The following is a 56,696-nucleotide window of genomic DNA, read 5'->3' on the forward strand; positions in this document are numbered from 1 at the left end:
CTCCAGTCGCACCATCGTGCCCTCATCGCGCCTACCGTGTGCTGTTTGCCGAACGCCGTCACCGTGTCACCTACGTGCAGCACCTCGCGGCCGCGGGCAACGGGCTGCTCCGGGACCGGGCGCGGCGGTCACTGCCGGACCCCGGCGTGCACGGGCATCTCCATTGACATCGGCATGTCCAGCTCGCAGCACGACTCTCCAGCCCACAGCAGACGGAACGCCACCGGCAGCACCGCGATCGGGTCGCCCATCCGCTCCACGCCCTCCCTCAGCGGCCCGGGCAGTGAGAACACAGTGCGCATCGCCAGCCCTCGATCGTTCCCGGACCGCCTCGATCGCGAACTGGGGACGGGCGGTACCCGGCAAGCCAGCGCACGTCCGCCATTCGCGTCTCGTCCGGAGCACCGACCACATGTAGTCTCAGCCCACCGTAGCCGCCGCTCGTTCGGTTGCTTCGAACGCCGCGCGGTCCCGCGGCGCGGTTGCCCGTCGCCGATCGCGACCGTGGCTGGCGGCGGGCCGAGTTCGCCGCGCTCGCTGAAGCCCACGACGTCGCCCGCGTCGTCGAGGACAGTCGCCGATGCCGGGCAGGACGGCAAAGCGCTGGGGACGGGGTGGGCAGGCGTCCCGGCCATGGCCGGTCTTCGAGCATCGGACGCCGCGGTTCGCCCCACGGGACGAGTCGGACTCGCTCGGCCGGCCCACGACCGCCATCCAGCAGCGACGTGCACACCGCGTCCGGCCCGAGCAGGCCCTGGATCCGGGCCAGCGCCCTGCCGGCGCGTTCGGCGGCGTCGGCGTCCTGGCCCATCGACCCGAGCTGCAGCTGCAGCGCGTTCCCGCCGACGACCTCCTCGGGGTCGAGCGTGAGTCGCACGATCCCGGTGCTGGGGCGGTCGCCGTCGCGGACGGTGAGCCAGCCCTCGCACTGCCACTGGACCCGGTCTGCGGTGGCGCGGGCGGTCAGCGGCTCGGCGCACCGCCACACCCGTGCCCGCTGCTCCCTGGCCTCGGTGAGGGCGGTGATCGCCAGCCGGGTGCAGGCGAGGCCGTGGCGGGCGAGTCCGGCGAAGAACCGCTCGCCGAGGGTCTTGGCGACGAACGCGGCCTCGTCGACCCGCTCCAGCGGATGCTCGAAGGTCTCGGTGATCGCCAGGTCGGGCGGGAGCGCGCGGCGCACCGGCGGCCGCTGCGCGAGGCCCCGGGCGAGTCGGTGGGCGGTGATCGCGTCCTGGGGGAAGCGGCCAGCGACCTCGCGTTCGGTGATTGCGGCGAACGCGCCGAGGGTGCGCAGCCCGAGGCGATGCAGCAGCCCGACCAGGTCGCCGCGGTCGTCGCCGGGCTGGTCCAGCTCCGTGATCGGCAGCGGCGCGAGGAACGCTGGCGAGCGACCCGGCGGGACGAGGACGGAGCGGCGGGCGGCGAGCGTCGCGGCGAACGACCCGTCGGCGATGCCGACTTGGCACTCCACCCCCCGCGCCCGCGGACACCTCGTTGAGCAGCAACTCGGCGAGGGCTTCCTCGCCGCTGAAGTAGCCGGCCGCGCCGGTGACTGGGACCGCGACGATCCCAGGCCGTACCACTTCAACACCGACAGCCTGGGGCTCGACCACGGCGGCGATCGGCTCGAGCAACCGCGCATCCCGCTCCGGATCGTGCTAATGCACCACCAGCTCCGCGCGGCGGGACTGGGCGTCCCGGCGGCGCATCCCGCGGCCGACGCCGGAGTCCCGGCGGCGGCCCCCAGCGGCGACGACAGGCCAGTCCGGGCACCACAGCACCAGCAGCCGCGGCGCGTCCGCGCTCATCCCGCAATCCCCGCCGACCGTCGCCCGGACCGTGCTGCCGCCTCAGCCGCTCGGGTCGACCGGCGGCCACGCTGCTGAACTGGTGCAGGCGGGGTCGAGCGGTCTCGAGGGCTGCGCCCGCGCGGCACTGTCATCGCCGCTCACCTCCAGATCACACGAACCCGGCTCGGCCCTCTGTCCGAGGAACGCGCTGGCAAAGTTGTCGAACGCTTGTTCGGATGCTGTCGCGGGTTGCCTTCCTTGCAAGCCGGCACGACGCAGAGAAACATCAGACACAACGAGCTCCACGTCTGAAAGTTGCAGTTCACAGCGTTGCCGGAGTCAGCCGAGCTCGTGCCCGACGGAGGTCGACGGGATAGCGGACGTGTTGATGCGGCGGTCAGACTGCGGCTACCCACCGTCAGGGTCATTCGGATGGCGCTCCTCTGGCTCGCCGATACAACGTTGTGTTGGGTACAACTGTCGGCGGTCAGCGGACTGGCCCGAGGTCACTGTGATTGGTCTGGGGCAAGTGAGCTGGCCCGGCGTGGCGGCACGGAGTGAGCAGGGTCGGGTGGAGAGCTACCGGTCTCGGTCGTGCTTCACCGCGCGGTGCGTTGGGTATGAGAATAGGACGTGCGTTCTGGGTCGGCTCCGTCGACCCGCCATGGACCTGGCGCAACTGAAGGAAGCGTTCGGAACGCAACCCGTGATCGACTGGAATGCGACCACGTCGTCCGGCTCGATCCGACGTGATTGGGCTGCGCGAGGTCGACGAGATGCCGAGAGACTACCCCGCCGAAGGGTTAAGAATCACTTTTCCCCATCTTCTGGAACTCGGATCGGCGGTAGCGGACAAGCCATCCAAGGGAAGTGATCGAGATCGTCTTACGACGCGAGTCAGTCTCATCAATAGTCGTGTCGACCATATTGGCCTCTTCAAGGCGCTGAAGGTGAAAACGCATCGCCTGCGGACTGCCGTAACCAAACTTCTCGTGGTCACCAGGTGCAATTGAACCGCCATCTTGAGCGATCTCATCGAGCAGCTTCCATTGGCCATTCTGAAGGCTTGCAGCCAGTGTGTGTTGGTCGGCAACCTCCGCCATCCAGACTTCCAAGAGTGCCCTTTTATCCGCGTCACTCGCTGCAAGCTGATCTTCACCCATCAGCCAAACCGAGAAGTCCTGCGCATACTTCAGCGCGTTGCGCAAGTTGTTGTTCGACACTCGATAGAGGTGGCCAAACCCGTCCGGATCCACGGGCGGGTTCGGGTCGGGCCGATTCGCGAAGTGATGCAGCCGACGTCGCATAAGTTCTGGAATCAACTCGTCTGGAACTGGCCTCAGTTCGATTGGCTGACTGATTCGCCCAGCAAGCCGCGGTGACGATACAGCGCTCCTGATAATGCCCTTCGCCCCGCAGAGAACCCACCTGACCCCCGGAAGGTCAAGTACGCCGTCACGAACCGCCTCAAGAACATCTCGCGCCTGCTTCGAGGTCTGCAGAAGCTCGATGTTATCGATCACCGCAACGAAAGCGCCTTTATCGCGGCTGGGGAATGTGCTCGCCAACCATTCTCTTGCGGTTGCCTTCAGGCCAACATCACTGAAACCACTAGTTGTATTCAACGTTTGACTCTGGTTAACATTTACGCCAAAGCCTGCAATCGACGCGCCGCCGCCGCCCCCATGAATGACCGGACGTCGAAGCCAAGTTTCCAGATCTTGAGTCTGCGGAACAAAGAGGCCCGCGTCCTCGAGGACCTTTTCATGCGTTAAGTAAGCGGACAAAATGGCGAGTATCGCTTCTTTTTCAAATCTATCCGCGTCGGTGCCAATCTGGAGGGGCTGATTGACGGGGAGCAGCAGTTGACTTGACGCCCCAGAGTTGAAGTCGCTAGCCGCACGGTAGGCGGCAACAAACATCAAGCTGGTTTTTCCGACTCCGTTCTCGCCCTCGATGGTCGGATGAGTGTCAGTGGAGCTGAGCTGGACTCGAAGTTGCTTCAGCTCCTTCTCCCTGCCAACGAGGAGCTCAGCACCTTCGGCAGACGGCGGCAACGGTGCGACGCTATACGGGTTGGCTGAGTAGCCCAACTCCGACCAGAGATCCATGTGGCTCCCGACTCCTGCCGTCAACTAACGATACCGAGATGGTCGCGACGGTATCGCCACGCGTTACACGCGGGTGCGTCCCCGGTCCGGTACATATCCGGTACACACGGCACCAACCAGCGTATGCAGCAGGAGCTCCGCGCCAGAGCATCACGCAGCAGGACGAAGTTCACGTGACGCGACCAACCGGGCGACGACCGACGCCAGACAGAAATGTCGGCAGCCAGCTGTGCGGCGGCATGAGCGGGCGGTGGCGGCACCGCTTGAGGTGTCACCACCGCGTGCAGTCGCTAGACAACTGGCCGTCGATACCCTTGAATTTGCCAAGTATCTGTTGTGGGCATCGGCGAGATGCGCGCAGCGCCGGCTTCCGCAGTCGGCAGCCTACGTGCACCCGTCACGGGGCGACGAGGTCGATCCGCACCGTCCTGTTCTGCTGGGCGGGTCCAGGAAGCAGACGTCCATCTGGACCGTGGTCGGGTATGTACTCACGGAACTCGCTGCCCACGCCGGACGTAATGATCCGATCTTCAGATACGCCCGATTCACCCAGGAGGCGAGCTACCGCTTCTGCGCGCGCTTTTGATAACGCAAGCTGGATGTCGCGGGATCCTATTCGTGCAGTAGTGCCAGTGATATTCACTTTTCGTTCAGGGTGGGCGGCGATCAAGCGCAGCACCGGAGTGAGACTCTTCTTAGCGGCCTCCTCGTCTTCGAAGTCTGCACTGTCGCTACGGAATTGCAACTCCCCGCTAGCCGACAAGATCACCGACGTGTTGCCGCTCGACGCCGACTCGGTCGGCGGCGGCGGCACGGCTACCTGCCGGACAGGTGGCACATCGCCGGGGGCCGTGGGATGGCCGATCTCATCGAGAGTGTCGGCGCATTTCGCTCCCGCTGCGTGCGCGATCTGCTTCCACAACACGGCTAGATGTCGTCGTTGCGCCGGACGCAGGGATCGCTGTGGTGCATTCACTTCACCCAGGCCTACAAAAATCACTGTCATACCACTCAGGTCAGGTAAGTACCCGGATGTGTTCAGGTGTTCGATCATGTCATCGGCAGCTACATCGATCGATGTCTCATCGTCGAAGTTCACTCCACCTGCCGTGGATAAGCCCGAGTCGAACATGATGATCGTGCCTGACCGCACTGGTTTCGCCGCTCTCGCCGACGCATCTAGTGCGCTGAGGACATCGACCTCGGGAACGCGGGCACGAACCTTCGCAGCCTCGCCAGCAATCTCCTCAATCGGAACTTTGAATCGATCAGCGGCGGGCTCCAGCGGTGTTGTCGCTCTCCGCCCGACAACACTTGGTAAGCCATCGACGTTGACGTAAGTGACCGGCTCGGAAAAGTTGCGGCGAAAGATCGCCGCCTGCACAACCTGAGCGGTAGTGGAACTCATAGAGAAACCCGGGCTTCCTTGACGTCCGGAAATTGCAAGTACAACAGGACCGCTCTCGATTTCACAAGAGATACCTGCAACTTTCAGAGGCGCAGAAGCTATATCTTGCTGCGTCTGGCAGGATGAGGCGATCGACGCAGCGACTCCGAGCGTTGCGATCATCCCTGCCATCGAAATCAGAAGTTGCTTGCGGGATTTGACCGCCGCGGGAACTCCTCGCCATCGAGACGACCGATCGTTTCGCCGTTCGTGCCGTCGGTCGTCTGCAGGCGCGGACGCCGCGTCAGCATGCCGGGGAAACGAGGATGATGTCGTCAGGTTCCGGTCCTGTCGCAGCGCGACCACCAAAGCGCCGATTCCGGCGATCCAGCTCAAGGCCTCCAGCACCGGCCGAGCGGGATGCTTGTCCTCTGCCAGCCACGTCAGTAGCCCGAAGCGAAATGCCGCTCCCACGCATACCCCGGCGATGGCCAAGCCGGCCGCCAGCCGCCAGGCGCGACGTCTACGCACTGCGACAACCCCCCGAACTACTCCGTGCTGACACCGACTAGTCGTTCACGGCGTGGCAACTGCTACATGCTTCGGCGGACCAGTCCAGCCATTTCGGCGCTGAACAGGCCCTCAAGCCGGTGCAGAGCACAGCACCGACGTCGAGCATGGCTCGGCTCGTTAGGGCTGCACGTGGGGAGGTGGAGGGCTCCTTCGGGGGCGGATAGGCGGTCGGAGCGGGCGGCGATAGCGGACGCGGGTGAACGAGAGAACCTCCGCCGCCTGCGCGACGGCGGCTCATGCTGCGCGGGATAGTGCAGACGGGCCCGGTGGCTGACCTGGCGGAAGGGCGTGTCGGTGCCAGTACATGATCAGTTCCGGGCGTCAGGGCCGTGGCTCGTCTCGGAGCTGGGCACCAGCCGAGGTGTCGCCCGACTGGCTCCAGGTCGCCCCGTCGCCCTTGTCCGCCCAGCCGATGTCCTCGTACCCGGGCGACTGGGCGATCAGGTTCCGCCAGCGCTGTTTTGTGCTGTCGGTCTCCGTGGTGTCGGTGTCCCGCCGTCGGCGGGTGCGTCGGTGGTGGTGTCGGTCATGGGTGTTCCTTCCCGTACGGGATCGCCGGGCGGTGGCGTACGCCTGCCCGGCAAGGTGAGGTGGTGGTGCGCACTGCGGCGCGTTGGAGGCGTCGTGCATGTAAGAGATGAGCTGCCTTTAGCGATGTGACGAGGGGCCGGACGTTCTGACAAGCATTCTTGGAGGCGGCGTGACAGAGTCTGAAAAGGGTAAAGGGGATTCGCAAGGACTAACTCGCGAGCTCGAACTCATTCAGAAGCAAGCTAATCAGATCGCCTCTAAGCAATTCGCCCAAGCTCAAATATGGCGGTTTATTAACCTTCTCATCGGCCTTCCAGCCGTGGGCGTTGCGGCCATTGCCGGCGGAATCGCATTGTCGAGTCGCGGGAGCTCCACCGCCGTCGGAATCCTGGCGCTGTCCTCAGCTGCAATGAGCTCGCTGAATACGTTTCTTGGGGCGCAGCGTAGGCAAACCAACTCCGAGCGCTGCGGAAACTCGTATCTTGAGGTGCGCAATGCGGCACGGCGACTTCTTCGCATTGACCTGCCGGCGCTGACTTACTCTGAGGCGCGCGTGCGACTCGGCGAAATAGCACTTCGGCAAGAAGAGGTAAATCGAACAGCGGAGCCGCCCTCGCGTTTAGCCATTTGGCTCGGCGCGCGATACATTGCGAGGAAGAAGACGGGCATGCCGGAACTTTTCCCCGATGCCGACTAGAGCACGTAGCCGTAGCGGCGCAGTGCGGCGATCAGCTCCGGGCGTGTGGTGTCGGTGATGACCTGCCTGGCCGTGGGCCGGGGCACCTGGGACATCCTGTAGCAGTGGTCGGGCTGGACGCGCAGCTGCCCCATGCGGGTTCCGGCGATGCTGCGTGAGCTGGTGCCCTGCGTGGTGATCCAGCGTCCGGCGACGGGTATCGCGGCCCGGCGGCCGTTGACGACCTGGGACTGGTCGGCTCCGGCCTGGATCGCCGCGGCGTTCCCAGCACTGAACCTCGAGTTCTGCTCGTTCGCGGTCACAGAGTCGAATAGCGCGCGCGGGTGGTGTCGAGGTTCGTTTCGCGCCAGTGCTCGCGGGTGACTGGCGTCATCGTGCAGTCGCACCGGGGATGCCGCCGGAAGCCTTGGGAGTACCGGTAGGGGCGTCCGACCAGGATGATGCAGAGGCACACGCCGGAAGCTTCACCACGCGCTCGTAGCCGGCCACCCGTGTATCGGCGATGAGCTGGGTTTGGGTGGCGGTGCGCCCGGAGTCGGTGATCTCGGTGGGGGTGTATGTCAGCGCCCGCCGCAGCCCGGCCAGTAGGGCGTCGGTGGTGGACATGCCTGCGCCGATGTCGGCGAACAGTCGAACGAACAGCAGGTCCGCCATGGTAGCCCGCGTCCAGGTCGTTGTGCTGGGCGACGTGGTCCAACTCGGTGTCGTTGGCCGGCTGGCGGCCGAGCCGGGAGCCCTGGAGATCGATCCGCTTCTCCAGGGCGTCGACGACCAGGCGCGGCCAGTTGATCACGACCTGACGCACGCGCTCGTCGAGCGTCGCTTGCAGCTCCGGATGCATGTACGACACCCGCTGGCGGCCGTCGTAGTAACGCAGCAGCCGCCACCGCTCCGGCAGCTCGTAGTTGTGCGCCAGGGTGAGCCGGTTGAACCACTGCTGGTCGAACTGCGACGGCATGATCGCAATTGCCGCCGTCGGCACCGCATCGATCCGCTTGCCGACGGCCTGGTGGTCGGGCTTGTCGGGCCGCAACTGATCCGCGTCCCCGGCGGGGTGCCGGACTTTAACGGCGTCGAAGCACCACTCCGAGACTGGGTTCGCGTGATGGCTTCAGCCGCGGGACTAAGTGAGTGCCATCAGCTCGGTCACGCCGTAGGTGAGGCCGCGGTAGGTCTGCGGGATCCGCCCAAGGTCCAGCCGGGTCTTCTTCTGGATCGCCTGCCGCACCGGTTCGCCGGACCGTGCGATCTCCCCTGCGGCGAGTGTCGTGGGGCAGCCGCGCCAGCCCGGTACTTCCTAGAGGTGAGATGGGTAAGAGGTGGGGGCTGGTCTCGACGAGGGCTGAGTTAGTTGCATCGGGGTCAGGTTGACGAGTTGATGTTTCTGGCGGATGCTGAAGTTGATGGTGCCGATGTGGGCGGTCACTTGGACCGTCGGTGCCGGCCTCCCCTTTACCACATAGTGCGCGGAGGTCCGTGATGTCCGAGTCTAATCTGAGTGCGCCGCGTTTCCTGACAGTCGGCCAGGCGGCGAAGTTGCTCGGTGTTTCTGCTATGACAATCTATCGTGCCGTGGATGAAGGTTGTTTTCCGGCGGTTCGAACCCGAGGGCGTATCTCGATCCCCGCTAAGGCGATCGACGCGATGGAGGAAGTGGCCGTGGCGGAAACGAGGGCGGTCGACTCCAGTGAGTTCACGTTGCCGATGAATGGCGTCGATACTGGTAGTAGGTAAAAGTTCGCCACTGGTCTGCTCAGAGTCGACTTTGGCGGTCTTGGCCCTTAGGCTGTGGCTGATAGCGAATTGGCGTCTGTCGCGCTGATGCTGTGATCGCAGCCTGAGGGGGTCCGCTTGGCCGCGGCTGGGGGTGTACGGAGTGGGGGAAGTTAACTCTGTGTTGGGATTTCCCCCTGCATTTTCAGCCAAGATGAATGCATCGCAGTCTGCCTCTCCTCCGGCGTACTGGTGCACGCGTTTAAGGATGCCCAGTTTGAGTGCGGCATCTCGTGCGCGCCGTACAGTCTTAGGATCGAGGTTGGCGCGCTCGGCCCAGTGACGAATCGAGATCGATCCCCGTGTCGTGAGGACGGCGTGCGCGAATGCGTCGAGAGCTGCGCGCAAGCTGCTGATCCGTACGCCGGCGATCGTGCCGGTGCGTACCACCGTGCTGGCTCCGCGCGTCAACTGCCTGTCCACGGCCGCTCGCAGCTCGGCACGGACGTGTCGTAGCTGACGAGGCGACGGTTCGTGCTGGTAGTCGCCGGCTTGAGGTGGCCCCAGGCGTCGTCGTCGCAGCCTCGGTTCAGCCGCCTCGCGAAGTGCAGGTAGCCAGCGGTCGCGGCGCCATGTGTCTCTCCCGACGTGGGTGGCCTGCGTCGGGGACGCTCGGCGGAAGAGGTCCCACGCCTGCTGCTCGGCGAGGCCGCGTTCGGCGGCGGCGATCGTGGTGGCGGGTGCCCAGAACCAGCGTCGCCAGGCTTGCCGCCCGATCTCGCGGGCCTTGGTGCCGGCGAGGTTGGCGAAGGCCCAGGCGTGCGCTGTGGTGTGGCCGGCGCGGGCGAGCGCGAGGGCGTGGCCGTACTCGCTTTCGGACCTGCTGACGTTTGAATTGCTGCGGCGACGCGCCGGTCGTATAACCCGCGGGACCCTGGACGTGACGAGCTCCGGCACGTCGCTTGTCCTTAGCGTGCAGCTCAGGATCGGGCTGGGCAGCCGCTGTCGGTGTGGTGAAGAGGTGAGCCGGAGGGTTGATCGGACGGTGGCGGAGACGTTGTGCCTGGTGGCGACCGCGTAGACCACGCGCTGCAGTTCTTGACGCAGGCACGGCGGGGTCTTGATGACGAGGTGGGTGTGCCCTGGGCGGCCGGAAGCACGCCGGAGCCAAGGCAGGCCGTAGCGATCGGCCCAAAGCAGTAGCTGTTCGGCGACGACCTCGCCCGCGTCGGCACTTGCGCCGGTGTCTTCGGGGTCGATGTCGATGGCGAGGAGGGGCGGGCGGAGGGTGCCGACGATCGCTCGGGCCGCGTCGTCGGTGTTGAGGATCCTGGTGGCGTCGTCGAGGCGGCGGGTGATCGTGTGTGCGTGATTGTCTGCGTCGATGACGATGAAGGGGGCGCCGAAAACGGTCTGGTCGAGGCGCGACGGTCGGTAGGTGTCTGGCATCGGGAGTCCTCGGGAGCTCGGCGTGGCGGGCCGGTGGTTAGCGCTGCGCGTCGGCCGGGGTGCGCCAGGGCCAGCGCAGGGGTGGGGCGAGGACACTCAGACCGGGCGGTACCGCGTCGACGCGGAGGATCGCGGCGGTCCAGGTCATGCCGATACCGATGCCGAGCAGTGCGACGTGGTCGCCGGGGACGACCGCGCCGCGCGTGATCAGATGGGTGAGGCCGATGATCTGGTCGTTGGGTCCGATGTGGCCCCATTGGTCGCCGGCGTGGCAGAGGGTGCGGTCGGCGGTGATGCCCAGCGGTTGCAGGCAATGGGTGTCGAGCAGGTGCCGTCCGTAGTGCGGCAGCAGCACCCAGCGCAGCTGATCGAGGCCGACCTCGGCGTCGCCGAGCGCCTCGTCGATGACGGTGCGGACGCCCTCGTGGTTGCGGCGGGTGACCGAGGCAGCGCCGACGACATCGGTGTACTGGCGCTTCCGCTCGCGGATACGTTCGATGCCAAGCTCAGTGGTGCCGGCGGGGAGGAACCGATCGTCGCCGCGGTGGAGTTGTTCGAGGGTGGGGTCGGTGTAGGAGCTGGTGGCGAGGATGTGGGCGAGGCCGGGTTGGCGGCCGAGGATGAGGGCGGAGCCGCCGTCGCCGTAGGCGATGCCGTGGTCGGCGGTGAGGTGGTCGAACGCGGGCGGGCCGAAGGTTTCGCCGCCGGTAAGCAGGACGGTGTCGAGGTCGGGGCTGCCGGCGAGGATGCGGGCGGAGATGTCGATGCCGCCGACGAGGCTGTTACTCATGGCGTTGAGCTCGCTGGCGATGCCGCGGCCGGCGGGCAGGCCGAGGCGGGAGCGGACGTAGGCAGCTCGGGACCAGAAGTCGATGCCGCGGCTGCCGCGCCAGATCGCGGTGTGGAAGTGCAAGTCGGGGACGGGTAGCGGTCCGGTGGTGGTCATGGCCATGCTGGCGAGGGCGTTGAGCCCGGCGCGGACGGCCAAGTCCATGCCGGTGCTGTCTGAGGCGATCGACACGGCTCGCTGGCTGGTGGCGTCGCGCAGCGTTCGGCCGGATTCGAGGTCGTCGACGGGCACGAGCTCGCCGAGCGCGGCGCCGACGCCGCGCAGATGGAGGTTCGTCCAGCGCATCGTCAGCACCGCCCCATCTGGCTCGGGCGTGTGGGGATGTCAGCGACGATAACCTCGACCGAGCCGTAGTAGGCCCGCAACTGATGGGCCGTGATGCCGGCGCAGGCGGCGATCTCGTCGAGCGTGACCGGTCCGCCGGGCGGCGGGTGATCGATTAGGTCGCGGGCAGTGTCGGTGATCCAGGTGCGCATGACGTCTTCCTGATCGAGCCGATTGGAGTGGCACGCCAGGAGCGGGGAGGCGCCGAACGAATCTGGTCGGCGGGTGGCGTGGGTGCTGGACGACGGGTGAGAGCAGGGTTAGGTGCGGCGGGCGCGGCCGCTGCGCCGCGTGAGTAGGGCTTTGTGGTGGGCGCGGCGCAGGTCGGGGATCTGGTCGCGGACGGCGCGGTCGAGTTCGGGCATGCGGTGGACGTCGGTGTCGAAGCCGGGGTCGGTGCGGAAGACCAGAGCGAGGACGGAGGCGTTGTTGCTGAGGTTGACGACCGCGTAGGGCAGGGTCGCGGGGATGTAGATCATGTCTCCGGCACGGGGGTGGAAGGGCTGCATGGCGTTGCCGGAGAGGATGGCGACGTGGCCGCTGATGATCGCGATCGCGGTCTCGGTGGTGTCGTGCCGTTGCGGTGCGCGTGTGGTGGCGCCGGGCAAGTGCATCCGGCCGCCTGACAGCGCGCGGTTGGGCACGATTCCGGTGCGCAGGATTGGGGTGAGCGTCTCGCGTTCGTCGGCAAGCTGGCCAGTCGCGGACGGTATTGGTGTGGTCGTGGTGTCCATCTCGGCAGTTCCTCTCCAGGTGGGTTCAGCGGGCCGGGGTGTCGGTGGTGTGGCGGGCGAGTTCGCGGGCCAGCGCGGCGTTGGCGACGGCCTGGGGTACGAGGCGGCGGCCGTGTCCGCAAGCGGCGGCGACCGCCAGAACGGGCCGGTCCAGTTCGGTCTCGACTAGCCCGAGCGCAGTGCGGGAAGCCTTGGGGTGGGTTTCGTCGACGAGTCCGGCGATGACGTCGATGTCGCGGCGCAGATGCCGCAGCGCTCGGTAGAACCGCGGGTCCGTCGACGGGGCCTGGGTGCCGGTGCACATCGGGATGTGCACCGCCGGCATCGGGATCCGCAGCCGGTGCAGCTGCTTGTGCAGTGCGTTGAGGAACTGCACCGAGGGCACGAGGTCCGAGAGTGCGAACAAGGGCTGGTGGCCGAGGTCGCCGTGGCAGAGGTGGATCCGCCAGGTAGCGTCGCGGGGGCCGTCGGCGAAGACGCGTGCGACCTGCTTGGCCAGCGCCCGTACCGCGGCCGGCCATAGCGGCCGCGGCGTGCGGTCGAGCGTCGCGAGGACGGCGGGGGTTTCGAGCTGGAAGACGACCTGGTTGCCGTGCTGGCGGTGGATGGTGTGGACGTCGTCGAGCACGGCCTGGCGGAACACCGGAAGATGGGTGACCGCCACTGCCGGGCTGCCGAAGGTGAACAGCGACAGGTCGTACGGGTTGGGGATCGACACTTGGTGCGGCGGGAAGTCGCGGTCGTCGTGCAGCTGGGCGCGGGCGGCCATGACGGCGTCGGTGTGGGCGGCGCGGCCGAGGGACAGGTCCTCGGATTCCAGCCAGCGGTCGCGCTTGAGGCGGTAGGTCGGCATGTCGTCGTAGTCGGCGGAGCGGCCGGTGCGGACGGGTTCGAGGGCGTCGACGGCGGCGAGGCCGTCGAGCCAGTCGATGATCCACCGCGGGTCCGGATCGCACGGCAGCCCGGTCAGCGACGTATCGGTGCTGTGGTCGAGGAACCACTGCATCGTCGCGCGGTGGTCGCCGGTCAGGACAGCGGGCAGCGAGCCGACGAAGTGCACGGCCCGGTCGTGGTCGGAAGCCGAGGTCTTGTCGGGGTAGTCGGTGCTGGCGTGGCTGAAAACGAGTGTGGACATGAGGATCTCCCCGGTTCGGCGGGTCGGATGGGTTGAGTGGTGGTGCGGGCGCGGGGAGGGGCGCCCGGCGGGGACGTGGGAGCGGACGGGGTGCGCGGACCCGCGCTGGAGGGGTTGAGGTGGGGCGCGGGCCCGCGCGGTCTGGAGGGTCAGCCGGTGACGGCGACGTGGCCGGGCTTGGGCTGCGGCTTGGGCGCGGTCCGGTCACCCGGGTTGTCGCCCTGCTGGTGCCGCTGGCCCGGCACACTCGGACGCGACGTCCCCGGTGCCCCGGGCTTGTGCGTCGGGGCCGGGCGCGTGCCGGCAGGCGGGTTGCCCGTCGGCGGTGGCGGAGTACCGGCGCCGCAGCTGACGGTTGCCACCGTGACGGTGATTGCCGTGCCGACGGTCGGCTTGGCCGACGTTGGTCCGCCAGTACCGCTGGTGCGAGTGGGGGCGGTGCCGGTGGTGACGGCGATGACCCCGGCCGTGCCACGGCCGCCGCCGGTGACCTTGAGGTTGCCGCTGCCGCCCTTCGGGGCGCTGGTGGTGATGGCGCCGTTGCGGCAGGTCGCGATGAACGGCCCGACCGTGGTCCCGCCGACCCGCACCGACGCGACGCGGGCTTCGGCGAATCCGGCACCGGCCTGCAGGCTGATGCCGCTGGTCACGACCGCGCCGCTCGGCGTGGACACCGAGCCGCCGGTGGACTTGATCGCGCCGTTGCTGGACACGCTCGGCCGCGCGGTGAGGTGTTCGCCGCCGGAGACGGAGATCCCCGTCGCCGTCGACGTCGCCGCGGCGGCTGCGAGGGCGGGAGGCGCCGCGGTCGCGGGGGTGCAGCTGGACGCGAACGTGGTGAGGGTGCCGATGAGGAGCGCGCCGGCTCCGGCCGCGGCGAGGGCGGTACGAGTGGTGTTCATGGCTGATGTCTCCAGAAGTGTTGGTGTGGTTGGGTTAGCGGATGAGGACCGGGGTGCCGATGGGCACCGGATCTGCCGGGTTCGTGAACGTGGCGAGGGCTTCGGCGGGGATGCGGATGCATCCGTCGCTGGACGGTCGGCCGAACACGTCGGTGGTCGGCCAGCCGTGAATGCCCGTGGTCCCCGGGCCGCCGCCGTAGGTGGTGAACGTGGCCGAGTGAATGCCGAGCGGGAAGATCACCGAGCTGAATTTCTGTTTCGCGTCGGTCATCGAGGCGAGGATGAACGTCCGCCCGGTCGGGGTGGGCGCGGCTGCGGTGCCGACGCCGACGCTCCAGGTGCCGATCTGCTGGTGGTCGCGGTAGAGCGTGAGCCGGAACGCGGCCCGGTCGATGACGATCTGGTCGGTTGTCGATCGGTGGTCGAGCGTCGTGTCCTGGGTGGACAGCCAGCCAGTGGAGCCGTTGGGCCGCGAGGGCAGCAGCACCTGTACCCAGCCAGGTTCCTCTTCGATCACCGGCACCCACGTGTCGGACCCGAGCTGGGTGGTCGGCAGGACCGCGATGGCCGCACCGCCGGGCTGGTCGAACACCGGCACCGGCTCGGTCGGGTGCACGAGCTGCCCGTCCGGTATCTCCTCGGTCATCGCGTCCTGCGGGGCGCCCGGAATGGTGCTGAAGGTGCTCGCCTCAGGCAGCCCGGTCAGAGTGGGGACCGCCCGGGCGGCCACGACCGGGACGTGCAGCTCGACTCCCAGCTCGACGGGGTCGGCGCCGCGCGCGGTGTCGGGTGCGGTCGGTGACGGTGCCAGCAGCACGCCTGCGGTGCCGACGAGCGCGATTCCGGCCAGCCAGAGCGCGAGCACCCGCAACCGGTTCGCTGTCGGCTGTGGCGTCTCCGACATGGAACTGTCCTTCCTCGAGGTCGATGGAGGCCGCGGCAAGCCCGCCCGCACTGGAGCGGGCTTGCCGCGAAAAGAGGTTGTGGTTACTGGGAAAGCGCGGAGATGAAGCCGTCGGCGGGGGTGCCGAGGCCGGTGACGTTGTCCCAGCCGGGGCCGCTTTGCAGGTTCTGCGGGCGGGCGTCGAAGTCGATCAGGTAGCTGCCCTGGCCGCCGGGGACGGCGACGCCGCCGAAGGCGTGCATCATCGGCGTCCACACTCCCGCCTTTTGCGGCGTGACGTCGGCGATCGCGCTGGATCCGCGCAGGCTGTAGAGGACGGGGGTGAGCAGCCCGGCGCGGGAGTTGCCGGAGCGGGCCTGCTGGGCGTCGGCGACGAGCCCGGCGATCAGCGGCGAGGCGAGTGAGGTGCCGCCGTAGGAGCCGATCCCGAACTGGCCCTTGATGGTCTGCCCGACGAGCATCCCGGTGTAGGAGTCGGCCAACGCGGCGATGTCCGGTACCGCCCGCTTTCCATCTGAGCCGGAGATGACCCCGGCCTGCCAGTCCGGTGCGTCGTAGAGGGCGGAGGTGCCGCCGCCGGCGCCGGAGGCGAACGGGCCGTCGGCGTCGCGCTGCGGTGCCCACGTGGTGCCAGACTGGGTGTTGCCGCTGTTCTCCCACCCGGTCAGCACCTTGGGCCGGTTGTTCTGGTCTAGGCCGACGCTGGTGCCGCCGACGGCCACGACCCACGGGCTGGAGGACGGGAAGCTGGCGGTCGGGTGGCCGACGGCGCCGGAGTTGTTTCCGGCGTCTCCGGTGGACACGGTGATGGTCTGGCCCTGGATCGCCGCCTGCAGCGCCATGCTGTTGAACTGGTCCCGCGCCGCCTGCGGCAAGGAGGATTCGCCGTCGGCGTTGCCGTAGCTGTTGCTGATCACGTCCACGGCGTTGTCGGTGACGGCCTGGTTGAACGCGTCGTAGATCCCGGTGCCCTTGCAGGTCTTCCCGGCGTAGTAGCGGATCTTCGCGCTCGGGGCGATGGTGTGCGAGGCCTGCACGTCCAGGGTCTGCTCGGCGTTCCAGCCCTCGGCACCGCATTCCTGCGCGTCGGTGAACCCGCCCTGCGGCAGGACCGCGCTGTACTGGCCGGATGCGAGCGGCGGGACGCCGAGCTGGGCGGCGGCCTGGTTGGTGTCGGCCACGACTGTGTCGGAGTTGTAGGCGCCGACGACACCGATCGTCGTTCCCGCGCCGGTGTTTCCGTTGCCCAGCTTGTACATCGCGCGGACCTGCGTGCCGGTGTAGCCACAGAGGGAGTTGGACTGGAATCCGGCCGGGTACTTCTGCGGCACGTCGGTGTTGTTCTGCTCGCCCCACCAGCGCGCGCAGTGCTGCTCCGCCGCCGCGGCCGGGCGTGTGTGCTGGGGCTTGAGCAGGGCGGCACTGTCATCCAGACCCAGCACCGCGGTGATCGAGGCACGCAGCGAGGTCGGTACGGTGACCGGCGACGCCGGGGCCGTGAGCGTCCGGGTGACACCGTCGACACGGGTCCGGAACGCGGCGATCCTCGTGCCGAACGCGGTCTCCAGGGCTGCGGTCGGGGCTTCGGCATCGACAAAGTGGCGGTTGGCGCTGACTCCGGTCACGTGCAGGCCCTGCTTGGCCAGCCACTGCGACACCTGGTCGACGGTGTCCTGGGCGGGAGCGAACCGGTCGAGGAACTGTTGCGAGGATAGGAACTTGCCGTGCTCGGCGCTGCCCGGAGTCGCCAGTTGCGCGGCGAGGCGTTCGGCACCGGGCTGGTCGCGCAACGCGAGGGCGACCTGGATGTGCCGGACGGTGCTTCCGTTGGTGCGGGCGACTTCGGTGTTCGGGGTGGCCCAGGACGGGGTACTCCCGGTGATGGGCGCGCGGTCGCCGGTGTCGCCGGCGGGGGTGCCGGGGGCCGCGACGGCGGTAGCCACGGTCGAGGCGAGTAGGGCCGCGGTCGCGGCGAAGGTATGCCAAAGACGGCTGTGCATCGAGGTTTCTCCTTGTGTGAAAAGGGAAAGCCATCCAGTGCCGCGTCACCGGAGTGACGGGCGTGTTGGAGGGCGTGCCTCGTGCCGCAGCCAGCGATACGCGAATAGGGGCTGAGCGGAGACGCCAAGAAGTGACAGGGCCGGCTGTGTCAAGCCGGTCGTGAGGTTCGCTGATCGAGAAGTCCGACGCAGCATCGGACGTGTGGCGGTGCACTCAAGTTGAGCTTGCGCTGCCGGCGGTCCGCGGGCGGTCTGCGTACGGCGCTGTGTGACGGTTGGAAACACGAGAATGTCCCTACGTGTCGGGCTGCCGTGCGCGATCCACGCCTCCCCAGGGTGGAGCACGAGCCTGCCTTGGTGAGACAAATACTAACCAGGTTCGGAAGAAAGTTTCAACGCTTGTGGCGAACTTATTTTGGATGCGATTCGCAATGTTCGTCTGAGCTGCGGAATGTCGCGGGCAGTAGCGATACGCCTTCGCATGGTCAAGGGTGTCCGGGTCACGCTCTCCGTCCGTGGGCCCGTGGTCGTCGTCGGGTGATCTGGTTTCTGTCGGGTGAGTGAAACGGGCGTTCACGGTCTGGCGTTGCTTCGGTGCGGGTAGTGTGTTGACGATTAACCCGATCGGGTGTTTGGTTGTGAGGTGGTCGATCTTCGCAGGCCACAGGTGGTACGACATCTGCCACGGAGGGCGACACGAGTCGGATGTGCGCCGTCCGCCGATCAGGCGGATGGGGTGCGTCGGCGTGAGGAGGGAACAGTGCAAGAGATCATGAGCCGGGCAAAACCCGCAGTCGGGGCCGGCTGGCGTGGCCGCATCCGTTGCGGTGGATAAGCGCATTCGCAGACCGGCCGGGCAACCGCCCGTTGGCGTTCAACTGACGACATTCTTCGGGCGATCCCGTGAGCTGGTCGAGGTGTGCGAACGGCTGAACGCAGGTGACCGCGCAGTGACACTGACCGGATCACCCGGCGTCGGGAAGACGCGATTAGCGGGCGAACTGCTCGTGCATATGAATGAGCACTACGACGCATCGGTGTTCATTCGCCTCGCCGAACTCGGCGTGTATGCGGACATGCTGGACGCCGAACGGCGAATCTGCAACTTGCTCATTGCAGCCTTGCGTATCTCGCATCATCAGCCGAACGTCGACCCGCTGGACGTCCTGATCGAGCACGTCCGTGACCGGCGGGTGCTGATCGTGCTGGACAACTGCGAGCAAGTGCTGGACGCGGTTGCCGAGCTGGTCAACCGGATCATCACCGAGACCGGCATGGTGCAGGTGATCGCCACCAGTCGCCCCTATCTCGACGTCCAGGGCGAACACCGGGTGCACTTGGGCCCCTTATCGATCCCCGTCAAGAACGCCGACCGCGCGGCGGCCGAGCGCAGTGACGCGGTACAGCTGCTGGCCGACCGCGCCACCGCGGTCGGAAGGCCACTGACCGAGCAGGACGACTGGCAGGCCATCGTCGACCTGGTCCGCTGGTCATCAGGTATTCCGCTGGTGCTCGAACTCATCGCGGCCCAGTTCGGCCGAGGACGTGCACCGGCGGTCGTCCTCGATCGCCTGCAAGGCGGCGCGTCGCTGAAGTACGGTCCCGGCGCGCGCGGGATCCCCAAGCATCACCTCGCACTCGACATCGCGATCACCGAGTCCTGGGACCTGTGTTCGCCGCAGCAGCAACGCGTCTGGGCGCGGCTGACCGCCTTTTCCGGCGGGTTCACTCTCGACGCCGCTGAAGCGGTGTGCGCGGATGAGCTGATCGATCGCGGCGAGATCCTGGAGGCGTTGGACCATCTGGTGCGGCACTCGATCATCGAAGGTGCCTCCGCCGATGGGCGCTACCGCCAGCACACGTTTCTGCGTGAGTACGGCCGACGCAGCCTGAGCACATCCGGCGAACTGGACAAGATCAGTGAACGGCTGTGCCACTGGGTTGCCGGGCTGGTCAGGCAAGCGGCCGAGCAGTGGTTCGGACCAGAGGAGGTCCGCTGGCTGGACCGGGTCAACGCCGAATCCCGCAACATCGCCGCAGCGGTGGCATGGTGCTCCGACAACGGCCTGATCGAGCGGGGCTTGGCGATCATGGTGGATGTCCTGCTGACGCGGGCGCCGTTCTTCTTCGCCACCGAGGTCCAGGTATGCCGCCAGGTTGAGGAGCTGCTGCGCGAAGGCCCTGTGGTGGCCTCGGATGTGCGGATTTCGGCGCTGGCGATGGCCGGCTGGGTCTGGATCGCCCTCGGCGAACAAACGCGCGGGAAGACGCTGCTGGACGAATGCGTGCGCCTGGCGCGCGAGGCGGGCCGGGACGACGCTCCGGCGGTTCGGTTCGTCGAGGGCACCTACGAGGCGCTGGCCCTCGGGCAGCGCAGCGGTTTCGCGAAGCTGGCGGCCGCCAGCGCGGGTTTTCGTGCCGTGGGTGCCGACGGGGCGGCCTACATGGCGGACCTGTTTCACGCCATGACTGCCGGTTTGCTCGGGCCGGCGGACGAGGCGGACCGGATGTCGCAGCGCTGCGTGGCCGAGGCTTCCCGGCGCGGCGCCGAATGGGCGCTGACGTGGGCGGAGTGGACGCGTGGTCTGCCCGCGTGCTCAGAACCAGTGACCGACAATCCCGGGCCGCTGCGGTGCCAGATCGCTCTTGGCGATCTGTGGGGGCCTATCTGGTGGGTCGAGCGGAAAGCGTGGGAGCTGGCCAAGGACGGGGATTACGTCGGCGCGGCGCGGGCGATCGGCGGTTCGGACAGCCTGCAAGCCCGCCACGGCGTCCACTACAGCGGCTTGGCCAGCTTCAAGTTTCACCGCGGGCGGGCGAAAGCCGAGATCGCGCTGGTGCTCGGACCGGTGGAGTCTACGGCGGCCTACCTGGAGGGGAGCCTGCTGGCCGACGAGCAGATCGTGGCCCTGGCTTTCGACGACACCGGTCCGGCGGCGGAGCCGACGTTGAACGAGCGGCAGTGGACCATCGTCCAGCTGGTCGCCCAGGGACTGAAGAATCGACAGATCGCGACGACTGTGCGGTTCTCCGTACGCACCGTCGAGACCGAGCTGACCACGATCTACGGCCTGCTGGGCTTGCAGGGACGGCGGGAGCTTGCCGAGTGGTACCGGGTCCGGTCGGCGCCTACCGGTGCTCCCACTGCACCGGCAGGCTCGCGACGCCGCGGATGACCCCGAAGGTCCGCCGCACCGTGGCGCCGGGCTGAAGCCGCAGACCGGGCAGGGCGCGCAGCAGCTCGGTGAGCATGACGCGTAGTTCGACGCGGGCGAGGTGCCGGCCGAGGCAGCGGTGTTCTCCGGCGCCCCACCCGAGGTGCTGCGGCGTGGTGCGGTCGCGGTCGAGGCGGAAGAGGTCGCCGTCTTTGAAGACCCGTTCGTCGCGGTTGGCGCTGCCCCACGCCAGCAGCAGGCGGTCTCCCGGGTCCAGTGGCATTCCGCCGAGGTGGGTCTCGGTGGTGACGGTGCGTCCGGTGGCCGCGACCGCCGGCTCGTAGCGGACCAGCTCCTCGAGGAACGCCTCCAGCGTCGCCGGGTCGGAGGCGATGCGCTCCCGCAACGGCGAGTCCTCCAGCAGGTGCAGGAGTGCGGTGGCGCAGGCGTCGGCGGTGGTCAGGTGTCCGGCCGCGACCATCAGCATGGTCATCTTGACCAGCTCGTCATCGTCGGCGCTCCGGCCGTCTATCTGCGCGTTCACCATGACTGAGAGCAGGTCACGGCCGGGATGGGTGCGGCGTTGCTGGATCTGCCCGAGCAGGAAGTCGGCATAGATCCGGCCTGCTTGTTGGGCCTCGGTGAGCGTCTCGGCGCCGTAGAGGGCCCGGACGTGTTCGGACAGCCACGCGCGTTCCAGCTCGGCGAGGCCGAGCAGTCGCCCGATCACCAGCGGCGGCACCTGGCGGGCGTAGGCGCCGACAAGGTCTGCAGCACCGTGCGGGATCAGCTCCTGCAGTACTTCCCGGCAGACCGCCCGGACGTACTGCGCCTGGGCGGCTGCAGCGTCCGGGGTGAAGAATTCGCGCAGGAGCCGCCGCCATTGGTGGTGATGCTCGGTGTCGGTCTCGAACATCGGCGCGACGGCCTCCTGCATCTCGGTGACCACCGCCGCCGCGCCCAACCCGTCGACGTAGGCACTGAACCGATCCGAGGCACGCGCAGCCTCCCGGATCTCGGCATACCCGGTGACCAGCACGAACCCGTCCAACTCGCCGCTGCGCGCCACCGGACACCCGCGCCGGATCGCCCCGAGCGTGTCGTAGGCGGTCTCGGCAACGGCAGGATCGAGGTGGCTGAACGACCACGCCACATCCGCCGGATCGGTCCCTGACACCTGCGCCGCAGCGCCCCCCGCTTCCAGAACCATACCCACCTGGCTACGGGCCGTGAATGACGAAGGTCAAGAGGCTCGGCGGGACATTGTGGAAAAGAATGTGGACTCCACATCGCCGACATGTGGACCGAATGTGGCAACAAGCGGCGGTGGTTGCGGAGCGTGTCCGTCACTATGGCTCCAACACCCTGAACAGCCGCAATGCAGGTCATCAAGGCTGACGGGTGGTGACACAGGGGTGCCGGCGGGGGTCGGCTGGAATCGAACGTACAGGGGTGAAAGTGAGCACTAACGGGCACGGGGATCAGGAGTTCATTCGGCGCTGCGAAACCATCATCAGCGCCCTGCCGATCCGTCATCCGTTCGAATTGAGGGAGTTTTTGGACGCGCTGGGACAGCAGCGGGGCATGTCCGTGGTCCTGGGCCGGATGCCGCTGAGGCGCGGTGGGGCCAGCGGGCTGCTGGCGCGCTCGCGGGAGGAGTGTTGGCTGACGGTGGTGGCGAAAGCCGTGCCGGCGCACGCCGCGCACATCGCCTTCCACGAGATCGGGCACTGGATCCTCGGCCACCCCGGTAATTACGTCTGCGGACGCCGCACACGCTCCGACGATCGGTGGGAGGTCGAAGCCGAGCAGTTCGCCTGCCTGCTGCGGGAACACGTGAAGGCCGGGGCGGCGCGCCATCGCGATCGGCTTCCGGGCCGCACAGCCCTGCGGGCGGCGTTCGGGTCCCGACGGCACCTGTGCGCAGATGCCTGACGCGGTCTCCCTCCTGTGGTTCGGCGCCGCGGTCACCGGTGTGCTCGAGGCGGCCCGGAAGACGGTGGTCAACCGCGGTAGCGGCTATGCGCTCAGCCGGCACTTCCTGACCGCCGGCATCGCCTGCATGGCCCTGTCGCTGGCCGCCGGGGACCCGATTACGCTGGACTGGGCCGACCAGGTGACAGGCCTGCACAATGTCGCGGTCGTGGTCCAGAACGTGCTGGCGATGCTGGCGATGGTGTTCACCGCCGGGTTCCTGCACACCCTCGGGCAGTTGCGGCTGCCCATGCCGGCCGTGGTCACGATCTTCCTGGTCTGCGGCGCGGCGATGGTCACCCTGTACACAGTGGCCGGGGCGCACACGTCCTTCTTTGCCTCGCCCCGGAACCCGACCTGGCCCTCGCAGCTCTACTCCGCCATTTACCTGGGCTACATGGTCGGCTGGCTCGCGCTGCTCCTGCTCGGACTCACCGTCGTGGCCCGCGGCGAGGTGGCCGGGGTGCGGGGCGGTGTCGCCCTTGCGCAGCTGGGGGTGGCGGTGGCGCTGGTCGGGTTGTCCTGGCGGCTCGGTGTCGTGCTCCGGCTGCTGGTCGACCCGCACCATCCGCCCCGCGGGACGCACTTCGGGGTCTTCACCGACGGTGCCGGCTTGGTGCTGTTCGTCGCCGGGTCGTTGTTCGCCGCGGCGACCCGGCGGCTGTTCGACTGGCTCGACCGGCGCCGCACCCAGCGCCGGGACGCCGCGATCGAGCGCCTGTGGAAATGCCTGCGAGTACTGCTCGCTCATCGCCACCCACCGCCGCTGACCCTGATCCAGAAGGTGGTCGAGATCGAAGACGCGCTGCTGATCGTCGAGCAGTTGGTCGACGATCGAATCCGTCGCGCGATCCGCGACGAACTGCACACCCTTGCCCTCTACGTCTACGTCCCGCCGGGAACGGCGACAGCAGTCCACATCGAGATCGCGCTCGCCGCCGCCGTCGCGTATCTGTCCGATCCGTCCGCGGTACATACGCCCGCCAGGGACCGCGACGACGCCGAATCCCCGGCGTGGTGGCCGGAGACCGAACGCTTGCACGTCGACGACGCCGCGAGGATCCGGTGGCTGGCCGATGTCGGAGACGCCCTGACCCGCCGCCGAGTCCAGCGTATGGCCACGAGAATGAGCGCAACGCATCGCAGGCTCCGCGAAGCGGAATCGGCGAGCCGGTAGATCGACGAGGTCAGGAAGCGGGATCGTCGCGGGCGGCACGGCGCACTCGCGCGATTCCTTCCACCAGTTGCAGCAGCTGTTCGCGACTGGCGTCCGGGGCGTCGCCGATCGAGCTGGCGATGTCGCGCGCGTTGAATCCGACCAAGCCGAGCTCGGTCACCAGTTCATGGGTCTTGCGTGCTAATTCGTCGTCGGGCGGTGCGAAGTCAGTGGCCGGGACCGTGGGGTCGAGCAAGTCCGGGTGGATTCGCCAGAACTGGGCCAACGCCTTGGTGATCGAAGGACGGCTGTTCTGGCGAATCCCGGCCTTGAAATTGCGCAGGGCCTGCTCGGCCAGCGGCAGCCCCGTCCGGTCCCGCACCCACTGGGCCACCAACGGCGGGCGCGCGGTGAAGACCAGGAAGGTCGGGTCGCCCTCGGCGGTGAACCGATCGATCACGTCGGGATCAACGACCGGCTCCCCACGCAACAGGTAGTAGGTCGAGGCGTGGTCGAACAGGTAGGTCAACCGCTCGCCGAAGGTGTCCAGGTTCAGCAGCGTGACGGTGAGCTTCTCCTGGTCGGCTGCCCGGCGGCGCGGGATCGGCGAGTACAGCTGGGCCGACGGCGTCACGGCTGGGTCGTTGTCCTCCGGACCTGATCCGTCATCGGCTGCTCGTGCCACTGTCGGCCCCCATCGCGTCTCGACATCAGTAAGCGTGCAGCGCTATACAGCATCAGCTGACATTTGACACATCACAGCTTGCGTCTACTATCGAAGTAAGCACCACGCTTGTTGCGAGTATCTGCGCTTCACCGAGAGAAAGCAACCCACGCCACCCCGACCAGGGGGTTGGAGCACGGTCCCGCTGTGACCGCCGCACCCTTCACCGGCACACCACCGCTGAGGGGAGGCCCGTCTTGACCGCATCCGAGAACCTACCCGCGGACGTTGACTCCCGTGTGGACTCGCCGGATACCGAGCGGCAGCCGGCTGCGCCCGCGGATGAGACGGTCGAGCTGGTCGACTGGTCGCCGTTCGGCCGTGTCCTGCCGATCCTGGCCGCGTCTTCCGGGGCCGGCGCTACGAGCACCGCCGTCGCGATCGCCGACGCGCTCCAGCTGGCGGGCCGCTCGGTCCTGCTCGTCGACGCCGGCGATCCGGTCCGATCAGGACTCGGACGTGCTGCGCGAGCCGATGGGCCGCGACGGAGCGGGCCCGGCCCCGCGGTCGGCGTCCGGTTCTCCCGGCGCGCCCGCGCAGTCCTGGCGCGCATGGACGTGGCCGATCTCGCCGCTGAGCCGGTGCTGTTCCCACCACCTCCGTACTGGCACCCCGGTGGCAAACGGGGTGTGGACGTGACCGTGGTCGACATCGGTCACGACCCGTGGCGGCTGGCGTCCGATCCCACGCTCGGGCCAGGGCAATGGCTGCGCGTCGGCAGCCCGTCACCGATTCCCGCGCTGGTGGTGCGGCCCACTGTGCCCGGACTCGCACACGCCGAACAGGTCCTGGCCCGCTTGGCGCCGTGGGTGCGCGCAGGCGCGGTGACTCCACCCACGCAGCTGCTCGTCGTCGGAGCTCGTCGCTGGCCGAAGGGGGTCGCGGGCACTGCGGGGCGCCGCACCAGCGTTCTGCTACCCGAAGCGGTGTTCTTCCCCCACGATCGTGAGGTCGCCGCGCACGGCATCACCGCAGACGTGACACCGTCATCGCTGCGGATACCGGCCGACCACCTCCTGCGCTCCTGGCGCGTGCTGCCGCAGCGGACACGCCGCCTACGCGCTCGATGGCAACGTCACCCTCGCGACAGCAACGGCCGCGTCGCGGACCACGACACCGGCTGAGACCAGCCCACCGCACAATCAAAAAACTTCAACGCCCTCCCACTTAACCCGCCTGACGTGACGTCGGGCGGTGCGACGTGGAGGGCACAATGTCCGCGCACATTGTCATCGACTGGCTCGGCCAGATCCCAAATCCGACACCGGTACCGCCCCCGGTCGGCGCCGATAAAATCCTCGGGCTGCTCAACAACGTCAAGTGGGGCGCAGCCGTCGCGCTCATCCTGGGCTTCTTCGTCGGGATGATCGTCTGGGTCGGCGGCCGCTGGGTCGATCACCACCGGGCCGGGAAAGTCGGCGTCGTCATGATGCTCTGCGCCGTCGCCGGCGCGATCCTCTACGGCATCGGCTGGTCGCTCATCAACAGTTTCGCGGGCGGCTGAGCCATGTTCACCGCCACCGAATCGACGCGCTCTCACAGACGAACGCGCCGCCTGATCATCGTTGTCGTCCTGCTCGTCGTCGTTGTCGCTGTGGTGCTGGTGGCCCGGCACGCAACGGCACCACCGTCGCCGCCGCCGGCCGCGACTCCGCCCGGCGCCGCGCCCTCGCCGACACCCACAGCGCCGGTCGACGAGGCGACCGCGCTGGTCACCCGCCACATGCTGACCCTGCCACCCGAAGCAGCCCTGCCACATGAACTCACCACCGCCACGGCCGGGCCACCGATCACCGTCCCACGACCGGAACCGATCGCGAACCGCGTGATCGCCGACGGATTCCCCGCCACCGCCGAAGGCGCACTCGGCTGGCTGACCGACTTCAACGAGACCGCGCTGCGCGGCGGCGACCCAGCCACCTACCTGCGGGCCTACGGCGAAGCCGCGCTACCGCACGCCCCGTCACCGCAAGGCAACGGCCTGCTCGCGCTGCTCACGTCCTTCCGCGAGGAAGCCGACATCCGCGCCGGTGAGCTCAAGCCCGGCCTGACCGTGACCTACGAGGTCACCCAAGGCCTGATCAAGGGCACCGCCGACGGCGGGCGGTTCGCGGTGGTGTGCACGCTCGGGCAACTGAGCTTCGACTACCAGGGCCAGGCCACGCGCATGGGCATCGGCGACTGCCAGGCCCTGCGCTGGACCGGCACCGCGTGGCGGATCGCTCCCGGCGCCCGCGCTGCCTATGCGCCGTCGGCGTGGCCGGGCAGCGCCGAATCGGTCGCGGCCGGCTACCGGCCCCTGAACCGGGGCGGCGTTCGATGACGCCCGCGGAGCTGGAGTTGCTGAAGGCGCTGGGCAGGCTGGCCGGCGTAGGGGTCAAAGCGACCGCCGCCGGGGTCCTCGAGCCGCTCATGGCGGCGACCTGGGCCGCGGCCTTGTTCATCCTGCGCACCGCGTTCCAGCTGGTCGACCAGTTCTCCGTCTTCACCGTGTCCACCACGGACGGGCCGGTGTCGATCCTGTGGCCGATGACGCTGTGGATCTCCGGGACTATCGCGCTGGGGATGTTCTTCTGGCAGATCATCACCACCGTCTTGCACGGCGGCCGCGGCTTCGTCCGCCTCATCACTGGCCCCTTCCAGTATGGGATCGCCCTCGCGATCACCGTGGGTGTGGTCGCGGGGTTCCTCGCCGCTGCCGACGGCTTGACCGAGGCGATCCTGTCGACCGGGCTGCGGGTGGGGAACTTCCGCGACGCGCTGAACATGACCGGCTTCACCGACGCCCTCTCCGATGAAGTCAAGACTGTCGTGCTCGGCTTGGCCGGCGCTTTCGGGGTCATCCCCGCCGGGCTGGGGTTCGCGTTCGAGGCAGTCTTCCGTGAGGCCGCGATCTACGTGCTGGTCGCCACGGTCCCGATCGCCGCGGCCGGGCTGATGGCTGATGCGACGGCGCGGTGGTACTGGAAAGTCGTCCGCTGGGGCCTGGTCGCCGTCGTGATGAAGCCCGCTTTGGCTTTCGTGCTGGTGTTGTCCGTCGCGATCGTCGGCGGCGCGCAGGGCTTGTCCGGACTGCTGGCCGGCATCGGGGTGTTGTTCGTCGCGTTGTGTGTGCCGCTGGTGCTGTTCAAGCTCTTCGCGTTCGTCGACCCCGACTCCGACCCGCAGGGAGTATTCCGGGACAAGCTCTCCGATGCGGGTCTGGACTCGTATGGCGCCAACAGCGTCGCCGGGCGCATCGCCGGGGCGTTTGCGAACAAGGCCCGCAACGAGCGCGCTGACAGCGGCGACGGCGGGGACGGTGGCGATGGCCAGGAGCAGGCTAACGTCGACCGCTTCGACCAGGCCGCGGCCGAGGACGACACGACCGCCGGGCCGCTCGACGCGACCGGTGACGAGCACACCTCCGGCGACGCGGACGGGGCCGGCACCGCTTCCGGTTCCGGTGGCACGGACGTCGGCGTATCCCGCGGCGGTGACGGAGACTCAGGAACTGATCCGGCAGAGCCGTCCGTCCCCGAGACTGGCGGTCCTGGCGCGGCGAGCGTGACGGGGGCCGTCGAGGACGGCGATGGCGATGGCGGCCAGTCACCACCTCCGGACCCGCCTGGCGATACCGGACCGCCGACCCCGAAGCCCGACAATGGGCCGCGCCCGGACGACGGCGGCGCCGCGGCCGGCGAAGCCGAGGAAGCCGCGGTGCTGCTGTGACCGCGGCCACCCGGATCTACAAAGGACTCTCGCGAAAGGAGCGCGCGGGTTGGATCATCGGCTTGACGCCCGTGCAGGCGTTCGTCTGCGTCGGACTCGCCGTCCCGGTGATCCTCGCGCTGGCCGCTGAACGTTTCGGCCAGGCGCTGGTCCTGGGTGGGCTGTGCGGCACGGCCGCGGCGCTGGTGGTCGTGCCCGTGCGCGGGCGTCCGGCGCTGCGGTGGCTGGGGCATCTGCTGCTCTACCGCGCCGGCATCGCGCTGGGGTGGTCACGGTGGCAGTCGCGCGCCGTCGCCGGGCAGGCCAAGGACCTGGATGAGCCCGATCTGCCTGGGGTGCTGGCGCGGCTGCGGTTCCCGGACGGGCCACCACTGAGGGATGTGGGACGAGTGTGCCTGATCCACGACACCGGCGACGGCCGGTGGGGCGCCACCGCTCGCCTGACCCACGCCGGGGTCGGGATGCTCTCCGACGCCCAATGCGAGCGCCTGGCCAACCGCCTCGGCAACCTCCTGCTGTCGATCGGGCACCGCGAGGTCATCGACCGGATGACACTGCTGGTACGCACCGTCCCCGACGACGGCGCCGACTACCAGGCCTGGCGAGCCGAGCACGACGTCCCCGACGCTCCCGCGCTCGCGCGGCAAGCCAGCGAGGAGCTGGACCGGCTGGTCGGGGCGGTGTCGGTGCGGCACGAAGTGTTCGTCACCCTCTCCGGAACCGAAGACGCCCTCCGCCGCCCCGCTGCCGCCGCCGGTGGCGGTGTCGCCGGCCGTGCCGCCGTGCTGTATCGGGTGCTGGACGGGCTCGAGGACAAGCTCAAAAGTCTCGGGGCCACCGGCGTGAACTGGCTCTCAGGTCCGGAGCTGGCGGTGGCGATCCGGACCGGGTTCAACCCGGCCAGCGCAGCCGGGCTCGCGGCGCGCCGCCACCAGGCCGGAGGCGACGTCGGCGTCCGATGGGCGACCGCCGGACCGGTGCACGCTCCGGCGCCGTCGGCGCGGGCGTACTACCACGACGGTTTCGCGACCGTGTCCTACTCGGTGCTGATGCCCGAGGCCGGGACGGTCTTCGGGTCGCTCGGTGGGCTGCTGGCGGTCAAGACCGCCGGCGAGCGCCGCAGCCTCGCCATCCACTACGAAACCCTCTCCCAGCACCGGTCCCGCAAGGCCGTGCGCCGCCTGCGGTTCCGCACCGGCGTCATGCGCGACTGGAAATCCTCGAAAGGCTTCAACTCCGGCGCCGCCGAAGCCCGCGAAGCCGGTGGGGCCCGGGCGCAGGAGCACGCGGTCGCGGCCGGACACGGCATCGTCCGCTTCGCCGTCGCCACCGCGGTCACGATCCCGGATACGTGGAACATCGAGGATCACGCGGCCAAACTGGAGAACGACATTGCCGGCCGCTTCCAGCTGTTGCGGATGGAACTGGCTCAGGATGCCGGGTTCGTTGCCGCGGTCCTGCCCGTCGGTGTCGGGCTGCCCCGCCTGCGGGGCGGTGCGTCGTGAGCCGCCGTGGCGACGAGCGGACGGCCGCGGAGCTGCTCGCGACCTTCGGCCCGGCGGTCAGCACACGCCCGCCTGGACGGCGCCGAGGGGCGGACGGCCGCGGCGCTCGCCTGAACCAGCGGGCCGCGCCCCGGCGCGGGTTCGCCCGCCCCGGACACGGCTGGTCACCGGTGGCGGCGCCGCTGCAGGTCTACCAGGCCGGTACCCACGAGATCGGCGGCTTGTTTCCGCTGCTGGCGGCGAGCCCGCTGCCGGCGGTCGGAGCGCGGATGGGCTACGACGTCCACTCCGGCGGCGCGTTCTACCTGCATCCGGTCGAGTTCGTCCTGCGCTCGATCTGCACCAACCCGAATCTCTGTCTCTTCGGTGAGCCCGGACGTGGCAAGAGCTCCACGGTGGTGGCGTTCTTGCTGCGGATGATGCTCACCGGCGTCCGCACCCTGATCTCCGGCGACGTCAAAGGCGAGTACACGCCGCTCCTGCACGCGCTCGGGGTCACGCCGATCATGCTCGGCCGCGGCAGCAGCGCCCGCCTCAACGCCCTCGACCTCGGCCCCCTCGCCGCCCGCTGGGACATCTGGTCAACCGACCGGCAACGCGACGAACTCGACGGGGTGCTGGGCCGGTGGGTGCAGCTGCTGGTCGCGCTGGCCGAAGCCCAGGGCTACCGGCCCACCGTCACCGACGAAGCCGCCCTCTCGGCAGTGCTGCGGCAGCTGCTCGGCGTCCACGACGGCTACACCCACCTCTCACCGATCACCATCCCCGACGTCCACCGAGCGCTGGCCGACCCGGACGAGCAGCTGTGGCAGGAACTGCGCTTCGCCGGCCGCCGTCAGTTCCTCGACCACCTCCGCTCCATCACCGACGCCCTGGCCAACCTGATCTCGGGACCGTTGGCCGGCTTGTTCGACGCAGCCACGAACTTCACCGTCGACTGGGACGCCCCCATCCAGAGCCTGGACCTCTCGCGGTTGCGCACCCGCGGCGACCAAGCCATCGCCGTCGCGCTGACCTGCCTCGGTTCGTGGTCGTCGCTGGCGACGGATCTGCAGGAGGACGGGGAGCTGCGGATCGTCGTCCGAGACGAGATCTGGCGGCAACTGCGGCTGGGGCTGCGGGCGGTCCAGGCCGTCGACAGTGAATTGCGGCTGTCACGAGCCGAGCGGAAGATCCAGGTGCTGGTCAGTCACAAGCCCGGCGACTTTCTTTCTGTCGGCGCCACCGGCTCTCAGGAAGTCGCCATCGCCCGCGATCTGCTCGCGCTGTGCTCGATCCGAGTCCTCCTTGGACAGTCGACCCGCGTGGCAAGCGAGCTGGCCGATGTCCTTGCGCTGTCGGAGAAAGAGCATGAGGCAACAACCGGGTGGGCGAACGACCGTCAGGGCCGAGCGCTGTGGAAGATCGAGAACCGGACCGGGCTGAAAGTGCAGACGGTGCTCAGCCGGATTGAGCGGCAGATCTTCGACACCAACGCTCAGCTCACGCGCAAGCCAGATCCGTCAGCCGACATCGAATCGCCGGTGACGTCATCATGAGGCCCCACAGCATACTCGCCGGCGTAGCCGGTGCCCTGGCCGCGTTGGTGCTATTGCCGATCCTGGTGCTGGCCTTGATGGTCGGGCCCACAGCGACCGCGACAATCGTCCAACTGAGCGGCTGCGAACAGGGCGGCCCCGGCGGCGGCTCGGTCGTGGTCGACCGGCAACAGCTGGGCGCCGACGAGATGGACATCGCCCGCACCATCGTCGACGTCGTCCAGCAACGCCGGCTGCCACGCCGGGCCGCGGTCCTCGCGGTCGCGACCGGGATGGTCGAGTCCGGGCTGCGCAACCTCGACTACGGCGACCGCGACTCACTCGGGGTGTTCCAGCAACGCCCGAGCCAAGGCTGGGGCACCCGCGAGCAGATCCTCAACCCCATCTACGCCACCGGCAAGTTCCTCGACGCCCTCGTCGCGCTGCCCGGCTGGGACACCATGGCCCCGGGCCGCGCCGAGCAGGCGGTGCAGCGCAGCGGCTTCCCGGACCGCTACGCCCCACGCGAACCGGCCGCCGCAGCGATCGTGGATCGGTTCTGGACCGGGCCGGACAACCCCGTGCCGGCCATCCCACCCGGCGGTGGGACCGAGGCGGTACAGGCGAAAACACTGTGCCCCGATCAGGGCGGATCCGACGTCCCCCGCGACCCGGGCCAGGTGGACGCAACGGAGCTGCCACCGGGGTTCATGTTGCCGGACGATGTCCGTCAGCGCGCCGCGGTCGGCTTCGCGCTGGGCCAGCTCGGCAAACCGTATGTGTGGGGCGCGAAGGGCCCGGACGCCTACGACTGCTCCGGGCTGATGCTCGCCTCCTGGGCCGCCGCTGGAATCGGAATCCCGGCGGGGACGGTCAGCCAGATCCACGCAGGCCACTCCGTCTCCTCGCTGGAGCAAGTACAACCCGGGGATCTGCTGTTCATCCCCGGGGCGCTCGGCACCGCCCAGGTGCCGCGGCACGTCGGGATGTACGCCGGACATGGCCTGATCGTTGACGCCTACGACACCGGCACGGGCGTCATCCTCGAACCGCTGTCGGCGTGGACCTCGAAGATCGTCGCGATCCGCCGGATCGCCGACCCAGATTTGCCCTCCCCGCCACCGGGAGGGAGCCCATTCCGATGAACCACGTGGTGCTGCTCTCCCGCTGTCCGGGAGGAGCGGCCGATGCCGCGCACACGCACTGACACACTCAACCTCGACCGCGACGTCGCCCTGATGGGCCTCGCGGTCGCCGCCCTGGCGATCCTCTGCGCCCTCGGCGCGATCGTCGTCACCGCCGCCGTCATAGTCACCGGTTTCCACGCCGGTAGCTGGACGTGGCCGCCGATCACCACGTGGCCAGGCTTCGCGCTGACAGTGGCCTTCCACGTCGCTGATCCCGGGCCGGCGTTGCCGGTCCCATGGTCGAGTGCGGTCAGCGACCACCAGCTGGCGTTCTACATCTGGTTCACCACGATCACCATGCTCACCGCCGGCCTGACCGTCGGAGCCGCGATCCCGATCTGGCGACGGGTAGCACCCACCGATGCCGGACACGCCACCCGCCGCGAGATGACCAAGACCCTTTCGGTCGCCGCGGCGCGCAAGACCGCAGTGTGGACCCGCGGTGACCTCGCTGACGAGCAGCGCCGGACCGCGCCTACCGAACAGATCGCGGTCCCACTGCACCGCGGCCCCCGGCGTCAGCAGTTGGTGACCTCGTTGGAGACCCCGACCGGGACGATCGCGCCGACCCGCTCGGGCAAGTCGCGCACCGACCTGGTGCACAAGGTCCTCGCCGCACCGGGCGCGCTGATCGCGTCGACGACGAAGAACGACCTCGCCGAGTGGTGCCTGCTGGCCCGCACCCGCCGCCCCGATGCCGGGCCGGTGCTGGTGATCGACGCCACCGGAACGCTGTCCTGGCCCGCTCATGCCCGCTGGTCGCCGATCACCGGCTGCGCCGATCCCGCGGTCGCGCTGCGGCGGGCGGAGACGCTGATCGAGGCGTCTTCGCTCGGGCTGGACGACGTCGGCGGCAACGACGCGGTGTTCCGTGGCCGCGCCACCATCGTGCTGCAGGCCTACCTGCTGGCCGCGGCACAGCACCATCGGACGGTCACCGACCTGGTGGTCTGGTCGGTCACTAAGCCACCGGATCAGGAGCCGGTGGAGCTGCTGCGGCACCGGTTCCCGGAGCTGGCGTTCAACCTGCGCTCGGAGATCGGGATGGTCGCCGAGACCGCGGATGCGGTCTGGATGTCGGTGCGGCGGGCGATCGAGCCGTTCATGAACCCCGCCATCCGCTACTTCGCCACCCCCAGCCCGGCCGAGGAACTGGACATCGACGAGTTCCTGCGCCGCCGGGGCAGCCTGTTCATCGTCGCCGGCGAACACCAGTCGCCCCAGGCCCGCGCAGTACTGACTGCTCTGGTGGAGCAGATCCTCACCACGGCGCAAGACACCGCGCTGCGGTACGAACGCCGCCGGCTAGAACCGCCGACGACGGCGATCCTGGACGAGCTGTTCGCGGGGACGCCGGTGCCGCGGCTGCCGGCGATCATCGCTGACTCCGCTGGCCGCGGCGTGCTGATCCACTGGTCCGCGCAGTCCCGTGCCCAGCTGGACGAGCTTTACGGCGAGCCCGGCCGGTTACAGCTGATCGACAACACCCTCACCCTGACCGCCTTCCCCGGGCTCAAAGACGACAAGACCCTCGAATGGCTGTCCACATTGGCCGGGCACCACCGCCGCCGGACCCACCAGCACCACAGCGACGGGATCTTCAGCACTGGCCGCGGCGCCACCGGCGAGGAAACCGTCCCGACACTGCGCGCCGGGGACATCCGCACCCTCGACCGCGGCCGGGTCCTGATCCTGCACGGCAACCTCCGCCCCATCCTCGGCCGCACCGTCGACGTCGAGCAACGCCCGGACTGGCCCCAGCTGCAGGCCGATGTCGCCGCGATCCGCCGCGGTGACACCCCGGTCGGCACCGACGGCTACCTCCGCCCGCTCCCGCCGGCGATGGTGAACGGTCCGCACATTCAGGAGCCGCGGCGATGACTGAGGACGACGACATCACCACCCCGGAACCCGAGCGACCCGACGACGCGGCGCGGCCGGAACAACAGCAGCCTGCGCGGTCGCGCGCTGAGCTCGATGCGATGATCGAGGAACTGTGGGAGCGGATGCAGGCCCAGCAGTCGGAGATCGAACAGCTCCACGAAAAGGTCGCGGAACTGGAGAACGACGCCGAGGAGAAGCCGCGGCTGGCGCCGTGGTTGCCGTTCCCGGCACCGCCGGCCGCGGAGGACAAGCAACATCGAGAGCAGACCCCGGTGTTCACGGTCACCAACTTCGTGCAGTACTACAACGCCGTCTACGTCGGCAAAGGCGGGACCCGCGCGGTCGCGATCCCGGACTGCTGGCCACAGCATCCCGGGCTGGTGGCCGAGCTGGCCACGCTGGCCTACACCTGGCGGGCCGCGCACGTCGGCAAGGGCGCCAAGGCCAGCGACGCCCAGTACTGGCACGACCGGTGGCGGGCCGGCTTCGCCGAACGCATGGTCACCGAGTGGACTCATCAGCAGTGTCTCCACGAGGTCCACAAGCCGGTGGGGGCGACGCCGCTGGCCGACCGTTTCACCCTGGAGGCTCATGACGTCTCCGACGCACGTGAGTCCGCTGTGCCACCGGGGGACCTTGAGGTCATGGAACTGGCGGACGATGCGGAACCGGGTCCAGCTCCGTCGTGACACTGCACTGAGCAGGTGCCTGCGCGTGAGCGGCAGGTCAGCGTCGAACAAGCGACAGCGACGTAGCAGGTACGCCTGCGCCGGTTTACACAGCGGGACGCCCCAACGTGGCCGTGCAGAAAGCCACGTCGGGGCGTCTCGTTGCGAAGGGAGCCGTCTTCGTGCACCCTCAGGAAAGATCGCGGAGTCGCACACTCGGCCGCGTCGCCGGGACAATCATCGATGGAGCGGGCGAAGGGACGACGTCTGTGGTGAACTCCGATGCGGCGAAGCTGGCCGTGCTTATCGATGCGGACAACGCTCAGCCCGCTACCATCGACGGGCTCCTGGCCGAAGTCGCCAAGTACGGCACAGCACACGTCAAACGCGCCTACGGCGACTGGACCGGCACGAACCTTCGCGGCTGGAAGGAACAGCTGCTGACCGCCTCGATCCAGCCGATGCAGCAGTTCGCCTACACCACCGGCAAGAACTCCACCGACGCGGCGATGATCATCGATGCGATGGACCTGCTCTACACCGGCCGCTTTGACGGATTCTGCTTGGTATCCAGTGACAGCGACTTCACCCGCCTCGCCTCGCGGCTGCGCGAGTCCGGGCTGACGGTGTACGGCTTCGGGGAACGCAAGACACCGGTGCCGTTCGTCGCGGCGTGCGACAAGTTCGTCTACAGCGAGAACCTGGCCCGCACGAGCAGCACGGCGAGTCCAGTGGGCGCACCGGAAAGACCGACCTTACGACGATCCGCTGCCGAGCTGCAGGCGGACACCGAACTGGTAGCGATGTTGCGTAGCGCGATTGAGGCCGTGTCCGATGAGGACGGCTGGGTGCCCTTGGCGACGGTCGGCAACATCATTCTCAAGCGGCGCCCGGACTTCGACCCGCGCAACTATGGCTACGCGAAACTGAGCGGTCTGATCGAAGCCACGTCCCTGTTTCAGATCGACCGTCGTTCAGCAGGCGAGGGAAAGGCGACCGTCGTCTACGTATTGGACAATCGGCAGCGTGCCAACCCGGATCCGTGCGCCGGTTAATAGCCCATACCGCGGTGCAGGTCCTCGCCGAGGCTTTCGTCGCGGTCGTCGTACTCATCGGCGGCCTCGGCAGCGCGTGCCTCTTGCCGGTCCTTCTCATCGTGGAGCTGCTGGGTGCGTGCGGCGACGCCGCTGGCAAATTCGTCGCGCAGGGCGTCGAGAGTGTCGCGGCGGGATTCGACGGTCAGCATCGCATCGGATGCGGCGTCCTGTGGTTCTGGTGTGGTCATCAGCTGCCTCCATTGGGTGGTGATCTGGTCCCAGGCCGCGGCTTTGGGACCGTGGCCGGCGGGTCGCAGGCCAAGCGGGGAGGCGGTATCGGTGGTGGTGATTGCGTAGGTTTCACGGTACGCCGCAGCCAGCCGGACGGCCTGATCCCAGCTCGCAGCTTGGCCGGAGTCGTCGGGGCGGTGACCGATCTGGGCGGTCCACCGAGGTTGTTCGCGGTGCGCTTGGTCGAGAAGCTGGTCGGCGCGGGCGGCGATCTCGCCGTTGAGGCCGTCCAGCCGCTCCAGCGCACCGTGATGGTCGCCGGGTGTTCCGAAGTCCGGTTGAGCCTGCCACGGCAGCGCGGCGTGTAGTCCTTCGCCGGCCCGGTGGTGGTCGGTCAACGCGGCGACGAGTGCTTCACCGGCACGCCGGTAGTCACCGTCGGCGCCGCCGGTGATGTCGCCGGCGAGGCGGGGAAGGGCCTCGGTGAGGGCGGTGTCGGCGTCAAGGCCGATAGCGCTCCCGCCGGCGGCGTGGCGCCAGACGATGGCCCACTGCTCGTCGGTCACCATCGCGTCCGGCAGATGTTCGGCGACGATGCTGCGCCACCGGTCGACCTGCTCATCGGTCGGCACCCCGATCCGTGCCGGCGGCTGGTGCTCGCTGACGTGCGCGGAGATGCGTTTGGCCAGGACGGCGGCCGGGTCGCTGGCCCAGGCGAAGCCGCTGTCGTCGGTGAGCTTGCGGACCAGCCGTTCGGCCTGCCAGCCCTGATCCTGGGCGTTGGCCAGCGCGTTCAGCGCGGCGGGCTCGGCGCCGGCGTTGACGGCGCCGGGGACGTAGCGGCCGAGGATGTCGAGGTAACGGTCCTCATCACCGTCGCGGGCCAGCAGCTCGTAGCGGCGAAGGAGCACGTTGAGGGGCTCGAGAACGACGCGTTCCTCGGGGTGTTCGAACTCGGCGAACACCTCGTCCATCCGGGCGGTCTGGTCGGTGGTGGGCGCCTTGACGGGTGAGGCGGGCGTGGGCGTCTGCGCTGCGCCGAAGGATTCCCACCGCTGGGACAGCGTGCGCCAGGCGTGCGCCCTCGCTCCGTGGCTGCCGGGCTTGGCACCCAGGGGAGCCTCACCGTCGATGCGGAAGGTTTCGCGGTAGGCGGCGACCAGGCCGACCAGGTCGTCCCAGTCCTCGGCCGCGATCGGGTTGTCTGGCCGCGGCCCGAGCCCTGCTACCCACTCGGGCTGGTCGCGGATCACTGCGGCGCGCAGGTGCTCGACGCGCTCGGCGATCGTCTGGTTCATCTCGTGCAGGTACTGGGCGTGCCCCGGGTGATGCCGGACGTGGGCGAAGTCGGGCCGGGCCAGCCACGGCACGGCGCGCACGTGGGCTTCGCCGCGCTCACGTCGGTGTTCCAGTTCAGTGGCGAGAGCGGCGTCGGCGTAGCGGTCATCCGGCATCGGATCCGGCACCACCGGCCGCCCAGCCAGCTGGTGCGCGACGGCGGTCACCGCGGCATCGGCGTCGAACCCGACCGCTAACGCACCGGCCGCGCGGTGCCAGATCTTGTCCCATTCCGGGTCTTCGACGGCCGCGTGTGGGGCGATCGCGTCGACGATACCCCGCCAGCGAGTGACGTCCGCGGGTAGCGGAGGTGCAGTTGGTGAGGGTGGCTTACGGCGCTCAAGGTGTTTTCTGATGCGGGCTTGCAGTGCGGCGCCGGGGTTGTCGGCGTCGTCGAGGGACTGGCGCCAGCGCATGACGGTGGCGACAAGGGGATCGGGTTCCCAGCCGAGGTCGTGGGCGTTGCGCAGCGTCTGGATCAGCGCCGGCTCACTGTCGAGATCCAGCGTGGACGGTGCCCGGTGGGCGAGGATGGCGCGGTAGCGATCCTCGTCGCGGTAGGTGGCGGTGTAGTTGTAGCGCAGCACCAGCGTGCCCATCGACACCGCCGCGTCCTGGGCCTCCCGCAGCGTCTCGGTCGCCGAGACTTCGGCGCCGGAATGGTTCAGCACGCCGGTCAGCACCGACCACGCCGACACCGGCTCGGGGGTTTCGCGGTGCTGGTCGATGACGTGGTGGTGGGTGACGACGTAGAGGTAGTTGCCCAGCATGGCGCGGGTGATGCCGGGGTAGAACTGCTCGCGGGTCATCGTCGGCGGCACCAGCAGATGGGCGTTGCCGGTGCTGGTCATGCCCTGCACGCGGTTGATGGTGGCGGCGTAGGCGAGCTCGACGTGGGCCTGGACGTAGTCGGCGGGCAGCGTGATCGCGGCCTTGTGGACGCGGTGCTGGACGGTGATCTTGCCGTTGGCGTGCACGTCGGTGACGGTCCAGACGTCGCCGTTCTTGACGAAGTCCTTCCCGCCGAACAGCGACAGCAGCCGTTGATTGTGGCGGGTGACGACCCAGTCCCCGACACTGGCGGTGGTGGCGTCGTGCAGATCCACCACTCGTCCACGGTCGACAGCGCCCTGATTCAGGCGCCGTTCGCGGGCGTCGATGTTCAGCGCGACGGTGTCCTCGTTGGTCGGCACGATCAGCAACGACTGCACGCCGGCATCGAGGTCGGCCTGCCAGTTCGAGCGCGCGGCGTCGCGCATCGTCTCCAGCGACCCGTCGGAGACGCGGGAGCGGTCAAAGTAGTACTCAAGCCCCTTGGGGTTCCAGGCCCGGATCTGCAACGACGCCGCAGCCTGCTCTTCCCGGTCGGCGCCGCGGAACCGCACGATCTCGGTGAACCGCACCGCGCCGACATCGTGAGCGATCAGCCGGATCGCGCCCCCGGCCTCGACCGCGGCCAGCTGCGCGTCATCCCCGATCAGCCGCACGTCCGCGCCGTTGGTGAGCGCGTACTTCACGACTTTATGTAGCGTGTGGGTGCCGGCCATCGCTGCCTCGTCGACGATCACCAGGTCTCCGGCCTCCATCGGAAACGCCCGATGGGCGAATCCGAACCGCAGCGCGGTGGTCAGCTGATGCAGCGTGTGCGGCTTCGCCCCGATCGACGCACCGAGCTCCTGAGCCGACCGGGCCGACGGCCCGAACGCGTAGACCCTGTGCCCGGTCCGCCGCCACGCGGTCGCCAGGACCTTCATCGCCGACGTCTTCCCGGCCCCGGCCGGCGCGAGCGCGAGCTGCAGCCGCCGCCCGGAGCGGGCGAACAGGCGCACCATCTCCGCCTGCCCGGCGTTCAACCCCTGCCCGGCCAGGGCCTTCTCGACGGTGTCGACGCGCAGCCGGTGCCCGCCGCCGCGGCGCGCCCACGCGACCAGGTCGCCCTCGGCCGCGAGGGTCGCGGTGGTGGTGTAGCGGGTCGAGCGGTGCTCAACGAACACCGACTCGCCGTCCCGCCGACGCAACGACGCCGGCTCGTTCACCGCGGTCGGCCCGACGAGAGCGAGAGTGTCGGGCTGAGCGAGGATGGTGTCGACGACGTCGTCGATGAGCTGTTCGCGCTTGTCGACCGGCACCGTCAGGTGCGCGGTCTGGCGGTGGGCTTCGGCGGCGAGATTCCACCAGGAGAAGTGGCTGTAGTTGTCCGCCACCACATCCCGCGTCAACTGAGCCAGCTTGGCGATGTCAAACGCATCCGGCTCCGCGCGTCCGCTGAGGAACACACGATCGGCCAGGCTGTCCAGGACCTTGGCCGGCACGAGGGTCAACGCGTGCTCACGCCACGCCTTGAGATGTTCCGGCAGTGTTTTCGGAGGTTGCTTGCCGGGCCGGTTGTCGTACTGAGCGGCCCGGTCTATGGCGAAGATGTCCTTCGGCGTCGGCTCCTCCCCGTACTTCGCCCTGAACTCGACGATGCGCTTCGCGCGCGCGGCTTCGAACTGGCGATGGCGCTGGGAGAACAGCTTCACCAGCTCGACCGGGACGGCCTCGAGCTGCCAGACCGGGCGTTTCATGTCGACACCTTCGGCTCCGCGCTGCACCCAGGACGCGCCCTCTGCGCGGAACAGGTCGCGCAGCCGGTTGTCGAAGTACTCCGACGCGGTGACCGTCGCGGCGAACATGGTGCGCAGATCGAGAGCAGTCCATTCCCCGTCGTCGCTGCGCTGCACCTTCGAGGAGATCAGCACATGGAAGTGCAGGTGCGGGTCGCCGGCGCGGGAGTCCCAGTGCTCGAACATCGCCGCGGTGATCCCGTTGACGTCGACCTGGGCCTCGCCCATGTTCCCGCGGCGGGTGTAGGCAATGTTACGTTCGATGTAGGTCACGGTGTCCAGGGCGGCTTGGCGGGCCATACCGACAATGCGCTTCCGTCCGGCCGGCGACGCCGCCGCCCATGCGATGGAGAGAGTCTTGTCGTAGCTGAACACGGCCTCGACCCCGGAGACCGCGGACTTGAGGTTCCGTTTCTGCTCGGCCAGCCATCCGTTCAGCTCCTTATCGCTCGCCGGGCCCTTGCCGTCATGGGCTTTGAGGTAGGCCTGCAACTGCACGCCGCGGCGGATCTCGGCGCGTGTGGCTGCGGAGATCGGCGCACCGATCGGGCGACCCTGCAGTCGGTTGTGGTCCTTATACGCCTGCGACACCTGCGAGCGCAGGTGATCCAACGCGGAGTACTGCGGGAACCGCCGACCCAACCGGGTCGCCTTCAGCGCCTCAGCGCCGGTAGCGCCGTTAGCGATCAGCTCGGCCTCGATGGCGTCGGCGTTCGGATGCCGGCCCTCTCCGAAGAGGGCGTTCATCTGGGCAGGGGTGACTGCGCCGGAGAGTCCTAAGTGCTCTGCTCCGGCGCCGAACCATTGGCCTGCCGGGTAACCACGGGAGAGGTAGTAGTCACTTAACAGCTCGCCGGGTGCGAGCTCACGGCTGCGATCGGCGCACGCCACCGTGTTCGTGAGGTACTCATGACCACCAGGGCTCAGCTTCCGCAAGCCCATCATGTCCACATCAGACTACGCCGAAAAGGCGGCGGCATCCACCTGGTTCAGACCGTCTGCAAGACGTGCTGTGTGCGGTGGTGGGGGTGGGTTGGGTGAGGTGGCGGCGGTGGCGTGGTCGGCAGGGTGAGTGGGTGGCGAGGTAGGTGTAGGGCTGGGGTGTGGTGGTGGGCGGGGTGCGGTAGGTGGGGCGGGGTTGGTGGGGCGTGGGGGTGGTGACCGAAATTGCGGTCGAGCGCCGGCGCCTGCACTAAGGCGCCCCGGGCGCCGTCTGCCGGCGCCTGCGCGGTTCCGGGCTGTGCCGACACAGCGAAGCGGCCGCCGATCCGGAGATCGGCGGCCGCTGTGTGTGCCTGGGCTGGTTAGAACGGACGGTCGTCGCAATCGATGTGCCTGCATCCGATGTGGCAGGCACGGCCGTTGCGTTCCTCGCGCCCGGTGCTGGGCTGGGTCGCGGTGGTGAGGCGGGACAGCTCGCGCCGGATCGCGTTGGCGGGTACGACGTGGAACGGCAGGCCGCTTGGCGTGGTGAGCGTTCGGGTGTGGCGGGTGAGTAGCTCGCGCAGGAATGCCGCGACGGCGGCGGGCGCGTCGGTCGGGATGGTGTCGGCGGCGGCTAGCTCGCGGTCGATGTCGGCGAGAAGGTCATGGAGGGTGCGCACGGTGGTGGCTCCTGGCTTGGGTGGCGCGGGGGCACCCGTTCCGGGTGCCCCCCCGCGGCGGGTGGTTAGGCGACGGCGGCGAGTTCGCGGGACGGCGCGAACGTGACCAGCGGCGGCGCGTTCCGGTCCCGGCACATCTCGCACCGGTCGTCGGTGCTTGGGGTGCGCTGCTCGCTGGGGGTGCGTTCGAGGTTGCACGCCACGCACAGGGCGTCCGGGGCGATGCTGCGCAGGGCAAGGCGGTCGTAGTCGTCTTCGGTGACCGTGCGGCCGGTCAAGTCGGTCACGGCTTCGCGGCTGTCGTCGGTGTCGCGGTGGCGCTCGCGTTCGCCTTCGTAGGCGTCGACGCCGCTTTCGTTCTTGCGCACGAGCCCGGCGGACGGGATCGCCTTCTCGATGGCGCGCCAGTGCTCGTCGTACTCGGCTTCGACGTCGCCGACGATGTAGCGGCGTTCGGCCTGCTGCTCGATCGGCTCGTGTGCGACCGTGCGCGCGGTCGTGGTGGTGTGCTCGCCTTCGGTGGGGCGCTCGGCGCTCTCGGCGTCCCGGCGGCACGCATCGGAGCAGTACCGCATTTCGGGAAGTCCGGCGAGGTTGCCATCACAGTTGCCACACCGGTGAATGTCGCCGGACTCGGCTTCGGTGGCCTGCTGCCGGGCGGCGGTGCGGGCGCGCGCGTGGGCGGCGCGGGCCTTGCTCGCGTACACGCACGCCATGACCAGGGTGCGCAGGTCGTCGGCGAGGTCGGGCCACAGGGTGTAGGCGGTCTGGATGGCCTCGACGATGGCGGGGTGGTCGGCGCTGGGGTTCTTCAGCAGCGTCCCGCACACGGTGAACACGTGCTGGTGCGCGTACTGGGTCCAGGCGTTGAGCCACCGCAAGCCGTTGAGCGCGTCGGCGACGCGCGGCGGAGTCTCGCGCAGCATCACCGTCACGTCGTTGACCTCGGTTACCGCCACGTCCCGGCGGGTCTCGCTGGACCACACACACTGGTTGAACAGCTCGCGCTCAGCGTCGCCGTAGCTGTCCCACTCGGCGTGGGCGGTGCGCACGGCGGCGAGAACGTCACCACTGAGCGCGGCGTCGGTGTTGAGCAGCGTCGCGCACGCGGCGAGGATCGCGGGCGGGTTCGCGCCGCTGCGGGTGAACACCCGCTTGAGTTCCTGCAACGCGGGCCGGATGCGCGGCGGCTGCGCCTGCAATGCCTGAACGACGCGGTCGATGCTTTGACGGTGCTTGGGGTGAATGGTCGAAACCATGAGATCCAACTTTCGTGAGTTAATTTGCTGAGCTTGCGGGTTTGCGGTCCCGATCGCCCTGTGCTTTCGATAGTACCCGATTGCTGCTGTTCATTCTACTTGGAATGGACTTTTCTGTGATGCATTTAGGTCAATTCTGACGCCTTGTGGATCTGCTGAAGCTTATTTGCTTTCCGGTGTCCTGTGGGCCGCGTAGGTGGACCGCAGGTGGTCGCCGTGCGGCTGCCTGCGCTGCTGGTCAAGGGCGGTGAGGGTGTCCACGTGCTGAGCGGGTGGTGGGTGGCTCCGAAGCAACCAGGGCAGGCCCCCGGCCTGCCCTTAATGCCTGACCTAGGGAGTAGGGGCCCCGAATGCAAGGGTGGGGCCTCAAATTATTTTTGGCCACGCTTTTCGGTCAAAAATAATTTGGGGTGCCCTTGCATTTGGGGGGACGACCGATACAATTTCGGGGCCACCCACCACCCGTGGACGCGACGAAGCACGGGAAGGCTCCCCAGCGCAGGCGTGGTCTAGGAATAGACGCCTGACCAGCTGAGACCGCATGCCGGCCGGTGCCGGGGTGAGCCTCCTGGCCTGCGGGTATGCTGCTGATAGCGCTCCGTGGGCGTGTGAGTGCCCTGTCGCGGAGCGTCAGCGGGCCGCCGCGAGTTTTGCGGCTTGCCACTTCGGTGGCGTGGCCCTTCGGGGCTGCTGCGGCGGTACCGCGCCCCTTCTCACTGCTTGCCGGCCATCGTCGTCGCCGCGCAGACGCGGTCGGTCGGTTTGTCGGTGGCGTGACCGCGGCGTCGCTAATACGGCACGGTGGCGGCGCGGCCGCAGGTAACCTGGTGAGTAGTACCGCTGCCCTCCCCGCGCGGGAGGTGGGTCATGGTTGAACGTCACACAACAGGCTCGGGGCGGAAGCGCCGGTCGTCGGCGGCGTTGGAGAGGCTGGAGGCGGCGCGGCGTCGCCGCGTCGAGCAGCTGGAGCGTGAGCGGGAGAACGAGCGACGTGTTGATGCGGCGCTGGGACCGTTCGCGGAGGCGGTGACTGCGATCGAGGCGGTGGAGCGCCGGCGCGAGGACCGGATCGGCGCGCTGGGGGCGCAGCTGGATCGGAAGCTGGCTGAGCTGGACCGGCAGCGGGCGGCGAAGGTCGCGGAGTTCGAACGGGCGGCCGAGCAGGTCCGTGCGGATGCGGAGATGGAGATCGGCGAGTGGCGCGCGGTGATGGCGACCTCGGTCGCGGAGATCCGCGGGGCGGAGGTCGGCGCGGCGGAGACGGCAGCGCTGCTGGGGATCTCGGCGAAGGCGGTCACCGCGTTGTCGCGTAGCGCTGCGGCAGTGTCGGAGGTCGGCGGTCAGGGAAGTGACGCTGCCGCCGTGGGCACGGGCACGGACGCGGTGGACGCAGCGACGGCGGACGAGGCCCGCGTGACTGAGACGCGGGCTGGCGAGGATGTTGTGGTGTCGGAGCCACATCCAGAGGTGGAGGTGTCAGCGGACTGATCGTCGAGGCGTGCCGGGCACGTGAAGAGGGCGGTGGCACCTCATGGTGCCACCGCCCTCTTCTCGTTGTTGGCGACGGTTCAGCGCGCAGCGGTCTGCTGGTCGGCCTGCTGCCCGGCGAGACGCCGGGCGCGGCGGGCGAGGTAGGCGCGCTTGCGTCGCTGGTAGTAGACGATCATCGCGGCGATGCCGCAGCAGAACGGGATTGCCACGGCCCACTGGCTGGCGGTGCTGCCGCTTTCGGCGCCGGGGAAGTGCCCGATGAACAGGTAGCCGGGCAGGGTGAGGGCGCCGAGGATGGCGCCACGGCGATAGCGGTGGGCGAATTTCGGCTTGACGCGGTTGCGGCTGAGGTAGGCGACGCCGAGCCCAAGGAGCGCACCGAACACAAGAGCACCGGGCAGGGCAAGCAGGCCGGCGGGGTCGGTGAAGGCTGTAGCGATGAGTCCGATGTAGCCGAAAGGCTGAACGGTGAGGTAGAAGCCGGTTCCTCCGGCGAGGACGAGCCTGGGGATGGTGACGCCGTAACGAATGCTCATCTTTCGAGCGTAAAGCGATTCCGCGCCCTGAAAGGGTGATTTCTGGGCCAGGGCAATCAGTATCCGATCGCGAGAGAGAGGGCGCTTCGTCGGCGCATCGGATCGGCTGGACGGCGTGGTGCTGGGGGCGGCGGGCATGGTGACCTCCGGGATGCGCTGGTGTGGCATGGGAAAGGCCGGGTCCCGCCGTCAGGCGGGCCCCGGCCTTCGAGGTGGTGTCCGGCCGGAGGGGAAGGTCCGGCCGGACACCGGCTCTCATCAGAACGGCGGCTCGTCGCTGAAGCCGCCGGCGGTGGCGCCGACCAGGTCGCGGCCGGTGTCGGAGCTCCACGGGTCCTCGGCCGGGGCGGTGTGGGTGCTGGTGACCAGGTCCGGGTTCACCCGGGCCTGCGTGGTCTTGGTGCTCTTGGTGACCTCGGTGGTGGCGTAGCGCAGGGACGGGCCGATCTCGTCGACGTTGAGTTCGAGGACGGTGCGCTTCTCGTCGTCCTTGGTGGTGTAGCTGCGCTGCTGCAGCCGCCCCTGGACCATGACGCGGTGGCCCTTGCGGAGGCTGTTGGTGATGTTCTCGCCGAGCTGGCCCCAGGCGTTGCAGCGCAGGAACAGCGCGTCGCCGTCTTCCCATTCGCCGGTGGCGCGGTTGAGCTTGCGCGGGGTGGAGGCGACGGTGAAGTTGGTGACGAAGGAGCCGCTGTCGAAGAAGCGGCTGCTGGGGTCGTCGGTGAGGTTGCCGATGATGGTCATGGTGGTCTCGCCGGCCATGGTGGCCTCCCTGGTGCTCGTTGGGGTGTGGAACGCGGCGCAGCCTCAGCACGCGGCGGCCGGGGGTCGCCGTCAGGCGACGTCCCCGGCCCTGGCTCATCCGCCCGGCGTGAACCAGCCCGCTGCCGGACCGGCATCGGAGTTCGGCAGGTGAGGGCGCTGGTTCGCCCGGGCGGATCGGGCCGGGCTTCGGGGACGCACTGCCCCCGGCCGGGGTGTGCTTACCTTCGGGCGATCCACGACCCGGTGAGCCGGGTGAGGCCGCCGCCGGTGACGCACCATGCGACGTCGCACCAACACCGTGCCGCCCCCGCGCGCAGCGGACAGGCGGATCGCAGGCCCTTGCTCTGGTGCCGAACAGCCCTGTGTCTGGCCCCCCACGGTATGGCGGAGTGAGCGTCATGGCTGGTCCACTGCGGGCTCGCTCAGCAACGTGCGGCGCGCTTCGGCGCTGGCGTTCTCGATCACGTGGCGGATCTCCGACGGTGCGACAGCGTGATCGAGCACAGTGGAGAGCAGCAGCGTCATGGGGTGCTCGGGGTCGGCGTTCTCGAGCGCGATCCGCGCTCCTGTTCCGCTGCCACGCAGGTAGGCGTGCACCGCGATGGCGATGGCCAGCTGGCTGGCGACGGGGTCGCAGCTGTGGCGCCACAGGTGCAGGACCAGGTTCTCGGCGGCCAGGCGTGTTGCGTCGTCGGGGACGGCGAGTAAGGCGTCGCGGAACGACAGGGTGGAGAAGGTGGCGGCGAGATCGGCGATGGCCGCGTCGTCGGTGGGTAGCTCGCCGTGGGCGGCGGCGCTGATCGCGGCGTCGGCGCGAGCCAGGCGCAGGTGTGCGGCGAGGTGCCAGGTTTCGTCGATGGCGGCGGATGTGACGGCGTCGGTGATGTGGGGCTGCAGACGTGCGCGGAGGTTCTCGGGCGCGGGAGTGAACCGCGCCGCGAGGTCTTCCCGGGAGGCGGCGATAGTGTGTCCCGCGGCGACGGCGGCCGCCGCGGCCGCGGTGGCGGCGGGGTCGGGCAAGACACCGGTGCGGTCGGGGTCGCGGTAGGAGCGCCAGCGCGCGCCTCCGGCGACGGCCGGCACGTGCACGACGTCCACGTCGGTGAATCCGTGTTCGGCCAGCTGCTCGATAACGCTGTGGACGTCGGTGCGGTGCGGAAGCGACCCGTCGGCGTCGTCGTCGACGGTGCGGACGACGATGCCGATGACGCAGACGACAGGCAGGTTGCCGCATTGCCGGTTGAAGTGCCGCGCGCAGTCGTCGGTGTGGTCGGTGAGGCGGGTGAGGTCGATCCGGGCGAGCGGGCCGGTGGTGACCGAGCCATCGTGGTTGGTGAGCGCGGTGATCAGCACCAGAGAGTCGTCGGGGATGAAGCCGAGCAGTGCCGGGAGGCTGGCGACGAGGGTCGTGGTGCTGGCGGGAGTGAGGGACATGAGCGTCCTTCCCGAGAAGTAGGGAGTGCGGGCTGTCGGTGGGGACCGGGTCGTGGCTTCAGCGGCCGAGTTCGGCGCGCAGCGTCTGAGCGGCGGTGTGGGCGATCCAGGGCGGTGACGGCCGCACGACGTCGTGACCGGTGGCGGGGATGAACCCGTTGACGGCGATGCTCCAGAACTCGGCCCAGGGCTCGGTGTCGTTGCGTTCGCTGCGGTAGATCAGGCGGACGTCCCGCCCGTCGGTGCATCGGGCGTGCGCGGTGATCCGGATCGCGGCACGTGTCCAATCGCGGCGCTGGACGGGCTCGTCGTAGAGCAGCGAGATCGGCGTCGCCGGGAGCGCGCGGCACAGCTCGACGAGGATTCCGCGGGCGACGTCGTGCGCGCCGTAGCCGCCGAGGCTGCCGCGACGGGGAATGTTGCAGGTGACCGACTCCGGCAGCAGGTAGGAGCGGCTCCAGTCATACGGGGTGAACCACAGCTGGTTCTCGGGCATCGGTCAGGCCTCCATCGTGTTGTCGCCGTCGACCAGGTGGTGCAGGCGCGCGCTGACCGTGCGGTGGCGGTCGGGTTCTGCGGGTTCGGTGGTGATGCGGCGGCCGCCGAGTTCGGTCTCGATCAGCTGGCACGCCTGCTCGTAGGCGGAATCGCTGTGGTCGGTGACGTCGTGGACGGTGGATGCGGTCACGGGAGCCTCTTGGGTGCCGGGTGCGGATGACCGCGCCCTCCCAGCACACCCAGGCTCCGGCGCCCGACCAAGTGACGTGGCAGAGCGACGAAACCCCGGCGCCGGGGCCCGGGTGTGCTTTCCTGGCAGCGCACGTCCGCGCCGCGCACGAGGCACCCGGTCGTTCGCACCTGTGGCCGGCCGCCGCGCCACCGGACACCGATCTGAGGTGCTGCACTACTTCGGCTGCCGCGTCGCGGCCGGCCGCGGCGTGGTGTGGTCGCGGAGGATGCGGATGCGGTGGTCGCGAAGGACGTCCGCGTGCCGGCCGTTGTCCGGTACGTACACGAACGATGCGGGATCGTCGATGTTCTCGGTGGTGAAGCACAGCATGTAGTGCGGGCCGGCGGTGCGGGGGTCGCTGCAGATCTTCTTGGCGTCCTCGACGCTGACGCGCCACAGAACCCGCCGTCGGACGGGGTTGGTGTGTTTGCTGGCGATGAACACCAGCGCTTCGGCAGGCGGCACGGATCGGTCCTTTCTGGACTGGGCTGATGGTCAGGAGCTGCGTTGTAGGGCGCCGATGGGTCGGATGCGCAATGGCGGGATGAGCAGGTAGGACGCGGCGGGGTGACCGTGGAGGGTGATGACGGCGTAGCGGGTGAGCCAGACCGCGTGCCAGGGTTCGGCGGGGGCGCCGAGACGCTGGTCAAGGTCGTCGCCGTGGAGGGCGTCCTCGCCGATCTGGTGGGCGCTGGCGCGGTAGTGGCTGCGGCGCCCGGCGACCATGGGGCAAGCGGCGATGGTGTAGGCCGCGCAGTGCGGATGCAGGGCGGGCTCGGTGCTGGCGTAGCGGGGCAGGTCGGATTCGCGCAGGAGCAGGACCAGGCGCTCACCGAGACGAGTGCCGCAGACACCGCACAGCCGACCGTGGATGGCGGTGCGGGTTTTGGTGGCGTCGACCGCGCCGAGCAGGTAACGGCCGTCAGCGGTGCGGGGCGTGACCCAGGGGACGACGAGACCGCCGACGATCGGCAGGTGGGCGAGGGCAGCGGGAATCGGTGGGGTCGCGTCCGCGGGGGCGGGGTGTGAGGGCATGGCGGTCCCTTTCCGGCCGGGCGCAGCGGCAGACGCCGCACCCGGCCAGCAGTCGAAAACGAGGCGGTCAGCCGTTAAGTGCGGGCGCGACAACGCAGCCGCAGTCGTCGAGGTCTTCGCCGCAGCTGAAGCAGGAGACGCCGGCGAGCAACCGGAAGCACCAGGATGGGCAGGGCTGGGTGTCGGTGGCGCAGAAGGGACACGCGCCGCACGCGAGGCACAGTCCTGTCTCGGCGTCGACGGCGTCCGCGACGCCGCAGTAGAGACAGCCGTCGTCCAGTCCCCACCAGGAGGTGTGGCCGGGGTGGGAGTCGAAGTAGTCGCGGTTGGAGTACCAGATCTGGTGGTCCCAGTGTCCGGCTTTCTCGTTGAACAGGTAGCCGTTTTCGGGGTAGCGCGGGTTGACGGTCAAGATGACCAGTTTGTTGAACGTGCCGAGCCAGGATTCGATGCGGCGCCGGGTTGCGGGGGAATTGATGGCGAGGAACCGTTTCGCGGAGAAGATGTCGTCGGCGGCGATGCGCGTGTCCGATCGGGGATCCCATCGGGACGGTTGGGCCTTCTCCGGCAGGACTCCGTTGTGGGCCAGCACGGTGCGAGGATCTCCGCCGATCGGGAACGGGTGGATGTTGTCCTCGGTGACGGGGCCGTGGGTGGCGTAGCGGCTGTGGAACAGCGCGGGCTGGTCGGGGTGCAGGCCGCGCAGGGCTGCGAACTCGTCGATGACGGCGGCGGCGTTCATGCCGCGGCCGGTGATGATGCGGTCACCGTCGACGATGGCGTAGCCGTGGCCGTCGTTGTTGTGCACGGCTCCGTTGGCCAGTGCGGTGGTGTCGGGCTGGATGCCGGCGGGTAGGTAGGTCAGCATGCACATGCCAGGTACTCCAGTTCGGCGGTGAGCGGCGCGTACTGCGGGCGGGTGCTCAGCCATTGGGTGAAGGCGGTCCAGGTCCATCCGCCGGCCTGGGTGATGTCGGGGATGGTGAGGTCGCGGGTGTAGGCGACGGAGGCGTCGGCGAAGGCGAGTGCGGCCTGCACGTGCTGGATGTCGAGGCTGGAGGCGAAGACTCGCAGCTCCAGGGTGTGTTGGGGTTGCGCGTTGATCGCCGAGCTGCGCTCTCCGTAATAGCTTCCTTTGCAGGCGTCTTTGATGTGGTTGCGTTCGAATTTGCGGAACGCGGCGTAGCTGCTGCTGCGGCGGGCGAGGGTCTGGACGTCGGGGGCGTTGCGGTAGACGAACTTCATCCACCGGAACACGTGGCAGGGGCCGGTGAAGGCGGCCCGGCTGATGTGGACGTGCAGTCCGTTGCCCTCGCCGCTGCAGCCGGCGAGGTCGAGCCGTTCGAGCAGATGCCAGGGGAAGCAGTCCACGGCCCAGCGGTAGGCCATCGGGTGAGTGACGAGCTCGAACCCGTAGTCGATGGAGATGTCCTCTTTGAGATAACCGAGTCCGGCGAGGGTGTCGACGGTGTCGGCGATGCGCTGACCGAGGTCGCCGTCGGGGACGTTGATTTCCAGTTCGAGGCCGAGGTAGCGGGGGCCGATGCCGTGGAAGACCGGTGCGGGCTTGTAGGAGTAGTCGTGCAGGTCCTGCAAGTCGTCCTCGTCGGCGACGTCGTGGTTTTCGCAGTAGGTGCCGCCGTTGATGAGCGTGGTGCAGACGTCGCACTCGTAGTAGTCGAGCCGCTTGGCGCAGTCGTCGCACATGTCGCGGTCGCTGTCGGTGCTGCGGAGGGCTTCGTCGTAGAGGTCGCAGTAGTCGCAGAGGTCGAAGCCGCCGTCGGTGCAGGTCGAGCACAGCTGGCGGTCGCCGGTGGCCTCGCACGGTTCGTGCAATTGCCGGGAGAAGGTGTCGTCGCATCGGGTGCACGTGAAGGAGTCGTCGTCCTCGTCGACGGCGTGTTCTCGACACGTGGAGCCGTCGCGGATGAGGATGTCGCACCGATCGCAGGTGTAGTACGGCTCGGCGCGTTCGCAGTAGTCGCAGATCCGGCCGTCGCCGTCGGTGGCAGAGGTGACGTCGGTGATCTCCCCGCACTCATTGCACCGATGAAGAGCCTGAACGCAGTCATCACAGCTGGCCACTGTGGAGGTGATGTAGAACGGCGTCAGCGTGGTGTTGCCGCAGTCGTCGCAGCGAATAGCGTCCTGGACAGAGGTGGTCATGGTGCTGGCCTTTCGGGCTCGAGACGTGAAAGCGCCCCTTCCCGGTGTGAAAGCCGAAAAGGGGCGCGTGGACGTGGGAGGGCCGGCAGCGCGGCGTTGGGGCGCTCGGCGCGCGCCGCGCTACCGGCCCTCAGGGACGGTGTCCCGGCCGGGCAGGGAGGCCCGGACGGGACACCGAGTTGAGGAGATCGGCGGATGCACCCGCGTGACGCGGATGGCCGCGGTTAGTGCTGTGTAAGGAAGTGCGTGGCCTCTCCGGGGCTCGTGGCTGTGCGGGACGTGAAGTGGTGTGAGCGCCCGCGGGCCTGGGGCGTGAAGCCCGGCGGGCTCGTCCGGCCGGGGTGGACCGGCCGTTGCAGACGTGCGCGGGCGTGCGATGCCGCAGGGCCGGTTCACCCGCGCCGGATGTAGCCGGGCGCCGGGTTCAGGCCGCCCCGGGACCGGGGGTGCTGTGCTCCCGACGCCCCGCACTGCACGAGCACAGGGATGGAATCCCCTATGTTGCTTGGATGGTTCAGTTCTCGGCGGGACTGGTCAGCGTCGCTCGCAACTGTTGTGCGACAGCGGCGATGTCCGGTGCTACAACGGCGGGTTCGACACCATCGGCGATCCAGCGGCGGACCAGCCGGCTGAGCTTGGTGGGTCGTGGGTCGTGTTGGAGGATGGCGCCGGCGGTGCTGCCGTCTTTGCGTAAATGTGCTGTTGTGGCGGTGAGGGCGACCATGGTGGGTGCGTATCGGGCAGGGGCGTGTCGCCACAGGTGCAGCCACAGCGACTGCGCTGCTCCGCAACGCTCCTCGGTGGACTGGATGAGGTGGATGTTGCGCAGGAGGAAGCTGGACAGGGCGGCGATCAGTTCGGCGATCTCGTGGACGGCGGTGGGCAGCTGGCCGAGCGTGGCGGCGGTGACGGCCTCGTCGAGCTGGTCCAGGCGCCGGCGCAGTCGCGGGAAGTCGCCGGTGAGTTCTTCGGCCTGGACCTCTTCGGTGATCGGGTCAGCGAGGGTGGCGATGCTGTCGCGGACGTCGGCGGGCGCGGGGAGGAACTGGGTGAGGAAGGTTGCCCGGTCGCTGTAGACGCGGTTGCCGTTGGCCACGCGATCGGTGGTGACCGGAGAGAGCGCAGGATCAGGCAGGATGCCGTTGTGGTCGGCGACGTCGTAGCACGACCAGACTGCGCCGGCGGTGAAGCTGGGCAGGTGCAGAAGCTCGACGTTGACGAATCCGGATTCGTGCAGCCGGTGCGTGAGTTGGTGAAGCTGAGGCCGGTAGGGCAGGTCGGTGCTGTCGCTGGGGTCGTGGACGACGGCGCCGATGAGGCGCTGGACCGGTCGGTCGCCCAGCGCACGGTCGAGGTGCGTGACGACCCGCTGCGGCAGGCGCATGGCCAGGTCGAGATCGAACCGGGTGGTGCGGCCAAGGCGAACAGTGCCGTCGGTGTGCACGACTGCGGCGACGATCACGAGCGAGTCGACGGGAACGAACCCGATCAGGGCCGGGATGGCGGCCAGAAGATTCTCGTCGGTTAGGTACATCGGTTCGGGCATCAAGGAACCTCACTGCCTACGGCGGACGAATGGTGCGGGTGGGCGTGACGTGTCGGAGGGCGCGGATGGCGCGGTGCTGGGAAGGGTGACGGGTCACCAGCCGAGGTCAGTGCGCACCGTGGTCGTGGCGGTGCGGGCGATCCAGGGCGGGGGCGGCCGCGTGATGTCGTGGCCGGAGGCAGCGATGATTCCGTTGACCGCGACGCTTCAGAACTCCGGCCGGTTTCGGTGTTTCCGCGTTCGTTGCGGTAGATGACGACCACGTCCCGGCCGTCGGCACGGCGGGCGCGCGCGGCAACCCGGATTTCGATCCGCATTGCCTGTCCGCGGGCCCCGGCCACGGATCTGTCGGTCAGCCGCCGTCGCCGAAGTGCTCGTGTTGTTTCAGCGCTTGTAGAGCCCGGTACACGAAGTCGAGCAGTTCCGCCGGGGTGCCCTCGACGGTCACCACTGTGGCGTTGCCGTCATCGGCCAGAACGAGGGCGAAGTCGCCGTCGGAAAGCAGTTCGACGCCGCCCTCCTCGCCCGGGCGCGCCAGCGTGACGTCGCATCCCGCCGGGATCCCGGCGTAGTCGTTACTCATCGTGTGGCTCCTCGACGTCGGTGTCCCGGCTCGTTATTACGGGCGGATTCGCGGAGGTCCGGTGTCGGTAGCGGATGTTGTGGAGCGTCTGCGGATCTGGTGCGGGAAAGGTGTTTTCGGCCACGTATCGGATCACGGTGTCGACCTGCAGCAGATCGTCGGTCGCCAGGAAGGCCAGCGCGGCGCGGGTGGTGTCGTCGAGGTGTTCGGCGGCAGCGTCGTAGACGTGCCACAACCACGTTGCGAAGGTGTACTTGCCGTCGGCATCGGGATGGATGCGTTCGACGGCGGGGCCGCTCGTCGGATCGCGGTCGTTGTCGCGTGCGTCATCGTCGATGACGATCAGGTCGTCGCCGTCCCAGCGGAAGCGCAGATGGTCGGAGGTGGCTTCGACGGTGATGGCGACCCATTCGGCGACGACACGGCGAAACCGCGGCGTCACGGCGTAGTGGTGACGGCCGGTCTCGTCGGTGGCCACGAACTGTGGCTCGCCGAGCTGCGCCGGGAAGTAAGGTTGGTCATCGCCGCACACCAGGCCTTCGTCGACGCGGAGTACGGCGGTGGAAAGGTCGGGCGGTCGGCTGTCGTGAGGCATCGATTTACCTGCCTGTGTCTCAAGTGGACGTGGGATTGTCGTCTGTGGGTGTCAGGTGCAGTCCAGGCCGCACCGGCGGCACAGCAGCACGACACTCTCGGGCGCGGCACGGTCGGCCGGGTCGAGTTGCGGCGTACCGCTGGCGTCGAACCAGATTCCGGTGGAGGTCTGGTCGTCACAGTCCTCCGGTCGTGCGACCGGCCAGGGCCGGTTCGGCACCTCGATGACGGTGCGGTCCGGGTGGACGTACTCGCGGGCCACCTCGTCGCGTCCGTGCCAGCGGATCGGTTCGTCGCGGTAGTGCAGGACACCGGGCAAAGAAGCTGCAAGCATCGGATTTCCTTTCAGCGGGCGCGATCGCCGGTGGTGAACGGGTCTTGCGAGCACGGCGCGGCCCGGGCCGGCGACCGCCAGACGGGCGGTCGGGCTTCGTGGTGAGGGCCGGGTCGCGCTGTGCTTTTCTGGTGACCGGGTGCGCCGCGCGGCGTGCCGGCCTGAGTCAACTGCCGGCTACTTCTCCTGCGCGGCGGTGGCGAGGAACGGGACGAAGTGGGCGCGGACCACCGGTTGGCGTTGTCCGGCTGCGGAGATCACGACTTCGATGGCGTCGCGCAGACAGGTGCGGACGGCGTGGTGGCTGGGGCGGCGCGTCGGGTGGTGATGGACCACGACCGGGTCGAGTGGCCGCTGACGTTCGCGGTGTTGGCCGGCCTGGTCGAGTTCTTCGACGCTGGAGAGCGTGGCGACGAACCCGATGTCCGGCTGGAAGGCGATGTGCAGGCGCGCCCAGGGCAGCCAGCCGTCGGCGGCTGGGCGGCTGAGGTTCCAGTACGCGGTCGCGGTGTGGCCTTCCCGGCGGACAACGGGGTCGGGATGCGGGTCGATCGCGGTGTCGACGACCGGGCCGGCCGGTGCGGCGGGTTCGGCCTCGCGCGGACGGACGTCCGTCTTATGGATGGTGAACCCGGAGCCGGGGCGCTCGCCGGTGATAGCCAGGTACCTGCCCTGGTCTTGCACGACCGTGCCCGACTGTTGCTGTCCGTCCCAGACGAAGTCGACGCGGTCGCCTTCGGTGTAGCGGTGCTGAAGCATGGGCAGCCAACCCGCGGGGATCAGGTGAGCGGGGATGAGGGCCTTTTCCAGGTCGGTGCTGTCCGGTTTCCGTTGCCAGAGCCAGGTGAAGGTCGATGCGGTGTCGGACATGATGGGATCCCTTCGGTCAGCGGGCACCGGGGTGGCGCCGGTGTCGGGGTACAGGCCGGTCGGTGAGCACGCGCGGGTTGTCGCGGCCGGCGGCGATACCGTCGCGGATGGTGGTGCTCAGCTCGCGAGCGTCGAAGTCGGCGACGCCGAGGTGGTGGCGGGCGGCGTCGGAGAGGTGGCGAGTGATCGCGGCGGCGCTGATCCAGCCGTTGCCGTGCAGCTCGCCCAGTGCCGCGGCGGCGGCGTACACGGTGATGTGGCGGTGGCCTTCGGTGGCGGTGGCGACGTTGCGGCACTCGGCGGCCACGGCGGCCTGGACGTAGGCGGTGACCCGGCGGCTGGTCATCGGCAACGGTGGCGGCGGATGCGCAGGAGGCGGCGGTGCCGGTGGAGCGGTGAGGGCGGTGACGAGCCAGCCGGGCAGGACAGCGACCGGCAGGTCCCAGGTGACGGCATAGGGCACCGGCACGCCGTGGACGATGGCGATGGATCCCGGGGCGGCGATGAGCGCGCCGGGGCCGCGGGTGTCGACGTGCCAGCCCAGCCCGCGGCCGCGTCCGCCGACGGTGCTGCGCAGCCGCGACCCGGGTGGCCGGACGAAATATCTGTGTTCGCCGGCGCGCGGGGTCGCGACGGTGAACGTGTCCACCGGGTCGGGTTCGCCGGCCTGTTGGGCGAGCTGAGCCAGGACGTCCCGGCCGTGGGTGACGCCGAGGCGGGCCCATGGGCGGGGAATCGGTCCGTGGGCGGCGTCGAGGTCGAGCACCAGCAGGCTCGCGGGCCCGCAGGCGATGCCGACGTTATGTCTCGGGTGGCGGCGCCACCACCGGCGGATGCGGTCGGGATCGCAGGTCGCTCGCTGCTGCCAGTCGGGAATGGCGGGCCGTTTGCCGCGCGGGGCGAGCGGGAACACCGGCCACCCGCGCCCGGCAGCGCTCAACGCAGCGCCGAGCAGATCGCCGGTGGCGTTGAGGGGTGCCGGTGCCGACACAGTCGTCGTGGTCATGGCACCAGCTCGGCCGCGACCGGGGCCGGGGCGGGGTCGATGACCATGGCGGCGGCGTTGTCGGTGCCGCCGTGGTACCGGGCGGCGAGTGTTAGCCGGTTCGCGCACGCAGCTGGGGCGCTGAAGGTGCGGCACGCGCGGACGAGGGAGGCGTGTGGGACGGGTTTGTGGACGCCGTCGCTGGTGAGGAGCAACCGGTGGCGCGGCCCGGTCGTGGTGATGTGGCCGAGGGAGTCGTGGTCGGCGGTGGCCACGGAGCTGGTGACGACGTTGTCCCGCCGGGCGGCCAGGTCCTCGAGGTCCTGCGGCCGATCGCGGTAGTGCTCGGCGAGGTTGTCGCGGAGTTCCTGTCCTTCGGTGTGGTCGACGGTGAGCTGGGTGAGGACGTCGGTGTCGGGGTTGTACTCGTAGGCGCGGCAGTCTCCGACCCACGCGATGTCCCACCCGTTGCCACGTTCGGGTGGGAGCGGGGTGGCGACGACCATGACGGTGTCGCCGGTGTGGACGGTGGCGAGGGTGCTGGCCGCGGCGAGCAGCCCGGCGACGGCGCCGCGGTCGGCAGCCATGTAGGCGGCGGTCGCGGCGGCGCTGCCGGCGGCGTGGGCGGCGAGCGGGTAGTCGCCGATGCCGTCGGCTACGGCCCAGCCGTGGCGGGTGCCGGTGAGGGAGACGTGGGTGCCGGTGGCGTCGGCCTGGTGGGCGCGGCCGCCGATGCGCAGCGCCGCACCGGGCAGGAAGGTGGGGTGTTCGGCGGCGGAGCGGCGGTGGTCGCGGGCGAGGGCTCGAGCGTCGCGGTGGGATTCGGCGATCTCGGTCCAGCCGCAGTGGCAAGTGGCGTGTGTCCATGTCGGGCCGGGCGGGAGTGGGGCATACGGCCAGACGGGGTGGTGCCCGGCGGCGTAGGTGCTGGTGCGGTGGATGTGGTCGAAGGCTGGCGGAAGGTGCGGGTG

Annotated in this window: 51 protein-coding genes (1 of these 51 running past the window's edge); 16 read left to right on the top strand and 35 right to left on the bottom strand. The window is 69.0% G+C overall.

The window, feature by feature from the left end; all coding sequences use genetic code 11:
* Positions 1–128: 128 nt before the first annotated feature.
* The 5 genes from ACIQWX_RS13550 to ACIQWX_RS13570 all read right to left on the bottom strand — a co-directional run bounded on the left by ACIQWX_RS13550 (position 129) and on the right by ACIQWX_RS13570 (position 5,783).
* Positions 129–302 carry a hypothetical protein gene (locus ACIQWX_RS13550; protein ID WP_400869087.1) on the bottom strand — a complete coding sequence of 58 codons (174 nt, stop codon included), beginning with the start codon at positions 300–302 and terminating at the stop codon, positions 129–131.
* The gene (locus tag ACIQWX_RS13555; RefSeq protein WP_400869089.1) at positions 269–1,471 is read right to left on the bottom strand and encodes a hypothetical protein; all 1,203 of its coding nucleotides are present in this window, start codon (positions 1,469–1,471) and stop codon (positions 269–271) included. Before ACIQWX_RS13555 ends, ACIQWX_RS13550 begins: the two co-directional genes overlap by 34 nt.
* 187 nt (positions 1,472–1,658) lie before the next feature.
* A complete protein-coding gene (locus ACIQWX_RS13560; protein ID WP_400869091.1) occupies positions 1,659–1,808 on the bottom strand; it encodes a hypothetical protein in 150 nt (49 codons plus the stop codon).
* A 785-nt stretch (positions 1,809–2,593) separates the two neighbouring features.
* On the bottom strand, positions 2,594–3,901 hold the full coding sequence (locus ACIQWX_RS13565) for a hypothetical protein (RefSeq protein WP_400869093.1): 1,308 nt from the start codon (positions 3,899–3,901) through the stop codon (positions 2,594–2,596).
* A 397-nt stretch (positions 3,902–4,298) separates the two neighbouring features.
* Complete coding sequence (locus ACIQWX_RS13570; protein WP_400869095.1) at positions 4,299–5,783, bottom strand: OmpA family protein; 1,485 nt, start codon at positions 5,781–5,783, stop codon at positions 4,299–4,301.
* Between the two features lie 778 nt (positions 5,784–6,561).
* On the opposite strand from ACIQWX_RS13570, the gene ACIQWX_RS13575 reads away from it, so the two are divergent.
* The gene (locus tag ACIQWX_RS13575) at positions 6,562–7,089 is read left to right on the top strand and encodes an SLATT domain-containing protein (protein WP_400869097.1); all 528 of its coding nucleotides are present in this window, start codon (positions 6,562–6,564) and stop codon (positions 7,087–7,089) included.
* Here the strand turns inward: ACIQWX_RS13575 and ACIQWX_RS13580 are convergent.
* Both ACIQWX_RS13580 and ACIQWX_RS13585 read right to left on the bottom strand, forming a co-directional pair.
* Positions 7,086–7,391 carry a hypothetical protein gene (locus ACIQWX_RS13580; RefSeq protein WP_400869099.1) on the bottom strand — a complete coding sequence of 102 codons (306 nt, stop codon included), beginning with the start codon at positions 7,389–7,391 and terminating at the stop codon, positions 7,086–7,088. The two genes, ACIQWX_RS13575 and ACIQWX_RS13580, sit on opposite strands and share 4 nt — an antisense overlap.
* A complete protein-coding gene (locus tag ACIQWX_RS13585) occupies positions 7,388–8,122 on the bottom strand; it encodes a hypothetical protein (protein WP_400869101.1) in 735 nt (244 codons plus the stop codon). The genes ACIQWX_RS13580 and ACIQWX_RS13585 overlap by 4 nt, the downstream gene beginning before the upstream one ends.
* 521 nt (positions 8,123–8,643) lie before the next feature.
* Between ACIQWX_RS13585 and ACIQWX_RS13590 the strand changes: the two genes are divergently transcribed.
* Complete coding sequence (locus ACIQWX_RS13590) at positions 8,644–8,823, top strand: hypothetical protein (protein WP_400869599.1); 180 nt, start codon at positions 8,644–8,646, stop codon at positions 8,821–8,823.
* Between the two features lie 1,465 nt (positions 8,824–10,288).
* On the opposite strand, the gene ACIQWX_RS13595 is transcribed toward ACIQWX_RS13590, so the two are convergent.
* From ACIQWX_RS13595 to ACIQWX_RS13625, 7 genes are all read right to left on the bottom strand, one after another.
* On the bottom strand, positions 10,289–11,386 hold the full coding sequence (locus ACIQWX_RS13595; protein ID WP_400869103.1) for a 3-oxoacyl-[acyl-carrier-protein] synthase III C-terminal domain-containing protein: 1,098 nt from the start codon (positions 11,384–11,386) through the stop codon (positions 10,289–10,291).
* 2 nt (positions 11,387–11,388) lie between these two features.
* Entirely contained in the window at positions 11,389–11,577 is a 189-nt protein-coding gene (locus tag ACIQWX_RS13600; RefSeq protein ID WP_400869105.1) for a hypothetical protein, read from the bottom strand.
* Between the two features lie 108 nt (positions 11,578–11,685).
* Complete coding sequence (locus tag ACIQWX_RS13605) at positions 11,686–12,159, bottom strand: hypothetical protein (protein WP_400869107.1); 474 nt, start codon at positions 12,157–12,159, stop codon at positions 11,686–11,688.
* A 25-nt stretch (positions 12,160–12,184) separates the two neighbouring features.
* Positions 12,185–13,294 (bottom strand): hypothetical protein, encoded by a 1,110-nt coding sequence (locus tag ACIQWX_RS13610; protein WP_400869109.1) that lies wholly within the window; start codon positions 13,292–13,294, stop codon positions 12,185–12,187.
* A gap of 149 nt (positions 13,295–13,443) precedes the next feature.
* On the bottom strand, positions 13,444–14,196 hold the full coding sequence (locus ACIQWX_RS13615) for a hypothetical protein (RefSeq protein ID WP_400869111.1): 753 nt from the start codon (positions 14,194–14,196) through the stop codon (positions 13,444–13,446).
* Between the two features lie 34 nt (positions 14,197–14,230).
* Positions 14,231–15,100: a L,D-transpeptidase family protein gene (locus ACIQWX_RS13620; RefSeq protein ID WP_400869113.1), complete on the bottom strand. Its 870-nt coding sequence runs from the start codon at positions 15,098–15,100 to the stop codon at positions 14,231–14,233.
* 83 nt (positions 15,101–15,183) lie between these two features.
* Entirely contained in the window at positions 15,184–17,100 is a 1,917-nt protein-coding gene (locus ACIQWX_RS13625; RefSeq protein WP_400869115.1) for a protease pro-enzyme activation domain-containing protein, read from the bottom strand.
* 809 nt (positions 17,101–17,909) lie between these two features.
* Between ACIQWX_RS13625 and ACIQWX_RS13630 the strand changes: the two genes are divergently transcribed.
* Positions 17,910–20,276, top strand: a complete 2,367-nt coding sequence (locus ACIQWX_RS13630; RefSeq protein ID WP_400869117.1) for an ATP-binding protein — start codon at positions 17,910–17,912, stop codon at positions 20,274–20,276.
* On the opposite strand, the gene ACIQWX_RS13635 is transcribed toward ACIQWX_RS13630, so the two are convergent.
* A complete protein-coding gene (locus ACIQWX_RS13635) occupies positions 20,230–21,465 on the bottom strand; it encodes a cytochrome P450 (RefSeq protein ID WP_400869119.1) in 1,236 nt (411 codons plus the stop codon). The two genes, ACIQWX_RS13630 and ACIQWX_RS13635, sit on opposite strands and share 47 nt — an antisense overlap.
* Before the next feature lie 242 nt (positions 21,466–21,707).
* Here ACIQWX_RS13635 and ACIQWX_RS13640 point away from each other — a divergent pair, with 242 nt between their 5' ends.
* Both ACIQWX_RS13640 and ACIQWX_RS13645 read left to right on the top strand, forming a co-directional pair.
* Positions 21,708–22,190, top strand: a complete 483-nt coding sequence (locus ACIQWX_RS13640) for an ImmA/IrrE family metallo-endopeptidase (protein ID WP_400869121.1) — start codon at positions 21,708–21,710, stop codon at positions 22,188–22,190.
* A gap of 40 nt (positions 22,191–22,230) precedes the next feature.
* Positions 22,231–23,406: a hypothetical protein gene (locus ACIQWX_RS13645; protein WP_400869123.1), complete on the top strand. Its 1,176-nt coding sequence runs from the start codon at positions 22,231–22,233 to the stop codon at positions 23,404–23,406.
* 10 nt (positions 23,407–23,416) lie between these two features.
* On the opposite strand, the gene ACIQWX_RS13650 is transcribed toward ACIQWX_RS13645, so the two are convergent.
* Positions 23,417–24,019, bottom strand: coding sequence for a hypothetical protein (locus tag ACIQWX_RS13650; protein WP_400869125.1), 603 nt, complete (start codon positions 24,017–24,019; stop codon positions 23,417–23,419).
* Between the two features lie 287 nt (positions 24,020–24,306).
* Between ACIQWX_RS13650 and ACIQWX_RS13655 the strand changes: the two genes are divergently transcribed.
* From ACIQWX_RS13655 to ACIQWX_RS13700, 10 genes are all read left to right on the top strand, one after another.
* Positions 24,307–25,233, top strand: a complete 927-nt coding sequence (locus ACIQWX_RS13655) for a hypothetical protein (protein WP_400869127.1) — start codon at positions 24,307–24,309, stop codon at positions 25,231–25,233.
* A gap of 89 nt (positions 25,234–25,322) precedes the next feature.
* Complete coding sequence (locus ACIQWX_RS13660) at positions 25,323–25,613, top strand: hypothetical protein (RefSeq protein ID WP_400869129.1); 291 nt, start codon at positions 25,323–25,325, stop codon at positions 25,611–25,613.
* 3 nt (positions 25,614–25,616) lie between these two features.
* The gene (locus ACIQWX_RS13665) at positions 25,617–26,432 is read left to right on the top strand and encodes a hypothetical protein (RefSeq protein WP_400869131.1); all 816 of its coding nucleotides are present in this window, start codon (positions 25,617–25,619) and stop codon (positions 26,430–26,432) included.
* A complete protein-coding gene (locus ACIQWX_RS13670; RefSeq protein WP_400869133.1) occupies positions 26,429–27,820 on the top strand; it encodes a hypothetical protein in 1,392 nt (463 codons plus the stop codon). Before ACIQWX_RS13665 ends, ACIQWX_RS13670 begins: the two co-directional genes overlap by 4 nt.
* Positions 27,817–29,325 (top strand): SCO6880 family protein, encoded by a 1,509-nt coding sequence (locus ACIQWX_RS13675; RefSeq protein ID WP_400869135.1) that lies wholly within the window; start codon positions 27,817–27,819, stop codon positions 29,323–29,325. Before ACIQWX_RS13670 ends, ACIQWX_RS13675 begins: the two co-directional genes overlap by 4 nt.
* Positions 29,322–30,863 carry an ATP-binding protein gene (locus ACIQWX_RS13680; RefSeq protein ID WP_400869137.1) on the top strand — a complete coding sequence of 514 codons (1,542 nt, stop codon included), beginning with the start codon at positions 29,322–29,324 and terminating at the stop codon, positions 30,861–30,863. The genes ACIQWX_RS13675 and ACIQWX_RS13680 overlap by 4 nt, the downstream gene beginning before the upstream one ends.
* Positions 30,860–31,987, top strand: coding sequence for a C40 family peptidase (locus ACIQWX_RS13685; RefSeq protein ID WP_400869139.1), 1,128 nt, complete (start codon positions 30,860–30,862; stop codon positions 31,985–31,987). Before ACIQWX_RS13680 ends, ACIQWX_RS13685 begins: the two co-directional genes overlap by 4 nt.
* A gap of 42 nt (positions 31,988–32,029) precedes the next feature.
* Positions 32,030–33,910, top strand: coding sequence for a type IV secretory system conjugative DNA transfer family protein (locus ACIQWX_RS13690; RefSeq protein ID WP_400869141.1), 1,881 nt, complete (start codon positions 32,030–32,032; stop codon positions 33,908–33,910).
* Complete coding sequence (locus ACIQWX_RS13695; RefSeq protein ID WP_400869143.1) at positions 33,907–34,602, top strand: hypothetical protein; 696 nt, start codon at positions 33,907–33,909, stop codon at positions 34,600–34,602. Before ACIQWX_RS13690 ends, ACIQWX_RS13695 begins: the two co-directional genes overlap by 4 nt.
* 248 nt (positions 34,603–34,850) lie before the next feature.
* Positions 34,851–35,636, top strand: coding sequence for an NYN domain-containing protein (locus tag ACIQWX_RS13700; protein ID WP_400869145.1), 786 nt, complete (start codon positions 34,851–34,853; stop codon positions 35,634–35,636).
* Here the strand turns inward: ACIQWX_RS13700 and mobF are convergent.
* The 3 genes from mobF to ACIQWX_RS13715 all read right to left on the bottom strand — a co-directional run bounded on the left by mobF (position 35,633) and on the right by ACIQWX_RS13715 (position 42,656).
* Positions 35,633–40,738, bottom strand: coding sequence for a MobF family relaxase (gene mobF, locus ACIQWX_RS13705; RefSeq protein ID WP_400869147.1), 5,106 nt, complete (start codon positions 40,736–40,738; stop codon positions 35,633–35,635). The two genes, ACIQWX_RS13700 and mobF, sit on opposite strands and share 4 nt — an antisense overlap.
* Positions 40,739–41,097: 359 nt before the next feature.
* Positions 41,098–41,397, bottom strand: a complete 300-nt coding sequence (locus ACIQWX_RS13710; RefSeq protein WP_400869149.1) for a hypothetical protein — start codon at positions 41,395–41,397, stop codon at positions 41,098–41,100.
* Between the two features lie 65 nt (positions 41,398–41,462).
* A complete protein-coding gene (locus ACIQWX_RS13715) occupies positions 41,463–42,656 on the bottom strand; it encodes a hypothetical protein (RefSeq protein WP_400869151.1) in 1,194 nt (397 codons plus the stop codon).
* Positions 42,657–43,523: 867 nt separating this feature from the next.
* Here ACIQWX_RS13715 and ACIQWX_RS13720 point away from each other — a divergent pair.
* The gene (locus tag ACIQWX_RS13720) at positions 43,524–44,144 is read left to right on the top strand and encodes a hypothetical protein (RefSeq protein WP_400869153.1); all 621 of its coding nucleotides are present in this window, start codon (positions 43,524–43,526) and stop codon (positions 44,142–44,144) included.
* An 80-nt stretch (positions 44,145–44,224) separates the two neighbouring features.
* On the opposite strand, the gene ACIQWX_RS13725 is transcribed toward ACIQWX_RS13720, so the two are convergent.
* The 16 genes from ACIQWX_RS13725 to ACIQWX_RS13800 all read right to left on the bottom strand — a co-directional run.
* Positions 44,225–44,683 carry a hypothetical protein gene (locus ACIQWX_RS13725; protein WP_400869155.1) on the bottom strand — a complete coding sequence of 153 codons (459 nt, stop codon included), beginning with the start codon at positions 44,681–44,683 and terminating at the stop codon, positions 44,225–44,227.
* Positions 44,684–44,941: 258 nt separating this feature from the next.
* Complete coding sequence (locus tag ACIQWX_RS13730) at positions 44,942–45,445, bottom strand: single-stranded DNA-binding protein (RefSeq protein WP_400869157.1); 504 nt, start codon at positions 45,443–45,445, stop codon at positions 44,942–44,944.
* A 399-nt stretch (positions 45,446–45,844) separates the two neighbouring features.
* Positions 45,845–46,882, bottom strand: coding sequence for a DUF4192 domain-containing protein (locus tag ACIQWX_RS13735; protein WP_400869159.1), 1,038 nt, complete (start codon positions 46,880–46,882; stop codon positions 45,845–45,847).
* 58 nt (positions 46,883–46,940) lie between these two features.
* Complete coding sequence (locus ACIQWX_RS13740; protein WP_400869161.1) at positions 46,941–47,378, bottom strand: hypothetical protein; 438 nt, start codon at positions 47,376–47,378, stop codon at positions 46,941–46,943.
* A 3-nt stretch (positions 47,379–47,381) separates the two neighbouring features.
* Positions 47,382–47,570 (bottom strand): hypothetical protein, encoded by a 189-nt coding sequence (locus tag ACIQWX_RS13745; RefSeq protein ID WP_400869163.1) that lies wholly within the window; start codon positions 47,568–47,570, stop codon positions 47,382–47,384.
* 216 nt (positions 47,571–47,786) lie between these two features.
* Complete coding sequence (locus ACIQWX_RS13750; RefSeq protein ID WP_400869165.1) at positions 47,787–48,077, bottom strand: hypothetical protein; 291 nt, start codon at positions 48,075–48,077, stop codon at positions 47,787–47,789.
* 30 nt (positions 48,078–48,107) lie between these two features.
* Positions 48,108–48,647 carry a hypothetical protein gene (locus ACIQWX_RS13755; RefSeq protein ID WP_400869167.1) on the bottom strand — a complete coding sequence of 180 codons (540 nt, stop codon included), beginning with the start codon at positions 48,645–48,647 and terminating at the stop codon, positions 48,108–48,110.
* A gap of 67 nt (positions 48,648–48,714) precedes the next feature.
* Positions 48,715–49,515 carry a hypothetical protein gene (locus ACIQWX_RS13760; protein WP_400869169.1) on the bottom strand — a complete coding sequence of 267 codons (801 nt, stop codon included), beginning with the start codon at positions 49,513–49,515 and terminating at the stop codon, positions 48,715–48,717.
* Positions 49,509–50,813: a hypothetical protein gene (locus ACIQWX_RS13765; RefSeq protein ID WP_400869170.1), complete on the bottom strand. Its 1,305-nt coding sequence runs from the start codon at positions 50,811–50,813 to the stop codon at positions 49,509–49,511. The genes ACIQWX_RS13760 and ACIQWX_RS13765 overlap by 7 nt, the downstream gene beginning before the upstream one ends.
* Positions 50,814–51,327: 514 nt before the next feature.
* A complete protein-coding gene (locus ACIQWX_RS13770) occupies positions 51,328–52,359 on the bottom strand; it encodes a DUF4192 domain-containing protein (protein ID WP_400869172.1) in 1,032 nt (343 codons plus the stop codon).
* 352 nt (positions 52,360–52,711) lie between these two features.
* On the bottom strand, positions 52,712–52,942 hold the full coding sequence (locus tag ACIQWX_RS13775) for a hypothetical protein (protein ID WP_400869174.1): 231 nt from the start codon (positions 52,940–52,942) through the stop codon (positions 52,712–52,714).
* Positions 52,935–53,537, bottom strand: coding sequence for a hypothetical protein (locus tag ACIQWX_RS13780; RefSeq protein WP_400869176.1), 603 nt, complete (start codon positions 53,535–53,537; stop codon positions 52,935–52,937). The genes ACIQWX_RS13775 and ACIQWX_RS13780 overlap by 8 nt, the downstream gene beginning before the upstream one ends.
* Before the next feature lie 51 nt (positions 53,538–53,588).
* A complete protein-coding gene (locus ACIQWX_RS13785) occupies positions 53,589–53,870 on the bottom strand; it encodes a hypothetical protein (RefSeq protein ID WP_400869178.1) in 282 nt (93 codons plus the stop codon).
* A 177-nt stretch (positions 53,871–54,047) separates the two neighbouring features.
* On the bottom strand, positions 54,048–54,740 hold the full coding sequence (locus ACIQWX_RS13790; protein ID WP_400869180.1) for a hypothetical protein: 693 nt from the start codon (positions 54,738–54,740) through the stop codon (positions 54,048–54,050).
* Between the two features lie 16 nt (positions 54,741–54,756).
* Complete coding sequence (locus ACIQWX_RS13795) at positions 54,757–55,746, bottom strand: bifunctional DNA primase/polymerase (RefSeq protein ID WP_400869182.1); 990 nt, start codon at positions 55,744–55,746, stop codon at positions 54,757–54,759.
* Positions 55,743–56,696, bottom strand: partial view of a PP2C family protein-serine/threonine phosphatase gene (locus ACIQWX_RS13800; RefSeq protein ID WP_400869184.1) — the 3' portion only. Its footprint extends 3 nt past the window's final position; 954 of the gene's 957 nt are visible here — the last part of the coding sequence; its start codon lies off the right edge, out of view — the gene reads right to left on this strand; it ends in the stop codon at positions 55,743–55,745. The genes ACIQWX_RS13795 and ACIQWX_RS13800 overlap by 4 nt, the downstream gene beginning before the upstream one ends.

It is taken from the genome of Amycolatopsis sp. NPDC098790 (assembly GCF_044759945.1).
In the GTDB taxonomy this organism is placed as follows: domain Bacteria; phylum Actinomycetota; class Actinomycetes; order Mycobacteriales; family Pseudonocardiaceae; genus Amycolatopsis.

Excerpts from the sequence above, each read along its gene's own strand:
- ACIQWX_RS13550 (WP_400869087.1), bottom strand. The coding sequence starts at position 302 with ATGCGCACTGTGTTCTCACTGCCCGGGCCGCTGAGGGAGGGCGTGGAG.
- ACIQWX_RS13560 (WP_400869091.1), bottom strand. The coding sequence starts at position 1,808 with ATGAGCGCGGACGCGCCGCGGCTGCTGGTGCTGTGGTGCCCGGACTGG.
- ACIQWX_RS13565 (WP_400869093.1), bottom strand. The coding sequence starts at position 3,901 with ATGGATCTCTGGTCGGAGTTGGGCTACTCAGCCAACCCGTATAGCGTC.
- ACIQWX_RS13590 (WP_400869599.1), top strand. The coding sequence starts at position 8,644 with ATGACAATCTATCGTGCCGTGGATGAAGGTTGTTTTCCGGCGGTTCGA.
- ACIQWX_RS13595 (WP_400869103.1), bottom strand. The coding sequence starts at position 11,386 with ATGCGCTGGACGAACCTCCATCTGCGCGGCGTCGGCGCCGCGCTCGGC.
- ACIQWX_RS13600 (WP_400869105.1), bottom strand. The coding sequence starts at position 11,577 with ATGCGCACCTGGATCACCGACACTGCCCGCGACCTAATCGATCACCCG.
- ACIQWX_RS13605 (WP_400869107.1), bottom strand. The coding sequence starts at position 12,159 with ATGGACACCACGACCACACCAATACCGTCCGCGACTGGCCAGCTTGCC.
- ACIQWX_RS13610 (WP_400869109.1), bottom strand. The coding sequence starts at position 13,294 with ATGTCCACACTCGTTTTCAGCCACGCCAGCACCGACTACCCCGACAAG.
- ACIQWX_RS13615 (WP_400869111.1), bottom strand. The coding sequence starts at position 14,196 with ATGAACACCACTCGTACCGCCCTCGCCGCGGCCGGAGCCGGCGCGCTC.
- ACIQWX_RS13620 (WP_400869113.1), bottom strand. The coding sequence starts at position 15,100 with ATGTCGGAGACGCCACAGCCGACAGCGAACCGGTTGCGGGTGCTCGCG.
- ACIQWX_RS13625 (WP_400869115.1), bottom strand. The coding sequence starts at position 17,100 with ATGCACAGCCGTCTTTGGCATACCTTCGCCGCGACCGCGGCCCTACTC.
- ACIQWX_RS13635 (WP_400869119.1), bottom strand. The coding sequence starts at position 21,465 with ATGGTTCTGGAAGCGGGGGGCGCTGCGGCGCAGGTGTCAGGGACCGAT.
- ACIQWX_RS13660 (WP_400869129.1), top strand. The coding sequence starts at position 25,323 with ATGTCCGCGCACATTGTCATCGACTGGCTCGGCCAGATCCCAAATCCG.
- ACIQWX_RS13665 (WP_400869131.1), top strand. The coding sequence starts at position 25,617 with ATGTTCACCGCCACCGAATCGACGCGCTCTCACAGACGAACGCGCCGC.
- ACIQWX_RS13670 (WP_400869133.1), top strand. The coding sequence starts at position 26,429 with ATGACGCCCGCGGAGCTGGAGTTGCTGAAGGCGCTGGGCAGGCTGGCC.
- ACIQWX_RS13685 (WP_400869139.1), top strand. The coding sequence starts at position 30,860 with ATGAGGCCCCACAGCATACTCGCCGGCGTAGCCGGTGCCCTGGCCGCG.
- ACIQWX_RS13690 (WP_400869141.1), top strand. The coding sequence starts at position 32,030 with ATGCCGCGCACACGCACTGACACACTCAACCTCGACCGCGACGTCGCC.
- ACIQWX_RS13695 (WP_400869143.1), top strand. The coding sequence starts at position 33,907 with ATGACTGAGGACGACGACATCACCACCCCGGAACCCGAGCGACCCGAC.
- mobF (WP_400869147.1), bottom strand. The coding sequence starts at position 40,738 with ATGATGGGCTTGCGGAAGCTGAGCCCTGGTGGTCATGAGTACCTCACG.
- ACIQWX_RS13715 (WP_400869151.1), bottom strand. The coding sequence starts at position 42,656 with ATGGTTTCGACCATTCACCCCAAGCACCGTCAAAGCATCGACCGCGTC.
- ACIQWX_RS13720 (WP_400869153.1), top strand. The coding sequence starts at position 43,524 with ATGGTTGAACGTCACACAACAGGCTCGGGGCGGAAGCGCCGGTCGTCG.
- ACIQWX_RS13725 (WP_400869155.1), bottom strand. The coding sequence starts at position 44,683 with ATGAGCATTCGTTACGGCGTCACCATCCCCAGGCTCGTCCTCGCCGGA.
- ACIQWX_RS13730 (WP_400869157.1), bottom strand. The coding sequence starts at position 45,445 with ATGGCCGGCGAGACCACCATGACCATCATCGGCAACCTCACCGACGAC.
- ACIQWX_RS13735 (WP_400869159.1), bottom strand. The coding sequence starts at position 46,882 with ATGTCCCTCACTCCCGCCAGCACCACGACCCTCGTCGCCAGCCTCCCG.
- ACIQWX_RS13740 (WP_400869161.1), bottom strand. The coding sequence starts at position 47,378 with ATGCCCGAGAACCAGCTGTGGTTCACCCCGTATGACTGGAGCCGCTCC.
- ACIQWX_RS13755 (WP_400869167.1), bottom strand. The coding sequence starts at position 48,647 with ATGCCCTCACACCCCGCCCCCGCGGACGCGACCCCACCGATTCCCGCT.
- ACIQWX_RS13760 (WP_400869169.1), bottom strand. The coding sequence starts at position 49,515 with ATGCTGACCTACCTACCCGCCGGCATCCAGCCCGACACCACCGCACTG.
- ACIQWX_RS13765 (WP_400869170.1), bottom strand. The coding sequence starts at position 50,813 with ATGACCACCTCTGTCCAGGACGCTATTCGCTGCGACGACTGCGGCAAC.
- ACIQWX_RS13770 (WP_400869172.1), bottom strand. The coding sequence starts at position 52,359 with ATGCCCGAACCGATGTACCTAACCGACGAGAATCTTCTGGCCGCCATC.
- ACIQWX_RS13775 (WP_400869174.1), bottom strand. The coding sequence starts at position 52,942 with ATGAGTAACGACTACGCCGGGATCCCGGCGGGATGCGACGTCACGCTG.
- ACIQWX_RS13780 (WP_400869176.1), bottom strand. The coding sequence starts at position 53,537 with ATGCCTCACGACAGCCGACCGCCCGACCTTTCCACCGCCGTACTCCGC.
- ACIQWX_RS13785 (WP_400869178.1), bottom strand. The coding sequence starts at position 53,870 with ATGCTTGCAGCTTCTTTGCCCGGTGTCCTGCACTACCGCGACGAACCG.
- ACIQWX_RS13790 (WP_400869180.1), bottom strand. The coding sequence starts at position 54,740 with ATGTCCGACACCGCATCGACCTTCACCTGGCTCTGGCAACGGAAACCG.
- ACIQWX_RS13795 (WP_400869182.1), bottom strand. The coding sequence starts at position 55,746 with ATGACCACGACGACTGTGTCGGCACCGGCACCCCTCAACGCCACCGGC.